We start from the raw sequence: 57671 nt of genomic DNA, 5'->3' as shown, positions 1-57671 counted from the left end.
AAAAAAAGGGCAAATGCCCGTAATTTAACAAATAAAAAGCCCCGACTATAAGGCGGGGCTTCTTACTACTAGACCTTGTATGTCACTTGCGTGACGCTTATTAAATCAATAATAAGCAAGAAGCCAATAGTATTACGTAAATCACATTTACCAGAGATAAAATTAAATTTAAGTAATACTATTTGCACACTGTTGACTAGCCTTATCAACAGGTATAAGAAGATGGTTGCGGGAGCCGGATTTGAACCAACGACCTTCGGGTTATGAGCCCGACGAGCTACCAGACTGCTCCATCCCGCGACAACTATCTTACTGCGCTGATTATAGGCCATTGCAACTACAATAAGCAAGGCTAAATTCACTTAAATAGTGAAACGACTTCACGGTAGTAATTAATCGGTCTGAATAATTTTAAAACAAAGCGATTACACGAATAAAAATAACCGCTTAGCCCTATTTTTATTAACTCGTAGGCAAAAAAAAACCTTAGTATTAACGACTAAGGTTTTTCTTATTTGGTGCCGTGGGCGGGACTTGAACCCGCACGTCCTTTCAGACACCAGCCCCTCAAGCTGGCGTGTCTACCAATTTCACCACCACGGCTTATTCAAAGTAAACGTTATTGAGGTACGTCGCTGTTTCTTACTGGGGAAACTGGTACATCACTTGTGAACGCAGGTTTCACTGCATCTAAAATCACATCAGTTTCCGATTGTGAAGATAAGTTACCTAAGACTAAACTTAAGGCAAAGAATACAATCGCAAGCACAGCAGTTGCGCGAGTTAGAAAGTTACCTGAACCGCTAGCACCAAACACTGTATTTGAGCCACCAGAACCAAAGCTTGCGCCCATGTCAGCGCCTTTACCTTGCTGCATTAGAACGAATCCGATGATTGCAAGTGCAACAATTAAGTAAATAACAATAACAACTTCGTACATTTTAATACCTAAATCTTAAAAGGTTTAATATAGCTTTATCGAACATCCTTACCCGAGGCAAGGGACACTTGATTCGCTATTCAGTCAATCTTTAACTAAATCACGATAGTGGTAAAGCGGGTGAGATATTATCTAACCTCCACCTTAGTTGCAAGCTGATTATTCAAAAAACAATGAATAAAAGGCTTTAGCACAAAACAACACCAGTTGCCGGTTACTAATACGCCTTAACACTTATGCGGACAGTAACTTAAAGCATTGCTTTTACTGCATCAGCAATTTTATTTGCCAGTGCTAATACATGCGTTTCATCTTCACCTTCGACCATCACACGAATAAGTGGCTCGGTACCCGATTTACGCAATAACACTCGACCGCGATCAGCGAGTTCCAGTTCTACATCCTTAACAGCCTGTTGTACAGATTCGGCTAATAATGGATCGGAATCACCACTAAAGCGAACATTAACCAACACTTGTGGAAATTTACTTATGCCAGAGCGTAATTCTTTCAGCGTTAAGCCACTATTAACCAGTGCAGATAATACTAATAAGCTTGATACAATACCGTCACCTGTTGTGGTGTGATCCAGAGAAATAATATGACCTGAATTTTCACCACCTATACGCCAACCTTTCTCAAGCATCATTTCGACCACATAGCGATCGCCAACCGCACTACGTGCAAACGGAATACCCAGTGACTTAAGTGCTAGCTCTAAGCCCATGTTCGTCATTAATGTTCCAACCACACCGCCTTTTAATTTGCCGTTACGCAGTGCATCACGTGCGATAATGTAAAGCACTTCATCACCATCAATCACATAACCAGTATGATCCACCATCATCAGACGATCACCATCACCATCATAAGCCACACCTAAATCGGCTTTTTCGGCAAGTACACGTGCAACGAGTGCTTCAGGCGCCGTTGCACCACAGCCATCATTAATGTTCAAACCATTTGGCTCAACACCGATAGTAATGATCTCTGCGCCTAGCTCAGTAAATACATTGGGGGCGATATGGTAAGTTGCACCATGGGCACAATCGAGCACAATTTTCAGCCCCTTCAAACTTGCACGTGATGGGAAGGTACTTTTACAATATTCAATATAACGACCTGCAGCATCATCAATACGGACTGCTTTACCTAATTCAGCTGACTCAACGCAGATTAATTCTTTTTCTAATTGCGCTTCAATCGCCAGTTCCACTTCATCCGCTAGCTTAGTACCGTTGGCAGAAAAAAACTTAATCCCGTTATCGTGATATGGATTATGTGATGCACTGATCACAATCCCCGCTTCCGCACGGAATGTACGCGTTAAATAAGCCACAGCTGGCGTTGGCATTGGCCCCATAAACGCGACGTCAAGCCCCGCCGCAGATAAACCCGCTTCTAACGCACATTCCAGCATATAACCTGAAATACGGGTATCTTTACCGATCAGTACTTTCCTTGTCCCTTGCTTTGCAAGTACCTTACCAGCCGCCCAGCCTAGTTTAAGTGCAAACTCAGGTGTAATTGGCGTTTTACCAACAAGGCCGCGAATACCATCAGTACCAAAATACTTTCTTGACATATTTAATCCCTAATCTCTTCTATTATTAGCCGAAATATCAATTCGACTAATTTATCAGTTAGTTACGATTTATTATATTGTATTATTTACTTAAATTATTTCAACAGGCTTGCTAACACTGTGTTTAGCAAGCTGGGCTACGATAGCTAAAACATCCGCGGTTGCTCGCACATCATGCACACGTAATATTTGCACACCATCGATTGCCGCAACGGTTGCACAGGCAAGACTACCCGCCAATCGCTGTGAATCATCACACTGCAATAAATTACCTATCATCGACTTTCGTGAAACACCAATCAACACAGGTAGATCAAATTGATGAAAGACCGACGTATCAGCCAGTAATTGGTAATTTTGTTCTAACGTCTTACCAAACCCAAAGCCGGGATCGAGGATAATATGCTCACGCTTAATACCAGCATTCACACATTCATCAATACGCTGCTGTAAAAATGCCACCACTTCTGTGGTCACATTTTGATAACACGGTGCGTCTTGCATGGTACTTGGCTGACCTTGCATGTGCATAATACACACAGGCACAGCAAGGTCCGCAGCGGCTTGTAATGCCCCCTCTTCCTGCAGCGCTCTCACGTCATTGATGATATGTGCGCCCGCCGCAATGGCTTGACGCATCACTTGCGCTTTACTGGTATCAATTGAAATAGCCACATCTAGCTGTGTGGCTATACGCTTAATAATAGGAATAACACGAGAAAGCTCTTCTTCTAAACTAACAGCACAGGCCCCAGGACGTGTGGATTCACCACCAACATCAATGATCTTAGCACCATCAGCAACCATCTTTTTTGCTTGTTCGAATGCCGTATCTAACGCGTGATACTGACCGCCATCAGAAAATGAGTCTGGTGTTACATTCAAAATACCCATCACCACTGGCTGGCTTAGATCAAGTGTTTTAACACGGCCACTAATAGTCGTTAATGGTAATTGCATTATCGTGTCTATCTCCCAAAAAAAAACCCCGAGTTATACTCGAGGTTTATTCTATCATGTATTAATAGCTATAAAGTAATACTGAGTAAGCGAGGCTTATTCTGCATCTTTTTTATCACTTTCTTTTTCGCTATCTTCTTTATTATCAACGTTGGTTGCTTTATTCACGTCTTTGGTACTGTCGCTATCTTTAGTACTGTCGTTATCCATTTTACCATAGCCGTCACCCCAATCTGCAGGCGCTCGCACTTCAACACGGTCCATTAGATCATCAATTTGCTTGGCATCAATCGTTTCATACTTCATTAATGCATCTTTCATTGAATGAAGAATATCAATATTGTCTGATAATAGCTGATGCGCACGTTTATAGTTGCTTTCAACTAAATAACGAATTTCATCGTCAATCAGTTTGGCGGTATCATCAGACATACTTGTCTGCTGAGTGCCACCACCCCCGAGGAAAATTTCACCCGGCTCTTCAGCAAATTTCATTGGACCTAATTTTTCCGATAGACCCCATTGCGTGACCATTTTACGAGAAATATCCGTGGCACGTTCAATATCATTGGATGCGCCCGTTGATACACGGTCTTTACCAAAGATAATTTCTTCAGCAATACGACCACCGTAAAGGCTTGAGATCATGCTTTCTAAATGACGTTTCGAGTGACTAAGGCGATCTTGTTTAGGTAAGTACATAGTCACACCTAACGCACGACCACGTGGAATGATACTGACTTTATAAACAGGATCATGATCCGGTACTAATCGACCAACAATAGCGTGACCCGCTTCATGATAAGCCGTCATCGTTTTCTCTTCTTCGCTCATTACCATGCTCTTACGCTCAGCACCCATGAGGATCTTATCTTTGGCTTTTTCAAATTCAGCCATAGCTACTGTACGTTTATTATGACGTGCAGCAAATAGTGCAGCTTCATTCACTAAGTTAGCCAGTTCGGCACCAGAGAAACCCGGTGTGCCACGCGCAATAAGTACAATTTCAACATCATCGTTGATTGGCACTTTACGCATATGGACTTTCAAGATCTGTTCACGACCACGGATATCCGGTAGACCAACCGTTACTTGACGGTCAAAACGACCAGGACGTAATAATGCAGGATCAAGTACGTCTGGGCGGTTAGTCGCCGCAATAACAATGACACCCTCATTACCTTCAAAACCATCCATTTCAACCAGCAGTTGGTTTAGCGTTTGCTCACGTTCATCATGACCGCCACCCATACCAGAGCCACGTTTGCGGCCTACAGCATCGATTTCATCGATAAAGATGATACAAGGTGATGCTTTTTTCGCTTGTTCGAACATGTCACGCACACGAGATGCACCAACACCCACAAACATTTCAACGAAATCAGAACCTGAGATAGTGAAAAATGGTACTTTGGCTTCACCGGCAATGGCTTTAGCAAGTAACGTTTTACCTGTACCCGGAGCACCAACTAATAAGATACCTGTTGGTATTTTACCACCGAGTTTCTGGAAGCGACTTGGATCTTTTAAGTAATCCACTAATTCAGCAACTTCTTCTTTTGCTTCATCACAACCAGCAACGTCTGCAAACGTCGTTTTAATTTGGCCTTCACTCATTAAGCGTGCTTTACTTTTACCGAATGACATTGCGCCTTTACCACCGCCACCTTGCATTTGACGCATAAAGAATACCCAAACACCGATCAGTAATAGCATTGGGAACCAAGAGATGAAGATAGAAGTCAATAAACTTGCTTCTTCTTCAGGCTCACCAAATACTTTAACGTTATTGTTTAACAGGTCATTTAATAGCTGTGGATCTTCCGCTGGTAAGAAAGTAACGAACTTCTGTCCACCTTGGGTAATACCACGGATAGTACGTCCGTTGATCTTAACTTCATTAACTTGTTTATTTCTAACTTGTTGCACAAATGAACTGTAATCTAACTGATTACTTGAACTCTCATTTGGTCCGAAACTCTGAAATACTGACATTAATACGACTGCAATAACCAGCCATAAAATCAGATTTTTTGCCATATCACTCAAAATCTAGCCTCTCCGGGTCTTAAGTTCCCTGAAAAAAAACAGTTGAAATACTCAATATATTCTAAATATAGACAGTTTAACAACAACTTACATTTTAAATTTTAATCCTGTGAGCCTTACAATTAAAATGCAAGGTTGCAGAACCCTTTAGATATTCTCTACTGTCTGCTTAAATATATCAAGACTTGGCTATTTATTAACATAATTAAATATTTATTGATGCCAAATCTAGATTTTATTCTTCAATAACAGCAGTGATATTATCTTTATGCAACAGGTCACAATAATTTAGCCTTTGTAACCTTTCGCAACGATGAAAACTTCACGTGAACGAGCACGTGATGAATCCGGTTTTCTCGTTTTAACGACATTAAACATACTACGTACATCTTTCATGTATTGCTCAAAACCTTCACCTTGAAATACTTTGACCACAAAACTGCCATTTGGTTTAAGTACTTCACGACACATTTCCAATGCAAGCTCGACCAAGTACATTGAAGCAGGCTGGTCAACACCGATATTACCACTCATATTGGGTGCCATATCAGAAACAACCACATCAATCTGGCCATCACCTACTTTCGCCAGCAATGCTGATAGTACTTTTTCATCTCGAAAATCACCTTGCAAAAAATCAACCCCTGCAATTGGATCCATAGGTAAAATATCACATGCAATAACACGACCTTTAGCACCTAAGTGCTTAACAGCCAATTGTGACCAACCACCAGGAGCAGCACCAAGGTCAACAATATTCATACCCGGTTGTAATAACTTATCTTTTGCTTGGATTTCTTCAAGCTTAAAAATCGCACGTGAACGCAACCCTTGTTTTTTAGCATCTTTAACATATTTATCGTTGTGATGCTCTTGCAACCAATTTTTAGAACTGCCTTTTTGGGTACTTTTTTTCTTCGGTGTCGGGGTCATCTGAAGCCTGTTTATAATATTTTTTTAAACCATTACCATAATGACATGGTATTAAGATGAAGATGAAGCTAAAATTACTTTTTTTCAACCCTAAGTAATAAGAAATTTAAAATATGGCATTAAGCAACAAACAAAAGCAACACCTAAAAGGTTTAGCACATTCATTAAAACCTGTCATCTTACTAGGCCAGCACGGCTTAACTGAAGGTGTAATGGCTGAAATCGAAGTCGCACTAGCACATCATGAACTCATCAAAATTAAAGTTGCGTCTGAAGACCGTGACCAAAAATCCTTAGTAATGGATACCATTGTTAAAGAAGCTAACGCAGAAAAAGTCCAGAGTATTGGTCACACCTTGGTTATTTATCGTACAAGCGATGAAAAGAAAATCATACTGCCAAAGAAATAATAACGTTGTGAGTATCCAGCTGGGCAAGGAATCCCAGCTCGACTATACCCAGCATTTAACCTAGGCCACAGTACACTGTAATACGTATCTGCATCTTCATTCAGTGTGTCGATAGTTAGATATATTCTACCGATACAATTTCAAATTCAATCGCACCACCCGGTGTCTTCACCATCGCCACATCATCAACACTTTTACCCACTAAACCACGTGCAATTGGTGAGTTAATTGAAATACGATTTTCTTTAATATTAGCTTCATCATCACCGACCAGATTATAAGTGATCTCTTCTTCTGTTTCAGTGTTATACAGTCTGACAGTAGACCCAAAAATAACACGGCCATTATTCGGTATTTTGGTCACATCAATAATCTGACAATTAGACAGTTTACCTTCGATGTCTTGAATACGGCCTTCACAGAAACCTTGTTCTTCACGTGCCGCATGGTATTCCGCATTTTCTTTTAAATCACCGTGTTCACGCGCTTCCGCAATTGCAGCCACAATGTCAGGACGACGAACCGTTTTAAGATGTTCCAATTCTACACGTAAATTTTCTGCACCTCGTGCAGTCATTGGGATAATATTACTCATAATGCTTTATAACCTTTTAATCAATTCATTATCATGACATTACTGAACGTCCAGTGCTGATAATGCTTACAATCGTAATGCCACTATTGTAATACGAATATGACGACACTTCACCCTATTCAAACCATTAAACACATTTAATCCTATTAATGAGATCTATATTTATGCATTGTCCATTCGCCTTAGAATTCAACTTAACACGTAATCTATACTTCATTTCACCCAACCCAAGCAAAGTTATGATCGTGACGACTAAAACAACACTTTACAGGTGATTTATAACCATAAAAAAAAACCATAGTAGTAAACACCAGGTAATAGACCAATAAAAATTAAAATAAGCACACTAATAGGCACTTCACCTACCTAGAGACACCAAAGCACTAAAAGTCACAGTTCCCTCATAAAAAGCTAGCTAAGTGAATAGAATGTGTGCATAATATAGTCAATATAGCAACCTACAGGACATTATTATGAAAGAATTTGTAGCCGTTTTTACTGTTTTAATTACTTTAGCTATCACAAGTAGTGTTTTACCATCAATCGCTAGTCTATAGTTCAAAGTTCCGAAAACAGCATGGAAAAGTTTCTTGTTTTATAATGATATATTATAATATAGTCGAAAACTTCTCTATGCTGTTTTTTATGCCTGTAGATAACCCCATTTCTCACACTTCCCGCTCTATTTCAGCTGAAATGTAATATTTTTCTATATCAGCGACTAGCAGGAATATATCCTCTGCCTCATCAATAGTTAAAATTTTATTTATATTCTGTCACTTTATTTGTTAGAATTTCAATATAGCTAAAAGAAATCATTTTCGCTATCCGTATACTCTGCATTTCTTAATTATGGACAGATATACCTAAGCTGCTTCAAGATGCATAATCAGCAAACCGACAGGAGAGGATATTCAAGGCATGAAGTCGAGCATTTAGTTATTCTCAACCAATACTTCATAACGCCGAAGATACCTTCATTTGGTTTACCCTATGGGAGGCCCGCAGGAATGACAGCTCAACGTTGCCATATTTGAAAATGGAATAACCATTATCTACATATGCGCCTTATTCTGATATCCTTGCAAGTCTCTGATATAGCATCAGAGACATAGTTTGGGTATAGAGCAAGGATTAATAAGTTTTCTGATGATGAACATGGATATTATTTATTTACTCGATTTAGCGGGTACCGCCGTTTTTGCAATATCAGGCGTACAAGTCGCGGGCCAGATGCGCATGGACCCATTTGGCGCAACAGTATTGGCTGCGGTAACCGCGATTGGCGGTGGCACAATACGTGATGCCATCTTAGATGTCGGCCCGGCATTCTGGGTGCATGACCCCGTTTACCTCACCGTTATTATACTGACGTCTATGTTAACTATTTTGTTTGCTAACCGTAATCATCGCATGCCGCCAATATTATTACCCCTTGCCGATGCCGCAGGCTTAGCCTTATTCACCGTACTGGGTACGCAGAAAGCCTTAGCTTATGGCGCGCCGGGGATGACAGCGGTAGTGATGGGTGTGATCACCGGTGTTGCAGGTGGTATTATCCGTGACCTATTAGCCAGTCGCGTGCCTATGGTATTACAGAAAGATATCTATGCGACCGCGTCGGTGCTTGGGGGTGTGGTTTATACCGGAGCATTATTAATTGGTATCACTGAAGGTTGGGCGATGTTATTTGCCATGACAGGGGTGTTTGTATTAAGAATGGCCGCAGTGCATTGGCATTTACGCTTACCTATGTTTGTTTTAAAACATCACCGCGAGTAATGCAGCAAGTTAATCATTAAAAAGCCCATTATGACCACAATCATAACGGGCTTTATTCTTTTAAACGGCGTACTATCAACGATTAGCCAAGGGTAATACGAGCAAATTTTCGTTTACCAACTTGGTATACTGCGGTACCCGCAGCAGGAACAAGTCGAGTATCTGCTATTTTTACGCTATCAATTTTAACCGCACCTTGCTTGATCATACGCATCGCTTCTGATGTGCTAGATACAAGACCCGCTTCTTTTAATAAATTCGCGATAGCCATTGCATCACTTACTGCAAAATCAAATGCCGGCATTTCATCTGGGATCGCATTTTTAGAAAAACGCTGAGTGAAATCATTATGCGCGCTTTCTGCGGCCGCTTCATCATGGAAACGGGCAATGATTTCTTTTGCTAATAAAATTTTAACATCACGTGGATTAACGGCATCCGCCGCAATATCTGCTTTGAATTTTTCAATTTCCGCTAATGGACGGAATGATAATAATTCAAAATAGTTCCACATCAATTCATCAGTGATCGACATGATCTTACCGAACATGTCATTTGGCGCATCTGTTATACCGATATAGTTGTTCGCTGATTTAGACATCTTTTTCACGCCGTCTAGCCCAACAAGCAGTGGCATCATGATCACGGTTTGGGGTTTTTGACCTTCTGCTTTTTGTAATTCACGCCCCATTAATAGATTGAACTTTTGATCTGTACCACCTAGTTCAACATCCGCTTGCAGTGCAACTGAATCATAGCCTTGTAATAATGGGTACATAAATTCGTGGATCGCGATACTTTGACCAGACGCATAGCGCTTTTTGAAGTCATCGCGCTCTAGCATACGCGCAACAGTTTGCTGCGACGCTAAACGGATCATGCCCGCAGCACCTAATTCGTTTAACCACGTAGAGTTAAACTCAATGCGGGTTTTTGATTCATCTAAAATTTTGAATACTTGGTCGGTATATGTTTTCGCATTAACCAGCACATCTTCACGTGTTAATGGTGGACGTGTTGAGTTTTTGCCTGACGGATCACCGACAGTTGCAGTGAAGTCACCAATCAAGAAAATAACTTCATGACCAAGATCTTGGAATTGACGTAACTTGTTTAAGATAACAGTATGGCCCAAATGCAGGTCAGCACCAGTTGGATCAGCACCTAATTTAATTCTTAGCGGACGACCTTCTTTAAGTTTTGCTACTAGCTCTTCTTCAACTAGGATTTCTTCTGTACCACGTTTAATTTCGCGTAACGCATCATTGATTTGCGTCATAATGTTAAGCTCCACACTTATTACCTAAATATAATCACGCTATAGTACTGGATAGCGTAACAATTGAAAACCGTTGCCCACTGGCAATACCGTTAATTTAATTACAAATACTGTTTCCCGGCTACTTTTGCTGATGTATTTAAAACCAGAAGCACAGCGTTATAAATTATTTTTTGCACAGTCCTTAGTATTTGTTAGAATATGTGACTTATTTTAAATTCCCACAAGGCCGTGCTTTCTTATGTCATTCGGTAACCGTTTTAAGCAATTACCAAAGCAACACCGAACCTTCATTGTCGTTATTTTCGGTTTGATCATTACACTGCTGCTCCTGCCTGTATTTACCAGCTCACCACAATCTGCTGATGCTGGATCTTTCTACATTTATCAGCTAGGTGATCGTTACAGGTTAAAATTACCGACGATAACCACAAGTGCAGGTAACGCAGTTAAAACCCGACTCAACAGTAACGAAATAATTGTTAGATCTGGCGATAACTTGTCATTAATCGGCCAACGCGGGCATTTATCCGCGAAAACCATTTATGAAATAGACCGACTAGCATCTGCCAAACGCTTACGCAATATTTATCCTGGACAAAAACTAACCATCACCACGAATAATGATGGTCAATTTGTTGAGCTTATTTACCCTTATAGCCCCACGGAATCGTTATACATCAATAAAACGGCTGATGGTTACACGACCAACACCGTTAAAAATAAAATAGACATCAGAGAAACATTCACGCGCGCAGAGATCACCAGTAACTTCTGGAATGCAGGTGTTAAAGGCAAGATGCCTGCAAAACAAATCATGAACTTAGCCACAATATTTGGTTGGGATATCGATTTCGCCCTCGATATTCGTGCAGGCGACAGTTTTGCGGTTATTTATGAAGAACAATATATTGATGGATACTTTGTATCGACAGGTAACATCCTTGCCGCAGAGTTCATCAACCAAGGTGAAAAATTTCAAGCGATACGCCATAAAGATGGCAGCTACTATACCCCGTCAGGCCGCTCGATGCGTAAAGCCTTCTTACGCGCGCCGGTAAACTTTAAATATATCAGCTCTAGTTTTAACCGTAATCGTCGTCATCCCGTAACAGGTCGAATACGTGCGCATAATGGTATTGATTACGCAGCAAGAACCGGTACTCCGATTGTATCTGCGGGGGATGGTAAAGTTATCGCATCTGCTTATAATCGCTTTAACGGTAATTACGTCTTTATTAAGCATAACGCTAATATTGTCACTAAATACCTGCACATGAATAAACGCAGTGTTAAACAAGGCCAGCGGGTTAAACAGAATCAAAAAATTGGTACGGTTGGGGCGACGGGGCGCGTAACGGGCCCCCACTTACATTATGAATTTTTAGTAAACGGTAAACACAAAAACCCTAAAACGGTATCACTGCCGAAAGCCGATTCATTACGTGGTAGTGACAAAATCAAGTTTGTCGCTAAGGCAAAAGGCATCATAAAACAGTTAGAAAGCAATGCTAAATTATATAGTTCAATCGCACCATAACGATAAATCACTGAACTTAGGGAGTAACAATGCGTACCAAACGTGAGTTATATATTGGCCTGATGTCTGGCACCAGCATTGATGGTATTGATGCGGCGTTAGTTGCGTTTGAGGACGGCAAGTGCCAGCTGCTTGCCCGGCATTTACAGCCGATGCCTGCGACACTGACTGCACAGCTACATCAATTGTGTCGTCCTAACGATAATGAGATATCGGCGCTCGCGATCATAGAACAACCACTTGCCCAAGCCTTCGCACTGGCCTGTCAGCAATTACTGGCTAAAACGCCTTATACTGCCAGTGATGTGACCGCCATTGGTTCACACGGCCAAACCATACGCCATCACCCAGAGCATGGCTTTACCTTGCAAATCGGTGATGCCAATATCCTCGCGGCCTTAACCAATATTGATACCATAGCCGATTTTAGACGTAAGGATATGGCGCTTGGTGGTCAAGGAGCCCCATTAGTGCCGGCTTTCCATCAAGCGGTATTTCAACACCCAACGATCACCCGCGCTATTATTAACATTGGCGGCTTGGCTAACATTACTTACTTACCGAGTCTGCAACAGACTAAGCCCATTATTGGTTATGATACAGGCCCAGGTAATACCTTACTCGACGCTTGGTTTAGCGCGAAGAATAGCAGTGACCGTTACTATGATGTGGATGGTCAATGGGCGAGTTCAGGGCGTATTATTGAACCGTTACTCACATCGCTATTACAGCATGAATACTTTGCGTTGAATCCGCCAAAAAGCACAGGTCGAGAATTGTTTAACTTAGCTTGGCTCGGCTCGTATCTGACCATCGGTGCGCGAGAATATACAGATGCGGACATACAACGCACCTTGACCCGTTTTACCGCCGTATCAATAACCAATGAAGTGACTAAATTGATCCAAAATTGTGGCATTAATAAAAGTCGTGGGGTTAATAACAGTGGCGACATGAATATAAGCACTGAAGTGTATATTTGTGGTGGTGGCGCTGCTAACCCATTATTAATGGCGGATTTAGCGCAGCTGTTACCCGACTGCCCGGTAATGACAACTGCCGAGATTGGTATTGATCCTGATTGGGTTGAAGCAATGGCGTTTGCTTGGTTAGCAAAACAGCATGTGCATAAGCAGCCTGGCAACTTACCGGCGGTAACAGGCGCGAGCCGCTTAGCCATTTTAGGTGCATTCTATCCGGCAGGTTAATATTATATTTAATGCAATTAAAATAGCCTGACGACGATTCAATACAAAAAACAGATAAAAAATAGAGCCAGATGGCTCTATTTTCATATGCAGATATTGCTTATACCAATGGCATTAAATATTTAATATTCTATTTATTGTGATTGGTACGACATCAGCAATTAAGCTTGTGTATCAATTGTTGGTGTTGCAGCCGATTTTGAGATCATCACCATAGCTGGACGAATTAGACGACCATTGAGTTCATAACCTTTTTGCATCACCGAAATCACTGTATTTGGTTCAACGTCAGTACTTTCAATCATGCTCATTGCCTGATGTAATTCAGGGTTAAACGGTTCACCTTCAGGGTTGACCGCTTTAACTCCAAATTTTTCTAATGCCGATTCCAGTGATTTAGCCGTTAGCTCAATACCTTCAATCAGCGGTAGCAATGTTTCATTTTCTTTATCTACATGTAATAAACTACGCTCCATGTTATCAATAACAGGCAGTAGTTCATTAGCAAATTTTTCTAACGCAAATTTCTTTGCTTTATCAACATCAATCGCAGCACGGCGACGGATATTATCAGCGTCAGCTTTAGCACGTAATGCAACATCTTTAAATTCCGCTGCTGATGCCGTTGCTTTTTCAAGTTCAGCTTCTAATGCAGCGATACGTGCAACAGACTCATCAACTTCCACAGTCCCTTCTTCAACGGTAACATCTTCAGTTGTAGCACCGTCAACGACAGGCTGTACTTCTGTTACTGACTGCTCTTCAACTTGCTTTTCAGCCTGTACTTTTTGCTCTTCGCTGCTCATTACTTTCTCCGACATTCAATTCAGCATACTTTATACAAGTACGCTATATTACAATTAATGGGTTATACCGAAATATAATGGGGATCCTAACACGAGATTCAAGTCAAATTCATCTCTTGTTATTATCTAACGCAAAATAGTACCCAAAATAGAAGTTAAATTACTTATTAAGCGTCATATATATCACGTTTATACTTTGAATATTGAACTAGCTTGAGTATATACTGACCCTATACTTACTTAGTGGAATCAAGGCAATGAACAGAGAGTTCAAAACTATCGGGTTAATCGGAAAGCCCAAGCATCCAGAAACAACCAAAACCCTTATTGCCCTACACAATTTTTTAACCAAACATCAATACAACGTGATAGTTGATAGTCGCGTATCTCAAGATCTTGGCATAGAAGGTGTTATATCTCGTCCACTGATGAATTTAGGTGAAGAAGCTGATCTGGCTGTGGTTGTCGGGGGCGACGGTAATATGCTGGGTGCTGGCCGCGTATTATCACGCTTTGATATCGCCGTCATCGGTGTTAACCGGGGTAATTTAGGCTTTTTAACCGATCTCGACCCCGAAGCGTTTGATGAACACTTATTAGGCGTCCTAAAAGGCGAATACATTTCGGAAAAACGTATTTTATTAAACACCTCGATTTACCGCTACGGCATGTTAAAAGCCACCAACTTAGCATTTAATGAAACCATCTTACATCCGGGCAAGATCCCAGCAATGATTGAGTTTGAAGTGTATATCGATGATAGCTTTATGCTCAGTCAACGTGCCGATGGCTTACTCGTATCAACACCAACAGGTTCAACGGCTTACTCATTGTCCGCAGGGGGCCCCATTGTATCGCCAAATTTAGAAGCGATTACCTTAATGGCGATGTTTCCCCATACGTTATCTAGTCGCCCTATCGTAATAAGTGCAAATAGCACAGTGAAATTGGTTGTTTCGCTAAACAATGAAGAAAATATGATGGTCAGTTGTGATGGTCATGTCCACATTGGTGTACTGCCAGGAGATGAAATAATCATCAAACGTGATAAAAACAACCTGCATTTAATCCATCCCAAAAACTATGATTACTTTAACGTTTTACGTGAAAAGTTAGGTTGGGGCAGTAAATTATTTTAACCTGAACGCTGTACTATAAAGGCTTAACTCGCCGTTAAGCCTTATCACAATATCCTTCCATCTAGATCACAAATTAAAAATAAATCCGGCAACTAAACGCAAAGTATTTACACTCACCAATTCGCAGATATATACTGTATATAAAACCAGCCTGATAAAATACACAGGATACGTATGCTAACGCAACTCACTATTCATAATTTTGCTATCGTTAAATTTTTAGAACTTGAACTGAAATCGGGAATGACCACAGTAACGGGGGAAACCGGTGCCGGTAAATCCATTGCTATCGATGCATTGGGTCTTGCTTTAGGCTCTCGTGCTGATGCCAGTACCGTTCGTCCCGGTGAAAAAAAAGCGGAAATAAGCGCGACCTTTACCGTTGAAGCAAATTCTCTCGCTTATAAATGGTTAGTCGAGCACGAATTAAATAATGAAGATGAATGTATCCTGCGCCGAGTGATCACCGCAGAAGGTCGCTCTAAAGGTTATATCAATGGTATACCGGTACCCTTACAGCAGCTTAAAGCCCTGTCGCAATTTTTGGTGCAAGTACACAGCCAGCACGCACACCAAGCCTTGCTAAAGCCTGAAATTCAATTAGCGATCCTGGATGGCTATGCCAATCATAAAAAACTACAAATCAACGTACGTGATAGTTATCATGCTTGGCACAATTTATCTAATGAAGAAAAAAAACTATCACAAAATCAACAACAGCGTGCGGCGAGACAGCAGCTATTACAATATCAAGTATCAGAACTTGACGAATTCGCCCTTGCTGACGGCGAGTACAGCCAGATAGAAGCAGAACACAAGCTGTTAGCAAACCGCACTGAGTTAGTGCAAGAGAGTATGAGCTGTGTCGATACCCTGTATGAAAACGAAGACAATGCGATCTGCAACATGTTGCAAGTCGTTACCCATCGTTTAGAAAACTTGCTCGACATGGATCCGAAATTAAAATCGATCACCGATACTTTACAAGATGCTGTGGTACTGGTTGAAGAAGCCGGTAACGAGCTGCGCAGTTATACCGATAATCTTGACCGTGATCCGCAACAATTTGAATACTTAGATGAACGTTTAGGTAAAGCCCTCGAACTCGCCCGTAAGCATCAAGTACCAGCGGACCATTTAGCCACACATCATCACATGTTAAAAGCAGAACTCGACAATATCGCCGGTGAGGATGAACGTATCGACAGCATTAAAATTGAATTACAAGCATCACAAGCCAAATATCATCAACAAGCAGAAAAACTATCGCTTAGCCGCCAAAAATACGCCAAACAGTTAAACAAGCTGATCACCGCCAGTATGCATGAACTGAGTATGGAGAACGGTTGTTTTGAGATGGTCCTTGAAAGCAGTAAACATAAAACCCCTAACCCACAAGGTTTAGACAATATTAACTTCTTGGTATCAACCAACCCAGGACAACCCTTACAAGCACTTGGTAAAGTAGCATCGGGGGGTGAACTATCACGTATCAGCTTAGCAATCCAAGTGATCACCGCACAAAAAATCTCAACCCCGACGTTAATTTTTGATGAAGTAGATGTAGGTATCTCTGGAAAAACAGCATCCATTGTCGGCAAGCTATTACGCCAACTAGGCGATAAAACCCAAGTCATGTGTGTCACCCATTTACCGCAAGTAGCATCAAAAGGGCATCAGCAAATGTTTGTGAGTAAAACCACCGACGGTAAAACCACCGAAACCAGTATGAAAACCTTAACGAAGGAAATGCGTATTACAGAGTTAGCACGTTTACTCGGTGGTGATAAGATCACGGCATCAACCCTAAATAGCGCAGCCGAAATGTTAGTTTAACCTATCACAATAGCGATAACACAGGGAACTAAAGCCTGCTTTTACCTTCTAATCAGCGTATCGTTAAGTAAGTCGGCTAAATACACCGATTTACTTCACTCGCCAGCCGAGTTATTATTTACCTTTCTATATGGACTTAATTAGCAAAATACTTATGCGCTTAAAACACTTACTTATTGCAGGCTTGGCTATCATTAGTTTATCGGGCTGCTCAATTCTAGAAAAAATGGTTTATAAAATTGATATCCCACAAGGTAACTATGTTGAGGATCGCCAAGTAGACAAATTACGTGTGGATATGACTAAAGAACAAGTAACTTATGTACTTGGTAGTCCAATGTTAGTTGATTCGTTCGACCATGATGTGTGGAATTATTTATATCATTTCAAAACCGGGCGAGGCAAAATAACAACGAAACAGTTGGTATTAACGTTTGCAGGTGAAAACTTGAAAACTGTGGTTGGTGATTATCCACTAAACCCAAATTTTGCAACGCCGCTAGATAGATAAAACGGTCGACAATATTCGATAATAAAAATCACAACCTGCGCTAGATTGTGATTTTTATTATGCCTATCGCATTATTTTATTTTTTGACCGGTCTTTTCATGCAGTCGACCTTCTTCTTTGGCTTTCAGCGCTCGGCGTTTACGCATCTCTTTTGGATCTGCAATTAACGGTCGGTATATTTCAACCCGTTCACCGTCTTGAAGCACAGTATCAAGTTTGATTAAACGGCTGTAGATGCCTAATTTGTTCTTATTCAGTTCTATTTCCGGGTATTTAGCTAATATCCCCGATGCTTCAATCGCTTGCTGCGCAGTTGCACCTTGTTCTACACTTACCGTGAAGGTAATTTGTTCTTTTGGTAAGGCATAAATCACTTCAACATTAATTTTGATCGACACCATAAACCTCTTTTGCACGCTCGGTAAAAGATTGCACCATGTTATTCACTAAGTCAGTGAAAATACGCCCAAACGCCATTTCTACTAATTTACTGCTAAATACAAACTCTAAATCCAAGGTTACTTTACATGCGGTTTCATCTAATGCTTTAAACGTCCAACCGCCAGTCAATTTCTTAAACGGCCCATCAACCAGGTCCATTTTGACTTCTTGCCCAGGTATCAAGGTATTCTTGGTGGTGAATGTTTTGCTGATACCAGCTTTAGCAACCACAACAGCTGCTGTCATTTGATTATCATGTTCATCTAAAATGCGTGAACCCGTACATCCGGGTAAAAAATCTGGGTATGCATTAACATCGTTTACTAAATTAAACATTTGGTCAGCGCTATACATTAACAGCGCGCTGCGCGTTATCCGTGGCATACGAGTTCCTATATTGAAAACAACAATCAAAAAATTAAATCGCTTACTAATGGCTCAATATCTCTCCGCCAGTAGTCATAATTAGACAACTTTAGCATTTATCTGCATAAAATTCATTTGTTATTCCACGCAAAGTAAGACTAGTACTAGGATAAAATTCGATTTTGTTATAAGATTTATAACATTAAATTCCGTCAATGATGGGTGCATAAAGATAAATTATGGCTAAGAAAAAACCAAAAAAAAGCGAAAACACCATAGCAAGAAATAAAACGGCTAGTTTCGAATATCACATCGAAGACCGCTTGGAAGCGGGATTAGAACTCCAAGGTTGGGAAGTTAAATCGTTACGCGCCGGTAAAGTTAATATTACCGAGAGTTATGTGTTTATTAAAAACGGTGAAGCATTTATGTCTGGTGCGCAGATCATGCCACTTGATGCTGCGTCCACCCATGTTGTTTGTAATCCGACTCGAATTCGTAAGCTATTATTAAACAAGCGTGAATTAGAAGTACTTGCAAGTAAAGTTGAACGCCAAGGTTACACGATTGTGGCAACATCTATGTACTGGAAACAGGCCTGGGTGAAAGTCAACATTGGTCTTGCCAAAGGTAAAAAAGAGCACGATAAACGTTCAGATGTGAAAGATCGTGAATGGAAAATAGACAAAGAACGTATGATGAAGCACAAAGTTCGTTAATGTGTTGCAATTCTACACTAATGGCGTAGAATTTTAGTTCTGGGGTCGATTTAGGATTCGACGAGATTCACGAAACCCTAGGTGCATGTCGAGGGGCGGTTGGCCTCGTAAAAAGCCGCACTGTTATAGTTGCAAACGACTCTAACTACTCTCTAGCAGCTTAGGCTAGCTAGCCATCATTTAGAACCCTGCCTGAGGGTCTCTAATATTGTATGGTCATTAAATATCGGGATCGCGTGGACTCTTCGCTCGTAGAGAAAGCGCTAAACTCAATCGAGCACGCTTTTGTTCGGCCTGTCACTCGGCTTAATAAAAAGTTAAATTAATAGAGATGACTAAACATGTAGTACCACGGATGTAGGTTTTTCGGACGGGGGTTCGACTCCCCCCGACTCCACCAATCTGTACTTAGAACGGCACCTCCTAAGTGTCGCAGCCCATTGAATAGTTTGATTCAATGGGCTTTTCTTTATCCAAAATTTAACAAAAACAGGTGAAATCTTGTTTTTTAAGCGAAAATCAATGGAGTGGTGATGAGTAAAATAGTGTTAATGATGTTTCTTTGCGTATCACTTCAAGGTTGCATCACGACCCCGGATAGCTCAAAAAGCGATATCCCATCGATAATTGGTAATAAGGCTAAAGAAAAAGAAGAAAAGAATGGTCTACTGGCCATTACACAATTCATGGCAGTAATGGCTGTGTTAAAAACCCAAACAGAGTAAGTCATTGCGAATACAAGACGTCATTTAATAAATAACAATACCTGTATGGGGTGAGCATGAGATATATACCATTAATTATATTTATCTGTCTGTTGAATCAAGGTTGTAGCACCAATTACAACCAACCAATCAACCAACCGACAAGTACTATTCAAGCTTTAGCGCCCGCAGCGATAGAAGATGCCACAGCAGATCAACCAATTAGCGTTGATGACTTGGACAAGCAGCAGATTGATGCAAGCGATGTGGTTGACGTAAAGGGCCATAAATTAGAACAGCCAACAACAGAAGCGCTAAGTGGTGAAATGAAAAACATGTCGGACACCATCGACTTTATGCCGAAGCCGCGTTCTTATTGGATGTAGGTTATAACATGAAAAATATGACTATTGCGTCAATCACGGCCAATTCGCAGTCACGATCCTTCTGTTTTGGAGGGACTACGTCAATTGAACGTCCATTTCAATTGATTTATAAACTAGTGACTAACGATAATCTTTAGCTGTTTTTTATTTTTTTTAACTCACCACAACCATTACATTTATATGCAGTGACAGAATACAGTTAAATTCGTTGGTATTTACTCTAGACTTATATTAAACGATCAAAAAAATCCCGCTTACTGCAAATAAGCGGGATTTATATAAAAGATATATTACTTTTTTCTACGGAAAAGACTAAGAAACCGACAGAAGTAGCGAACGCGAACTCTTTGTTACGCGCTGCTCAGTAATAGATCTATTTCAATGAATCATTACATTGAAGTCGTCAGTCTTAGAAAGAGTAACGAGCACCAATCATAAATTCATCGGCATTGTTATTATTAGGACCTTTACCAGCAGAAGTATCGTTGTTAAGTGCAACTTTATAACTCGCATAAGCAGCTACATCACCAATATAACGAGCATATTCAAATGCCACAAAGTTTACATCTAGCTCGTTTGTATCATCTGCACTGTAATAGTTATATGAAACGTTTACAGTGTTCTCACCAAATGAATAAGCAGCAAATGCATCAACAGCATCGAAGTCTGAACCGCCATAGCTACCAGTTTGTACTAGACCTGACACTAACAAGCTATCTTTCGTATAACGCGCACCAATCATGTAAACATCTGATGATTCAGTCTCATCTAAGAATGTATCACTGCTGTTTGTACCAAAACCTTCAGTTGCCGCATAACCAGCACTCACTTCAACACTTGGCAGCAATTTATAAGCAACCATCAGGCCGCCGCCATTCTCGGTAGTTTTAAGGTTAGCAGATGCATTAAATGTTAAATCACCTTTGCTTACGCTATAAAGAATTGTATCTTCAGCTCTGTCACCGCTCGCTGTGATTTCTTCGTTGGTATAACCACTAAAGTATTCAGCCATATCGGTAAAGTCAGTAAGATAGGTAACAGCATTATCTTGAGTACCATAAGTTAATGTACCGTATGCAGTCTCAACACCAACGTATGCATAACGAGTCTTGTTTTTAACAGTCGTATCCGTTTCATCGCTATCTTGTGTTAACTCATACTCGAATTTACCAATCGCCGTTAAAGCATCATTGATTTCATGCTTACCTTGACCATTTAAACGAACACGCGATTTATCAGTAAAATCGCTATCAGCAAGCGCAGCCCTTGCTTCAATACGTCCACCAAAAGAAAAATTGTCGGTGTTGATGTTTTCAGCAAGAACAGGCATAGAGACGAGTGTAGCCAGTGTAAGAGATAATGCTTTATTTATTTTTTTCATGAACATTTCCATTTTGAGTAAAGCGGATAACTAAAGGATGTGAAGCGCAGATTAAACCAAGTTCTACGCTATATGTTATTATAAATACTAATAAAATATATAATAACAGTACATTCACTTTACTTTAATTTACTTTGATTACAGCCAATGCCTTAGTTAATGATGATCAGCTCGCCCTAACTGCTTAGCAACCATGTCGGTTAACTTCCCGCCGCTAAATTTGAACGTCACATCGAACTCACCACCAACAGATGCATGCAAAATATAGTGGTTATGCCCAATCCGTTGCGACAATTTCTCTTTATTGATCATTGCCATCACGTCTGAATATTGCATTTCAATACCACTAATCAATAAACCACCACCACTAAGACGGAAAAAGTCCTCGGCTTTGGCGTAAGATAATGATGGCAAAGACTGTAGTATGATGAACCATAAGCCGAGATATTTTGATTGCATAAACGTCCCTTAAATTAACTAAATATATACCCAAGTTACTTGGATATAATCAATACATAGCATATTAAATCCCGGTGGTGAGTCGTCGTGTATTATTTTGTTACAGACACAAAAAAGCCCATTGAAAATCTATCTCAATAGGCGTTATTTATAATCTGTAATTAGCATGTTCTAATTCAATGCTTTCACGCTATCGCGCTCCACTAAGGTAGGTTCTAACTCGATAATCTGGTTACTTTCACTCTTCGACTTAATTTGTTCGAGTAGCATATCTACCGCTTTTTTACCTAGACGGTGTTTTGGCTGATGGATAGTGGTTAATGACGGAGTAATATATTTTGCCAATTGAATGTCATCATAACCGATAATAGACAGGTCTTCTGGCACTGAGATACCCTTTTTACTGGCGCTGTTGATCACGCTCATTGCCATCATGTCGTTACACACAAAGAGTGCCGATGGTAATGGGCCGTTAGCAACCATTTCGGCAAAGGCTTGTTCACCACCTTCGCATTCAAAGTTACCCGCGGTCACCCACTTCGGATTAATAGCTAAACCCGCTTCGTCCATTGCCTGGGTAAAACCAGCAAAACGTTGTTGCGCAGTAAGCTTATCTAATACACCGGTAATACAACCAATCTCGGTATGACCCTTCGCAATTAAATGCTGTGTTGCCATATAACCACCGCGATGAGAGTTATCTTTGATCTTATCACAAGGAAAATTGGTAGGGCCCCAATCCATCACCACTGTCGGTACCGGTTTGTGACGTTCAAATAGATTAAAGCCTTGGCTTTCAACTTCACTGCACATCAACATTAAACCATCAACACGCTTTTGCAATAAGATATCAAGATTAGCATGCATACGGGCAACATCGCCTTCGGTATTACACAGAATTAAATTATAACCATACTCATAACAACGACGTTCAACACCTTTCAATACTTCAGCAAAAAACGGATTGGTCGAGGTTGTTACTAACATACCAAAGGTTTTGGTACTCTGGACTTTAAGGCTACGTGCTAATGCCGACGGTGCGTAACGTAACTCGTCAACGGCCGTTTTTACGCGCGCAGACACCTCGTCACTCACATAACGCGTTTTGTTTAATACATGACTCACCGTTGACGTTGATACACCGGCATGTTTTGCTACGTCTTTAATTGTTGCCATCAGCTAATCTTGTCCATCATCGTTTATTGTGAAAATAAGGTATTGTTAATTTTGTAACGCTAAAAATGCATCCACTTCCGCTTTCGTTGGTATCGATGTTTGAGCACCAACACGGGTTACTGAGATGGCCGCGGCAGCATGGGCAAAACGGATCGCGTCATCGAGTACTAATCCTGCTTGTAACCCTGCAAGTAAACCACCATTAAAGGTATCACCTGCAGCCGTGGTATCAACCGCGTCAACACGGAAACCTTTTACTTGCTTACCAGTGCCAGCCTTGCTGATCCATACGCCTTGGCTACCTAACGTGATCATCACCTCGCTGATACCTTTAGCATGTAATGCATTAGCGGCTACTTGCGCTGACGCCATGTCAGTCACTTTAATACCCGTTAATAATTCTGCTTCGGTTTCGTTGGGGGTGATCAAATCAACAACAGCTAATAGTTCATCACTTAATGGCTGTGCAGGCGCCGGATTTAATACCACACGCGTACCCGCTTGATTCGCTATTTTAGCCGCTTGCGTAATCGTTGCAATCGGCGTTTCTAATTGCATTAACAGTGTATCCGCTTGCTCAATTAATTTGCTATGTGGTGCGAGGCGTTCTGGCGTTAAGCAGGCATTGGCTTCTGCCGAAATACAAATGCTGTTTTCACCGGTTGCCGCCACTTGGATCATCGCGATCCCTGTCGGGGTATCTTGTTCCACCATCACGGCTTGGGTATTGATACCATCACGACCAAACTCGGTGATCATATTAGCACCAAAACTGTCATCACCCACACAAGCGATAAACGCAATATCTGCGCCTAAACGTGCAGCGGCAACGGCCTGATTAGCCCCTTTACCACCGGGGATCACAGCATAACTATGCCCGAGTAAGGTTTCGCCTGGACGCGGAAAAGAAGCAACTTGTAAAACATGATCAGCGTTAACGCTACCTAACACAACTAATTTATTCATAAACAAGCCTTAATACTTTGTAACTGGAGAGAATAAAATAAAAAGTAAGGGAATAACGGTTAACGCTATTCCCTTCCGAACATTATGACTTAGTAATAACTTGTAGTGGTACCGCGATGTTTTTCTCTACAGGCAGACCTTTAAGTACTCTGTCCGCAGTTTCAACACCAAGTGCACCAATTAACGCAGGTTGTTGTGCAATTGTCGCGCCTAAGATACCGCGATTAACGGCAGCAATACCGTCTTTAGTACCATCAAAGCCAACGATTAATACGTCTTTACCGGATGCTTGAACGGCACGTAATGCACCTAATGCCATTTCATCATTTTGCGCGAATACAGCTTGTACGTCTGGGTTAGCAGCAAGCATGTTTTCCATTACGTTAAGACCTTTAGTACGATCAAAATCAGCGGGTTGACTCGCAAGCAGATTCATTTTATTTTTTCCAACCGCGTTCATGAAACCTTGACCACGTTCACGTGCTGCAGAAGTACCCGCGATACCTTCTAGTTGGATCACTTTTGCGTTAGCGCCAATGGTGTCACTGATATATTGGCCGGCCATTTCGCCACCAGCAACGTTATCAGACGCAATGTGGCTCACTACTTTACCGCGACTCGCCCCACGGTCTAATGTGATCACTGGAATATTAGCGCGGTTGGCCATACGGATCGCATTCGATACTGCATCGGAATCGGTTGGGTTGATTAAGATTGCTTTGACGCCACGCACGGTCAAATCTTCAATGTTCGCTAATTCTTTACTTGGATCGTTTTGTGAATCCAGCACAATTAACTTATAACCTAAGGTTTTCGCTTTCGCTTCTGCACCTTCTTTCATGGTGACAAAGAAAGGGTTGTTTAGCGTCGACACCACCATTGCAATCGTATCTTGCGCCATCACGGTTGCACTGAAAGATACTGACACGACAGCGGCAGAGATCAAGGTTGCTAATTTTTTCATTACATATACCTTCTTACGTTAATTCTGCTGCCTCAGATAGGGTATTGAGGTTCACAGGTTGTTTATTACGACTATTTATCGCTAGTTTTATTGTTGTTATGCTTCTCTTGCTTACTTCTTTATTTCTTTATTTCTTTATTTCTTTTTCGTTTCAACTAATACTGCCAGTAAGATCACCACAGCTTTAGCAATCATTTGGAAGTATGAAGATACATCCAATAGATTTAATGCGTTGTTGAGGAAGCCGATAATTAATGCACCGATCAGCGTACCCATAATTCGACCTCTACCACCCGCAAGACTGGTACCGCCAACGACGACTGCTGCAATCGCATCTAACTCATACCCCATCCCCGCGGTTGGTTGCGCAGATGAGAGTCGCGAGGTCACAATCAGACCAGCGAGTGCAGCCAGTAAACCACAGATTGCATAAACACCAATCTTCACTTTATCGACGTTAATACCCGATAAACGTGTCGCCGCTTCGTTACCACCAAGGGCATAAACATAACGACCAAAACGCGTATGATTAAGTAAGTACCATACCGAAGCAAACACAATAACCATTATCCAGACTGGTACTGGCACACCTAATAAATAACCCGTACCGATCCATGAGAAACTATCGGCAACATCCGTAAAACCGGTTGAAATTGGACGACCGTCGGTATATACCATGGTCACACCACGCAATAAGGTCATGGTCACCAGCGTCGCAATAAAGGCTTGAACCTTACCTATGGCAATAATAATACCGCTCATTGCACCTAATGCAGCCCCCGCAAATAATGCCACAGGTACGGCTATCATCACTGACACTTCCATTGATATTAAGGTCGCAGCAAAGGCACCACAGAGGGCTAATACCGAACCAACACCTAAATCAATACCACCGGTTAAGATCACTAAGGTCATGCCCACAGCAATGATCGCACTCACCGATGTTTGACGTAATATGTTTAAAATATTGCCCGTAGTGAAAAAGTACGGGTTTAAAAAAGACACCACCACAATCAGAAAAATTAAGGCAATTAATGATTTTTGTTCAAACAACCATTCTTTCGTGAAAAATTTTCGGGTTAAAGTTTTCGTCATAACATCACCGGTCACATTATTATTAGAATTGTTATTCACTGTTTGGTTCTGGCTCATAGCCCTGCCTCATTGATTTTTTTGCCAACGGCACACGCCATTAGTTTTTCTTGGCTCGCATGTTCAGCCATAAATTCACCGCTGATACGGCCTTCGTGCATCACTAAAATGCGGTCACTCATGCCCAATACTTCTGGCATTTCTGACGACACTAGGATAATACTCATGCCTTCGGCTTTAAATTGATTGATTAACTGGTAGATTTCTTTTTTAGCACCAACATCAACACCGCGGGTGGGCTCATCTAAAATAAGAACTTTAGGGCGGGTCATTAACCCTTTGGCAATCGCTACTTTCTGCTGGTTACCACCAGATAAGTTGCCAATCATCTGATCGCGACTTGGGGTTTTAATATTAAATTGGCGCATAAAATCTTCGACGGCTGTCGCTTCTTTCGCGTGATCTAATTGCACACCTTTAGACAGATAATCTAATGCGCACAAAGACATATTTTCTTTTACCGACAAACCAAGGACGAGCCCATCACCTTTACGATCTTCAGAAATGTAGGCAATACCATTGGCCAAGCCGTCGCGAGGGGTTACTGGACTAACAAGCTTACCGTCTAAGATCACATCACCCGATTCACGCGGTAATGCCCCATAAATAGCTTTCATTAATTCAGTACGGCCAGCACCCATTAACCCCGAGATACCTAATATTTCACCATGGTCTAAGGTGAAACTGACATTGTGCACACCCGGTGCCACAATATTTTCAACTGCCATGCAGATCGTGCCATGCGTCGCAGCAATACGTGGGTAAATTTCATCTAAACGACGGCCCACCATTTTCTCAATTAAGCCATCTTCATCGATGTCCGTCACCGCAATTTCGGCAATAAATTGGCCATCACGCAGTACGGTAATATCATCACAGATCTCGAAGATCTCTTTTAAACGGTGCGAGATATAAACGATACCGCAACCATCATTGCGCAGTTCGTTAATCACTTTAAATAATGATTTAGTTTCACTTTCTGTCAAGGCATCGGTCGGTTCATCCATCACAATCACTTGAGATTGAAATGACAGCGCTTTGGCAATTTCAACCATTTGCTGTTCACCTAAACTGAGCTCACCCAGTAACTGACGCGAACTGTGCTTTACATTTAAACGCTGTAGCAATATATCCGCATCACGATACATCTCTGCCCATTTAATACCGCCAAACGCATTGGTTTTTTCACGGCCTAAATAGATATTTTCAGCAATCGTTAACTCAGGGATCAAGTTTAGTTCTTGATGAATAATACTAATGCCCATCTCTTGCGAATGACGCGGACCATCAAAACTAACATCACTACCTTGATAGTTAATATTACCTTTGTCCATGGGATAGATACCCGTAAGTACCTTCATCAGCGTCGACTTACCGGCACCATTTTCGCCCAGTAATGCCATTACTTTACCTGGGTATACATTCAAACAAGCATTATCCAGTGCTTTCACACCCGGAAATGATTTTTCGATACCACTGAGTTTTAAAATTGCTTGCCTCATGTCAGTTCCTACCTTATTAAAACACCACGCCAGATTGGAAGATCACATTGGCATAAGGTGTACATTCACCCGTGCGCACAACGGCTTTGCTCTGCTGCGTTCTTTGCTTAAAATCTTCATGGCTAAGATAGGTGATTGCAATGGTTTTACTTGTTAGTTGTTCTTCATTGGCGATCACATCAAGTAAGGCGGTATGTAACTCGGGGCTCACCGTAGCAAACTCTTCCGCTAATACGATGCCTTCAATTTGCATCTCGCCAAGAATCGCTGTAACCGTGTCGATGAATGTCGGCACACCCGGAATTAGCGCAAGATCGATACGCTGCGTTGAATCAGGAACCGGTAAACCCGCATCACAAATGGTGATCTCGTTGGTATGGCCAAGTGTTGCAACTAAATAGGATAAGTCTGCGTTGATAAGTGCATTTTTCTTCATGGGTCACGCCTTACAAGGTGAATATAGCTAAATCAAAATTGTGCAATGGCGAGTATGTTAACGCCATCGAAACGTTTGCGCAAACGTTTCGATGGGTTGAATATAGCTAAAAATAAGGATAATTCTAGTCCTGAAGTATAAAAATGCGAGTTAGATCTAAGAACGAGTGAAATTTCTTTCATTTGAAATAGTGAGGTTGTTTTTACGAAGAAAAACGCTTATATCGAAAGTAATAGAGCAGATTTAATGAAAAAAAAATACAATAACACGGATAAAATGCGGTTCTATTCTTACAACATAAATGATTGAATTTTAAGCACCGCTATTAACATGGATAAATCACAGCAAATAACATGGATAAATCACCGTAAATAACATTCCACTGAGTATTTTATTGAAATGTAGATTTTAATATCGTAATTACGACATACTTCATGGTTTTATTCTTACTTTTACTGTAATTTAATTACTAAAATTATTAGTATATATATTAGAGTTAAAACATGAAAGATCGTTACCAAGTGGCAATTTCCGCAGGTCTACTTGCTGCACTGTGGTGTGGTATAGCCGATACGTTTCATTTGGTTACCTGGATAGGGTTTTTAGGCTGCAGCACTTATTTTGCACAACCAAAAACCGGATTTCAGGGAGTATTAATGACTTGGTTCACAACGCTGTCTGGAGTGTTCTGGGCCTGGTTAGCTATCACCGGCAGTGGTTTTGTCGATACGCCGTTGCTAGGTTACTTACTCACTGGCATTGTGACCAGCGCCATGTGCTTGCAAGCCAGCTATGCCAAACTGGCATTTATTCCCGGTGCCTTTATCGGCTGTTGCATTACCTTTGCCATGGCTGGTGATGTTATACCTATTATACTGCCGCTGCTACTGGGTGCGCTACTCGGTTACGCGATGACACAGTTAACAGCTTGGTTTGTTCGTTTTAAAACCACCCCGCAGCACGCCTGAGCTACACGTTGCAAATCAACCCGTTTGCTCAATATCCAACGCTGCAAAGAGAGTCAGATGATCACTGGCTCTTTAAGCATAACCAAACGTAAACCTAAAATTTATAAGTCGCCGCAAAGTAATGAGAAAAACCGGTAGACTCTAACCCGAGTACACCTGCGCCATCTTTGACCGTATATACATCATTATAAAATTTAATCCCATACCCCAATGCATAACGATCTGAGTGCCAATAAATTCCGTTAAACATTACCCCTCCGTTATCAGTAGTCGGTACAAATGCGGTACTATCTGCATCCGCAGCAAATTGATAATCAATATAACCCTGATACGCGATGAAACTAGTACTGCCAAAATGGACAAACGGTTTAAACCAGTTCATCGAGAACTGAAAACCATTCCAATCTTTGATATTAATGTTATAAAGACCGTAAAGATTCATACCCACTTTTCCAAACCAAGGCACCATGACATCAGAGCCGATGCCCCAAAAAGAGTTGTTAACATCACCACCAATTTCACCGCCCCCCCAATTAAATAAAGTGGCAACATAAACTTCTTGTACCGGACCAAAAGACAGATCCTTACCTGTCATTGCATCTAAAGAAAAACGCGGTGAAAACTTCAGGAACATCTTACTCGAATCACTGGATTTATCAGAACTGCTATCATCCGATGAGCCTAGATTGAATACATCAAGTTCGCCTGCATCCACTTGTAATCTCCCTTATGAATATTTTCAGAATAATCAGAAGCCAAAGCACCACAGGATAATGCAGCAAGGGTGGTGGCAGAGAAGACTAAAATTTGAATATTGTTCATCGTTAACTCCATTGTGATGATATGCAAGAGTTTAGATCAGCAAATTCAGTGCAGCTAAATCTAAGTTTATTGAGCTAAATGTAATAAACCTATAATTATAGATCAAGCGATGTAAATGGCTGTAAGCAGCTTAATATGTTGTAAATATGAAGGAGGATTATTGTATATTACAAGAGAATAGAAATTAAAAATAAAGCGAAGTGGAGATAACATTACAGAAATAGATGACCGATAAGGTATTGAAAGGATTAACGAGGTGGGTATTTGGAGCCACGCTAACCGTGACTCCACAAACTTATTCTAAAATTAGGTTTTTAGAATTTGTAAGTTGCAGCGAAGTAATGGCCGAAACCTGAAGATGCGAAATCACTGCTATCTTTGATACCGTAGATATCGTTATACGCTTTTAGACCATAACCTACAGAATAACGCTCTGAATGCCAGTAGATACCATTGAACATAGCACCACCGCTGCTAACACCGCCAGCACTTGTATCCATACCAAATTGATAATCAATATAACCTTGATAAGAAATGAAGCTACCGTTATCAAAGTTAACGAAAGGCTTGAACCAGTTCATCGAGAATTGGTAACCGTTCCAATCTTTATTGTTAACTTCATACAGGCCATAAAGATTCATACCAACTTTACCTAACCAAGGTACCATTACATCAGAACCTAGACCGAAAAATGCATTGTTTACATCACCAGTACCATCTTTGTTAAATGCACCGCCACCCCAGTTAAATAACGTAGCAATATATACTTCTTGTACTGGACCAAAAGATAGATCTTGTCCAGTCATGCCATCAAGCGAGAAACGTGGAGCAAGCTTCATATAAAGTTTGCTTGCACCATCTTTTTTATCTGAATCGCTAGAATCAGAACCCAAAAGATTAAATACGTCAACATAACCATATAAGTCAACAACCCCTGAACGGCCGCCGAATTCCATTTCTAAGTAGTTATGTTTTAAGTTATCTTCACCACTTGGTTTTTCATTTATCGCATACATTAAGTTGAACTGTGACCATTTGTAATCATTCTTGTGGATATCATCAGAATAATCAGCCGCGAACGCGTTGCAAGAGATAACAGCGAGAGTTGTTGCAGCTAAAGCTGCATTTCTAATATTTTTCATCATTACTTCCATTTTATGGTGCACAGCTCTGTATGAGTCAGCGCTATTTTTATGTTGCGAGTTTATCGCAATTAAAAAAAAGTTCAATAATGATGGCGATAAATTAGAGTTAAAATACCAGAAATGTGATGTAGTACTAACTTCCAAGCAAGTGCGCATTAATAATATTTTCACTTTAAATAACACTGATCGCTAGTTGTTCATCTTATCCATTAGTGATTAGGCAGAATATGAACAAAATATCTTAGCCCTGTCGCACGCCTGCTTGGTAAGGGCATAAGTCACGGTTTTACAAGTAAATATCAACAGGGTTACACTGACTTCCTCCACCTGCGCCCTACCGACATTTCAATGAATAGTGCTCGTTTTATAACGGCGGCACACTTGTAGCTGAAGACAATTGGAACCTAACTAAAAACTATACTTGGGAACCTAGAGACGCAGTGAAAAGTGATGTTGCCCGGATGATGTTTTATATGGATGTACGAGAGAGGGTTAGTGGGATTTAATACGACTCTTCACGTTTATTTATAGTTGGATAATACAACAAGCCATGACTGTTTATCACCATGGCTGTTAATTTTACATTTTGTATAAGCCGAGCTATTTAGCAAGGCTGTATACGAGTCTTAGTTGTAAACCATTTCATTTTTTGGCTCAAAATCGGCGACGTTGATCGGTGAGTTGGCTTCGATGTACTCTTTCAGTACTTCTGCATCTACATAGCCAGTGTTAACAAACGCTGCGTGTGCAGTGATGTTTGGATAACCGTCACCGCCCGCCGCATTAAACGATGGAATAGTGAAGCGATAGGTTTTGTTCAGGTCAATCGCATTCCCGGCAATCACCACATTAGATACCTGGCCGTTTGCCACTGTCATCGAAATACCGGCGAATTGTGCGAACGCACCTGAGTCTTTGGTCTTCGTGCCGACTACATTTAGGTAGTCCATCATTTCAGCACCAGACATATCTACATAAGTCACGATGTTGCCAAATGGCTGTACGGTTAGTACGTCTTTATAGGTGATTACGCCTTCCTCGATTGACGCACGTACACCCCCTGAATTCATGACACCGAAGTCTGCTTTGGCACGTTGCATGTGTGCTGTTGCGATCAAACGACCAAGGTTAGTTTGGTTGTTACGTACAACGTTACGTTCACCTTGTAATAGACCATCAGACTGACCAATCTTGATACTTAATGCAGCTTGGCCTTTTTCTTGGAACGGTTTTAGTTTGGCGAATACAGCGGGATCTTGGGCGATCTCATCTTGAATAAGAACACGCACTTTTTTACCGTTAACGTTGATTTTTTTCTTTAAGTTAATTGGAATAAGCTTGTATGACTGCAGTGTGAACTCACCATTGATAAAGGTGTAATCCGCACGACCTACGTATTTACCCCACTCATGGGCTTGCACGATAGTCGTGCCGTTTTGAACGTCTGGTGCACAGTCATCACCTGGCTTAAAGTCAGCGTATTCAGCGCCTTCCATACACACAGGCTCTTGTGAGTGACCACCGATAATCACGTCTAGATCACCTTCGTTAAGGTAACGAGCCAATTGTACATCACCCGGTGCATTGGAGCCGTTGTCACCGTTAAGATAATGGCCCATGTGCGTTGCCGCGATGATGATGTCTGGGTTTTCAGTTTTTTTCAATTCCGCGATTAATTTTTTCGCTTCCACTTTTGGATCGCGGAATTCTAATTCACCGATAAACTCAGGATTACCAATCTTGGCTGTATCTTCAGTGGTTAGGCCGATAACCGCAATTTTGATACCGTCTTTGTTAAAGATCTTGTAAGCGTCAAACATGCGCTTGCCATCTTTATAGATATTGGCAGAGATGAAGGGGAAGTTTGCCCAGCCTTCTTGTTTCGCAAGTACGTCAAGCGTGTTATCAAATTCATGATTACCTAATGTCATCGCATCGTAACCGATCATGTTCATGCCGATGAAATCGGGTTCTGCATCTTGCAGATCGGATTCCGGTACACCGGTATTAATATCACCACCCGATAACAGCAGTACCGAACCGCCTTCGGCTTTAACCTCGGCGCGAATGTTTTTAATCAGTGTGGCACGTGCAGCCATACCGCGTTCACCATATTTATTTTGCCAGAAATTACCGTGGTTATCATTGGTGTGTAAGATAGTGATGCTGTATTCTTTATCTTGTTTCCACTCATGCTGAGGCTGTTGGTCAGCTGTACCGCAACCTGTGGCGATAGCAATCGTTAACGCAGAGAGCGCTATATTTTTAAGTTTCATAAAATTGTCCGATTAATCAGGGATGTTAGGAAAATAAAGCCTCTATTAAAAATAACAGGCTTTATGTTGGATAATACTATTAAATTCACAAGCTTAGAACCAGTAGCGAGCGTTAACGTAACCTCGCGCATAAAGTGCAGCCTAATACCGGGCATTATCGAGGAGACATTCAAAAATAAGCAAAAAAATACCTATCAACGCTTAGCTGACAGGTATTAGATGTTATGACTATTTTATTTTGTACTCAGACTGTTATAACGAATAAATTAAGCCACCAACAAACAAGACACTGCATGTGCTTCATCGCCGGTTAACGTAGGCTTGGTCTCGGCACAACTCGCTTTCGCCACCGGGCAACGGGTACGGAATACACAGCCTGATGGCGGATTTAACGGTGACGGTAAGTCACCTTCCAGCATTTCAATTTTTTTCTGCCGCTCAAGTATCGGATCAGGAATAGGCACGGCCGACATCAGTGCTTTGGTATACGGATGTTTTGGCTCTGCAAACAAGGCCTTTGTCTCACCCACTTCGACAACATTACCCAGATACATCACCAATACCCGATCTGAAATGTGTTTCACAATCGATAAATCATGGGCGATAAAAATCAGGCTTAAACCCAGTTCTTTCTGCAGTGATTGTAATAAGTTCACCACCTGTGCTTGAATCGATACATCCAATGCCGATACTGGTTCATCACAAATAATCATCTTAGGTTTTAAGATAAGAGCACGGGCAATACCAATACGTTGACACTGCCCCCCCGAAAACTCATGCGGATAACGGTTAATCACGTTTGGTAGTAAACCTACCTTGGTCATCATATCCTTCACCTGCTCTTTCACTTCCACTTTAGATAACTGTGGAAAGAAAGTACGTAGTGGCTCAGCAATAATATCACCCACTGTCATACGTGGATTGAGTGACGCTAGCGGATCTTGGAAAATCATTTGAATCTCTTTGCGCTTTTCACGCATTTCCTTGTACGGTAACCGCGTTAGATCTTGACCTAACCAAACCACACTACCGGCCACGGCAGGCACCAGCCCAATTAAGGCGCGGGCAAACGTCGATTTACCACAACCCGATTCCCCGACGATACCTAGCGTTTCACCTTCGTATAACTTGATACTGACACCGTCCACGGCTTTAAGCTTGCTCGGCTTCGCCCAAGGCCATAACGACTTCGACGGGATATCAAACTGCACCTTCAGATCATTCACTTCTAATAGCAGTTTTTTGTCGGCGACTCTATTTTTCTTTGCCGCTTTTCCAGCAGCAGCTTCTTGCTTTACTACATCAGTCATTACCATGTCCCCTGGTCTGAGAAGCAGGCACGTAAACGATCGCCAGCAAACGGGATTAATTGCGGTTGTTCTTGTTGACAGTGTGCTTGTACACGATGACAACGATCTTGATAGGCACAACCTTTTGGCAATGCTAACAAGTTCGGTGGATTACCCGGAATAGTCGGTAACACATCATGTTCGGTATCTAAACGTGGAATAGACTTCAGCAACCCTTCGGTATAAGGGTGGCTTGGAGTATAGAAGATGTCATTTACCTTGCCATACTCCATGGTACGACCCGCATACATCACCAATACCTTGTCACAACTGCCCGCCACTACCCCTAAATCATGCGTGATCATAATAATCGCAGTATTAAACTGCGCTTTTAATTCATTCAACAGCTGCATGATCTGCGCTTGAATGGTGACGTCTAATGCCGTTGTCGGTTCATCTGCAATCAGCAGTTTAGGACGACATAACAATGCCATCGCGATCATCACACGCTGACGCATCCCCCCCGAAAATTCATGGGGATACATATTAATACGAGCGCGAGCATCCGGAATTTTCACCGCATCTAGCATAAATACTGATTCTTCAAAGGCCTCTTTGCGTGACATGCCTTTATGATGAGTGAGTACTTCCATCATCTGTTCACTGACCTTCATGTAAGGATTCAATGAGGTCATCGGATCTTGGAATATCATCGCAATCTGTTCTGCTCGAACATGATTTAATTCTTTTTCTGGTAGGTTTAAAATCTCTCGACCTTCAAATTTAGCACTGCCCGAAATAATGCCATTCTTTGCTAATAGTCCCATGATAGCAAATACAGTTTGTGATTTACCGGAACCAGACTCACCCACAATACCCAAGGTTTCACCCGGTTCCAGTGAGAAATTCAAATCATTAACCGCAGTTACAGTGCCGTCTGGGGTGGTGAACTCGACTCTAAGGTCTTTTACATCTAATAAACTCATCATGCTTCCTTAATCTTATTCTTATCGGTCTTTTGGATCTAATGCGTCACGAAGACCATCACCCACATAGTTAAAGCAGAACAGTGTGACTACCATGAACAGCGCAGGAAAACCTAATTGCCAAATTGCTATTTCCATCGTTTGTGCACCTTCTTGCAATAACGCTCCCCAACTGGTCATCGGCTCTTGCACGCCTAAGCCGAGGAAGCTAAGAAAAGATTCAGTTAAAATCATACTTGGAATAAGTAACGTTGAATAAACGGCGACGATACCTAATACGTTCGGTACAATATGGCGGGTAATAATGCCCCACTTGCTAACACCACAAACATGCGCCGCTTCGATAAACTCTTTACCGCGTAAACTTAAGGTTTGACCACGGACAATACGTGCCATGTCTAACCACGCAATGGCCCCAATCGCCACAAAGATTAAGATAATGTCACGACCAAAGAAGGTCACTAACACAATGACCAAGAACATGAATGGAATGGCGTAAAGGATCTCAAGGATACGCATCATCACCCGGTCAGTTTTACCACCGATAAAGCCCGATGCAGCGCCGTACAAGGTGCCAATAAGCACAGCAACGAATGCGCCCATCACACCAACCATCATCGAAATACGACCACCGATAAAGGTACGTACTAATAAATCACGCCCTAAACTGTCAGTACCAAACCAATGTTCTGCCGAAGGAGCCTGATGCATCGCATACCAATCGGTATCATCAAACGCATATTGACTTAACATAGGGACGAAGATCACTGACAGTATGATCAAAAATAAAATGAATAAACTCACCATCGCAGCTTTATTACGCATAAAACGAATACGCGCATCCTGCCATAAACTGCGGCCTTCGATCTCTAAATTTGTCGAGAAGTTGGTTAGTACTTCTACTTTGTCTGTTTTAGATAACATAACGAGTCCCTTAGTAGCGAATTTTCGGATCAATATACGCAAGTAGAATATCCACTACTGCATTGAATAAGATAAACAAGAATCCGATCAGGATAGTGATGCCCATAACCAAGGAATAATCTCGGTTAAATGCCGCGTTAACAAATAGCTTACCAATACCCGGTAAACCAAAAATAGTTTCAATAACAACCGAACCAGTAATGATACCCACGAAAGCAGGTCCCATGTAGGAAACGACTGGCAGCATCGCCGGTTTCAATGCGTGTTTCATGACAATATATGGAAAGCTCAGCCCTTTCGAACGCGCAGTACGAATAAAGTTACTGTTCAGGGTTTCAATCATGCTACCGCGGGTAATACGCGCGAAAGTAGCAACATATAACATCGACATACCCAACACAGGTAATACCATGTATTTAAACGAGCCATCTAACCAACCACCCGCAGGGAACCAGCCAAGATCAATAGAGAAAAGATAAATAAGGCCAGGCGCGAGTACAAAGGAAGGCAGAACCACCCCGATCATCGCGGTGGACATAATACTGTAGTCTAACCAGGTATTTTGCCGTAATGCGGCGATCGTACCAACGAAAACACCGAATATCAGTGCGAATACAAAAGCGAACGCGCCGATTTTTGCTGATACCGGTAATGCCGAAGCAACCAGTTCATTCACGGTAAAATCTTTGTATTTAAAAGAAGGACCCAAGTCACCTTGAATAACGTTGGTAAGGTAAGTGAGGTATTGCTCAAGCACGGGTTTATCCAGACCGTACTTAGCATTAATATTGGCCATCACTTGTGGCGGCAGCGTTCTTTCACTTGAAAATGGACTCCCAGGGGCGAAACGCATAAGGAAAAAAGACACGGTGATCAATACCAGCATAGTGGGTATTGCTTCTAGAATTCGTTTTAAGATGAACTTAAACATAATCAACTCAATTTTTGATAATATAACGATGAGAAAAGACTGCATGCGTTATTCTGCATGCAGTTTAGTATGGAAAACTATTACTCAGCGATGATGTACATATCTTTAGAATAAAGTTGATCTTGGGCGTTATTTACTGCGTATCCACCCACATGCGGGTTAACTAGGCGCGCGGTAACATACTGATAGATAGGGGCAATTGGCATATCTTTAGCTAACAATGCTTCTTGAGCATAATATAGCGCTTGTCGTTTCGCTTCAGAAGTTGCTTTAACAGCCGCTTTTGTTAGCTTGTCGTATTCAGCACTCTTATAATGGATACCACCAGAAGTATTGCTGCCTTCCATTAATGACGTAAAGGTAGATGCTTCATTATAATCACCACACCAACCAGCACGACTCGCTTCAAAATCACCCTGTTTCTTGGTTTCTAGGTAGGTTTTCCACTCTTGGTTTTCGAGGGTTACCGAGACACCTAAAGTCTTCTTCCACATAGATGCAATTGCGACCGCAATTTTCTTGTGGTTTTCAGACGTGTTGTATAACAAGCTGAATTCTAGCGGATTGGATTTGTTGTAACCCGCGTCAGCTAACAGCTCTTTCGCTTTAGCATTACGCTCTTTTTGCGTCAGTTTGCCATAAGCAGGCATTTCAGGACTGAAGTCGGCAACGATTTCAGGGGTTAAGAAGTAAGCGGGTTTTTGACCTTGACCCAAAATAGCGTTGGCGATAATGTTACGATCAATAGAGTAAGAAATCGCTTTACGTACACGCACATCGTCAAATGGTGGTTTATGGGTATTGAAGTTATAGTAATAAGTACACAAGTTACCTTTGATCGCTACCGATTCTGCATGTTCTTTCTGAAGGCGACGGAAATGTTCGTTGGGTAGCTCATTGGTAATATCAATTTCGCCCGATAAGAACCGGTTCATTTCAGAAACTTGGTTTTCAATCGGCAAATAAGTCACTTTATTTAATACTGTATTCGCGTTGTCCCAGTATTGTTCATTACGAACCAGTACTAGGCGTTCGTTAACGACCCATTTGTTAACGACAAATGCACCGTTACCGACGAAGTTTTCAGGTTTCGTCCATTTATCACCAAATTTTTCAACGGTTGCTTTATGTACTGGCTTCATCGTGGTGTGAGCCATCATCTTCACGAAATAAGGGACCGCATTTTCAAGTGTTACTTCAAATGTGTAGGCATCGATGGCTTTAACACCTAAAGTAGATTTGTCTTTGTTACCGGCAATGATATCAGAAGCATTAATCATGGTAGTCATGTCTAGATACCATGAGTACGGTGAAGCCGTCATAGGATCAACTGCACGTTGGAAGCTATACACAAAATCATCAGCCGTTACAGCATCGCCATTTGACCATTTTGCATCCTTACGCAGGTAGAAAGTAAACACTTTATTATCTTGCGTTTCCCAACGCTCAGCCACACCCGGAATGGTAATACCATTCGCATCTTGATTTACCAGACCTTCAAGTAAATCACGCAGTACATGAGATTCAGGTACACCCTCCACTTTTTGCGGATCTAAAGACGCAACTTCAGTGCCGTTACCACGCACCAGTTCTTGGATTTTGGCAAGCTTAACACCGGCTGGGACTTCAGCAGCAGTAGCCGTTAACGCCGTAGCGGCAAACACAAGACCTGCGCCTAATAATAATGCTTGGGTGATTTTATTTTTTAACATGTACAAACTCCAGTACGAAAATTACATCCATGACCTTTAAATTTGTTTAAAATTTAAATTTTAGTTACATTAAAATATCAAACATCTCTAAAGGAGTAGTCTTCACCATAGCAATTAATTCATTTAATTGCTATATATTCTAAACTATCATCAATTATCAACCGTTAATACCTAGAATACGACAATACATGAGATTTAGTATCTAAATGTGACGCTAATATACTGAATAATCCCACATTGGAATATATGCTCAATAATATGGTAGTACTAATACTTATCGCTGAGTACTAACCTGCTGAATCAATGATTAAAACAGACGTTAATGTGAGAGGATTCACGTTTTCGGTTTGTTTCGAAAACGAACGTCAACAACTATTGACAACCTCCAAAATGAACTTATATGCTCAACAAACCAATCGAGACAACCTGTCGCATTGGCTTACTGAGGATAAAAAAATGAAATGGAACTTCAAACAATTAGCACTTGCAACCGCTATCTCAAGCACGCTGTTAATGACTACACAAGCGAATGCGGGTTGGTTTGATAAACCTGAGCCTACCTTTGCAAAAACCCAATATCCGATTGTGATGGTGGGTGGTGCGTTTGCATTTGACAGTGCCATGGGCATTGATTATTGGTACGGCATTACCGATGCGCTACGCGAACAAGGTGCCGAAGTATATGTGACAAACCTGTCGAGTGCAGAACTTAATGAAGTACGTGGCGAAGAATTGGTTTACGATATCGAGCAAATTTTAGCATTCACAGGGGCCGACAAAGTCAACCTTATCGCCCACAGTCAAGGTGCGCTGGCTTCACGTTTTGCAGCAAATGACGAACGCCTAACCGATCGCATTGCATCGGTATCAACCTCTCATGCAATGAATAAAGGCACGCACTTTTCTGAAGGGTTCAGAGATACCGTTGAAGAAGGCAGTACCATTGAAAAACTCGGCGTACCACTCATTAACGTTGTATTTAACACCCTCGAATTATTGTCTGCTAACAAAGATGCAGATGACGGTGATTATGATAGTCCGGCACGTGGTAAACAGGATTTATTACGCCTTGCCCAAGCGACCGACCGTGACAAAGTAGCACAATACGCAGCCGATTATACCGATATGGCGGTGATGCCGAGTCAGGACTGTATGACCATTAATAACGGTGAACAGGGCGAAGTAGACCCGGCATTCTATGGCCAGACGGAATCAAATGGCATTAAATTTTTCTCTTGGGGTGGTAACCAATACAGTACTAATATCCTGGATCCTCTTGATTCCATGTTAATCCCCATATTTGGACTGTTTGTACCTGAATACAAAGAAGAAGGTGGTTTTCAATGGGATGGTTTAGTACCGGTTTGTGGTCAAGCGATTGGTAAAGTCATCAAACTTGATTATAACGCTAATCATTTTGATGCGATTAATCAGTTAATGGGATTAGGCAGTTGGAAATTAAACATTCCAGCCATTTACACCAAACATGCCAATATGCTTGCACAGCAAGGTTTGTAACGGCTATTTATTTTCACAGGCCAAAGCTTAAATGAGCGCTGTTTTGGTCTTTTATCAGGGTGAAATAATGCATAACATCAAAAAATCAGCGGCTATTATCAGCCTCTTTATGATCAGTGCCAGCGGGATCTACTTGTCTGATAATAAAAAGGCTGATAACAAATTGTCTGGCGACAATTCATTGAGCGGTAAACCCACACACCATATAACCGACCATATTATCGAACCCGAGCAGCAAGCAAGCTTCACATCATCAATGATATTACGTAAAAAAACCAATACCACAGTCACCGAAATAGTGCCGTTGGCTAACATTAACATGCCAAAATCACTGCATAATACTGACCCAAGTAGCTTGATCCACACAGATGGTGATAACCAGCTGCTCTTAAATCATGATATCAAAGTATTATTTGATTATTTTTTTAGTTCTGATGGTGACTTAAGCCCTGAAGAACTGCTAATCAGCATGCAACAATATATTCAGCAGGCTTACCCACCACCCGCGGCGCAGCAAGCGTTAATGTTATTAGCTAAGTACGTAGATTATAAGCAACAGATGCAAGATTTTCATGCGCAGAACTCGGTACTGCAAGATTTACCCAAGCTGGAAACCCTGAACTATAATGACAGTAATACAGATAGGAGTGATACCTTACAAACCGTTGAAACATTAATGCAAGATCGTCAGGACATGCGAGAAAAAATATTCTCGAGAGCAGAAACGGATGCCATGTTTGGTCCGGAAATTAATTATGATCGATATATGCTAACAATAGCAAAACTCGATGCTGACTTATCACCGACAGAACGTCAACAACAAATAGCACAAACAGCCGAGCAGTACCTCAGTGAAGCGCAGCGAAAAGCGCGTAAGCAAACGTTTATATTGCAAAATTCACCGCCTAATTTTCGCATTGACGGTAATGGCGAATGCCAAGGCAATAACCAAGATTTCAGCACCCAGCAAATTAGCGCATTATGCGATTTAGCCCGAAAAAGGCTGGCGCGCAATGTAGCAAATAGCTGAGACAGATGATTGAACGGGTTTGTCGCGCAAACAAAAGGCTCACCACATGATATTATCAATGTCGATGAGCCTTGTTATTATGACTTAAATAAAGTGATACCCAAATGACGTCAAGCTGCTCTATCAGAGACTAGCTTAGGTATACGTGAACTAGTTATCAGTCATCACACTTATCGGTGCTGATAATTTCGCTTTACCCTGCATTATGCTAATTTCAACACGGCGGTTACGGCGTAATTCATTTTCGTCATCGGTTAGCGGTTGGGTATCTGCCATGCCTTGCACAATTAAGCGGTTCTCATTAAACTCTTTAACCTTTAACATCTCATGGGCAACAGAAACGGCACGTTGGCTCGACAAATCCCATTTCGACCGATAAAGCTCAGAATATAACTTTTCTTTACCGGTATGGCCCGCAACTGTAATAATCCCCGGTATCGTCGCTAATAACTGGGCTATTTTTTGGATAACGGGACGAAAACGCGGTTGTAAAAATGCTGATCCCGAAGGGAATGAGCCCTTTTCATTAATGCGAATAATGATTTGCTGGCCCAAATTTTCCACTTCAACACCACCACTGTCTATTTCTGCTTTTAATGCTTCAGCTAACGCTTTAATTAACTCACTAATATCGTCCGTCACTTCGACATTTTGTGTTGGGGTATTATCACGTGTGGAGGTTGCTGGTGATTTACCGCCATTACTGTCGTCTTCGCGTTTATTCTTACCACCGGCATTTTGATCTTCACCATCTTTAAAATCTAACTCAGCTTCGCTGTTATCAATGGTGTGCTGCATTATCGTTTCAATCGGCGTCGGATCAGGTCGACCAGGGCGAAACTCTTGCGCGATAACAGTTGTACCCTTAGGAATATCTTTTACCTCAATCTGATTTTGTACACCAAAAGCATGCTGCATCGAACCCGCGATTTGCTTAAACTTAACCACGTCCATTTCAGAAAATGATAGTAATAATATAAAAAAGCACATTAACAGGCTCATTAAATCGGCAAATGTTGCCATCCACGCGGGAAGCCCCGGAGGTGGGCAATCACATTCATCAGACATAGGTTATCTCTCTACTTATTCAGCTAACTAAACGTCAGTATCTGAAATTGCACGTTTTGATGAATGAAGGTAATTCTTTAATAAGCTTTCGATTACTCTTGGGTTTCGACCTTCTTGGATAGCTAAGATTGCATCCATAATCAGGGTATTGTTCAGCATTTCTTCTTCTGAACGCAATTTCAATTTACCGGCAATTGGGATCGCGATCATATTCGCAAACACAGCGCCATATAAGGTGGTTAACAAAGCAACCGCCATGGCCGGTCCAATTGATTTGGGATCATCCATGTTTGATAGCATCGCCACTAAACCAATCAAGGTACCAATCATGCCCATTGCAGGGGCAACTTCACCAATCATACTAAATACGTGGATTCCGGCTTTATGACGAGCAGTGGTCAGCTTAATGTCTTTTTGTAAGGTCTGACTGACCACAGTGGCATCGTGGCCATCGACTAATAAATCGATGCCTTTTTGCATAAATGCGTTACTTACTTCTGCTTCTTCAAGGGCTAAAAAACCGCCTTTACGTGCGGCATCAGCCATCTCCACCGCTTGTTCGATTAAATCTTCAGGTTTGTCTATTTTGAACATAAATGCTTTTACTGCAATTTTAGACGCAGCCAAAAACTGACCAAAATTAAAATGCATCAGCACCACAAATAACGAGCCTATAAACACAATCAATATCGATTGCGTATCTATAAACATACTAATTTCGCCGCCCAACACCATGGCCATAATAATAAACGCAAAAGAGCCAATCAATCCTATTAAAGTCGCTAAATCCACAACATTCCCCATTTCAAGCAAATAATCACATTTATCATATTTATCATATTCCCCGATATATCGGCAAGCAAACAAAATTCTTAAGCAATCTTGCTTTGCTTATCACCGTCATCTCACAGATAAGCTGTATATACCCAAATAACTTGGGTATAATAACCGAGTATATTATCAGAGGGACACCCGATGGCAGTAAAAAAACCAGAAAATATGACGTTCGAGGCGTCAATTGCAGAATTAGAAACAATTGTGAACAGCTTAGAGCAAGGTGATTGCGAACTTGATAATGCGTTAAAGCAATTTGAACGCGGTATTAGTTTAACACGCGCAAGTTCGCAAAAGCTGCAACATGCTGAACAACAAGTAGCAATTTTACTCGCTAACGGTGATCAGCAAACGCTTGCTCCCTTCAACTCTGACAGTAGTAATTAAATAGTGCAGCTTTCAAACTCGATCACCCAATATCAGGGTCGTATCAATGACTATTTGCAGCAGCAAATAAACTTGCTACCAACACATGACACCCAACTTGCCGCAGCAATGGAATATGGTCTATTACAGGGCGGGAAACGTATTCGCCCAGTGATCGTTTATGCCGTAGGTGACATGCTCGGTGTGAGCCTGCGCAACCTTGATGGCCCCGCCGCCGCAATCGAATCAATTCATGCATATTCATTAATTCATGATGATTTACCGGCGATGGATGATGACAATTTACGCCGCGGTCAGCCAACTTGTCACATTAAATTTGATCATGCTACCGCTATCTTGGCGGGTGATGCTCTGCAACCTTTTGCGTTTGAAATACTACTCGATTGTGCGCTTGCGCCAGCAGCCGAAAAAAATCGTTTAGCCATGTTGAAATCACTCACCCAAGCCAGTGGCTATCGCGGAATGTGTGGTGGTCAAGCAATGGATTTAGCCGCGACCGATAAACAGATCTCGCTGACCCAACTTGAAACTATCCACAATAATAAAACCGGTGCATTAATCAATTGCGCAGCTAAACTGGGGTGCCTGGCATCACCCCATTGTTCGGTTGAATTATTAGCCTCTCTGGATCAATGGTCAAATGCCATTGGTTTAGCATTCCAAGTACAAGATGACATTCTCGATATAATCAGTGATACTGAAACGCTCGGTAAACCTCAAGGCTCAGATGTTGAATTAAATAAATCAACATACCCGGCATTACTCGGTTTAGCTGGGGCACGAGACAAAGCCCAGGCCCTGTATCAACAAGCGATATTCGCCTTAGAAACAATTCCGCATGATACGACCTCTCTCGCTTTATTTACGCAGTACATCATCGAGCGAAATAAGTAACTAATTCTAACAAAGTATAAAATTATAACCATTATGAGCTTAGATATTTCGAATTACCCTACATTAGCATTGGCGGACATCCCTGAAGAATTGCGTCAATTACCAGCAGATCGTCTGGATGACTTATGCGATGAACTGCGTAGTTATTTATTACACACAGTCGGTAAAAGTGGCGGTCACTTTGCTTCAGGTTTAGGCGTGGTTGAATTAACCGTTGCCCTGCATTATGTCTATAATACCCCATACGACAAATTGTTATGGGATGTGGGTCATCAAGCCTACCCGCACAAAATTTTAACCGGTCGTCGTGATCGTATGTCTACGATCCGCCAGAAAGGCGGGTTACACCCGTTCCCTTGGCGTGATGAAAGTGAATATGACCACCTCAGTGTCGGTCATTCATCGACCTCAATCAGCGCGGCACTTGGACTTGCGGTTGCCGCCGACCAAGAAGATAAAAACCGTAAAACGGTCGCCATTATTGGTGATGGCGCCATTACTGGTGGTATGGCATTTGAAGCGTTAAACCATGCTGGCCATATCGACAAAGACGTACTGGTTATTTTAAATGATAACGATATGTCTATTTCAGCAAACGTTGGTGCGGTAAACAAACACTTAGCAAAATTATTGTCGGGTGTTGCTTACTCAAGTTTCCGTGAAAACGGTAAAAAAGTACTCTCAGGTATTCCGCCAATTAAAGAACTTGCGCGGCGCGCTGAAGAGCACTTAAAAGGCATGGTCGTACCAAGCACATTATTCGAAGAGTTCGGTTTTAACTATATCGGTCCAATTGACGGTCATGATGTCAATGGCTTGGTGGCCACACTGCGTAATATGCGCAACCTTAAAGGCCCGCAGTTCTTACATGTGATCACCAAAAAAGGCAAAGGTTATGCACCTGCCGAGCAAGATCAGCTGGGTTATCACGCGGTGCCTAAATTCAACCCCGAAGAAGATACATTACCGGTAGCGGCTCCATCAAAACCAACCTTTTCCAATATATTTGGTAATTGGTTATGTGACGTAGCAGCAACCGATAAGAAACTTGCTGCAGTGACACCCGCAATGGGCGCAGGTTCGGGTATGATCAAGTTCTCTGAAACTTATCCCAAGCAATATTTTGATGTCGCGATTGCCGAACAGCACTGTGTGACGTTCGCTGCGGGTCTGGCCATTGGTGGTCATAAACCTGTGGTGGCTATCTACTCTACGTTTTTACAACGTGGTTATGATCAGCTGATCCACGATGTGGCCATTCAGGATATCCCAGTATTATTTGCTATTGATCGTGCTGGTCTAGTGGGGGCAGATGGTCAAACTCACCAAGGTGCGTTTGATATTAGCTTTATGCGCTGTATTCCTAAAATGGTGATCATGACACCAAGTGACGAAAATGAATGTCGTCAAATGCTACATACAGGTTACCAGTATAATGGCCCTGCCGCAGTACGTTACCCACGTGGTAGTGGTACTGGCATCGACGTTGAGCAAGCATTTACTGAATTTGAAATTGGTAAAGGTATCGTTCGTCGTCAAGGTGAGAAAGTCGCGATCTTATGTTTCGGTACTTTAATGCATAACGCGATGCCAGCAGCTGAACGTTTAAATGCAACGGTTGTGGATATGCGCTTTGCGAAACCATTAGATGAAGCATTGTTAACTGAGATGGCGAATAGCCATGATATCTTAGTCACTATCGAAGATGGCGCGATCATGGGTGGTGCCGGTTCTGGTGTGAATGAGTATCTGATGGCGAATAAGTTGATGACACCGACATTAAACTTAGGCCTGCCAGATAAGTTTATTCATCAGGGTACCCAAGATGAGATCTATGCTGAATTAGGTTTAGATGATGTCGGTATTGAAGCGAGTATAAAAACTTTCATTACATTATAACCCCCCACATCATATCTCACCCTAAGTCTTGTATAAAGGGTGGGCTATGCATGTAAATAAACTCGTTCAGTCCACACTTCCTAAAATAGAGTAATTACTTTATTTATTTTTCAGTTGATAATATAATCCATATAAATACCAATTTAGAGTTATGGAGTTATAAAGATGCGCATACGTACTAAAATTAAATATAGAATAATGATTGGCACTCTTATTGCTATCGCCCTCACCGCCATAATTACCATATCACTCAGTTATCAGATGACAACTGACATTATAGGTCATAATACAGCTCAAATAGACCAACTCAATGCAATGTTAACCAAGATACTCTTTATCACCATCGCAGTGGGTATTTGCCTCCTTCTTATTGCTTGGTACTTTGTTGGTGTATTCTTCAGTCCAATCCAACAAGTGACTGATTCATTACTACAATTTACCCAAGGTAACGGTAATCTGTCATTACGTTTAGAAGAGAATGATTACGATGAAGCAGGCGAATTAGCCATAGCATTCAACAAGTTCATTCATAAAATACAAAATCTTATTAATGACGTAGCAAGGTCGAGTAGTGAATTACATATCGATATTGACACCGTTAAAACCTTAAGCCAAAACAGTGCTAAAAATGTAGAAGAACAACGCACACGCACACTACAAGTTGTTACCGCTATCGAACAAATAACGGTAACAATTACAGAGATAGCAAGCAATGCTAATGATGTTTCAATATCGACCGCGGCGGGCTATCAAGAAACGCAGCAAGGCCAACAAGTAGTTCACAACAGCATCAATACGATGCAGCAACTTGCTGTCGAAATTGAAGATGCCAGTAGTGTGATTAATAGCTTAGCGCAAAGTAGCAAGGAAATAGGATCAATCCTTGAAGTAATTAAAGGTATTTCTGAGCAGACCAATTTGCTGGCCTTAAATGCAGCAATCGAAGCTGCACGCGCCGGAGAACAGGGGCGCGGATTTGCCGTTGTCGCAGATGAAGTACGCACGCTGGCACAACGCACCAATGAATCGACGAATCAAATTCAAAAAATGATCACTCAACTGCAGAACAATTCAGCAGAAGCTGTAAATGCCATCGACCGTGGCAGTAAACGCAGTGATGACAGTATTAAATCCATTTCTGATACGGGTGAACATCTTAACCTTATCACTGAAAATATGACTACTATTTCTGATTTAAGTACGTTAGTAGCGACGGCGACTGAAGAACAATCCGTTGTCATCAGTGAGATAAACCAAAATGTCATCGATATTAACGATATTAGTGATAAAACAGCCCAAGATAGTCAAGCTACGGCTGCTGCTTGTGAGCGATTACAACAATCATCACTCCATTTAGAACGACTTATCTCTCAATTTGAGAGTTAGTCCATGATTATCAAAGGCGTACATGCAGCTCAATACTACTTATGGTCTCAATTACAGCATTAAGTACGAAAGCAGCTGAACACCTAACAAAGCAAAGATACCCGCCAGTACATCATCAATCATGATACCAAAACCACCGTGGGTATTTTTATCTAACCAACCAATCGGTCCTGGTTTCACAATGTCAAAAAATCGAAATAGCGCAAAGCCTAAGATCACCCACATCCAGCCTTGCGGAGCGGCAATCATGGTAATGCCATAACCGGCTATTTCATCCCAAACAATGGCACCGTGATCATGCACGCCCATGGCTTTACTGGCACTTGCGCAAATATATACCCCAATCACTGACGCCAACGCAACAATAGCAATGTACTGCCATAAGCCCAACTCGAAGACGCTCGTCATCAGCAAATATAGTGGAATAGCCACAAGCGTGCCCATCGTGCCTGGCGCTTTTGGCAACAAACCACTACCAAACCCAACCGCCGCTAAATGCACGGGATTCGCATAGTTTAATTTTTGTAGTTCTGGCGATAAAAAATCTTTTTTCATTGGAAGTGGTCCCATCCTTGTAAAACGAGCGGCGTTAATTGCTTATCATAAAAATAGTTAATTTGTTGTTGTGTCGGTTGCTCTATTTGTTTAGGTTGATCAGCCGCCACACTGACTATCTCACCAATATGCGTATAAGGTAAATCATGCTCAGCCATTACTTCGTCTAATTGCGTTTTATGCTCTGCTGCTACGGTAAATAGTAATTCATAATCATCACCACCAGCAAGTGCATACTGTGGCCATCGTGCTTTACTTACATAAGTTTGCAATGCGGTTGATAGCGGTAATGCCGAGAGTTCAATATTTGCCGATAGCGCCATACCACACACACGACTTGATGCGTTAAGTATATGTTTTAAATCTGACGCTAGCCCATCAGAGAGATCGATACAGCTGCTGGCAATACCTACCAAGGCTTGACCGGTGCTGACTCGCGCAGTCGGACGCTGATGACGCGCGATAAGAAAATCTTTATCGTTAGCCATTAATGCTGCTTCATGGGTGTTTTCAGAGATACCGTTATCAGGGTTATTGGCATCGATAAGTAATTTTAACCCTGCCGCGGCATCACCAATGGTGCCACTGCAATAAATCAAATCACCGGCTTTGGCACCGTGCCTTGGCAGCGCTTTACCTTGTTCAACAAAACCTTGTAAGGTGAGCGTCAACGTCATATTACCTTTGGTGGTATCGCCACCGATAAGGCTGACACCATAACGCTGTAATTGCTGATGTAAGCGTTCACTAAATGCACTTAACCATTCAGTATCAAAACTCGGTAGGGTTAATGCTAATGAGGCCCAAGCGGGTTGCCCGCCCATTGCCGCTATATCACTGATGTTCACGGCGACAAGCTTATGTGCTACATCCGCGGGGTTAGCATCACCAAGAAAGTGAATACCGCTGACCATGGTATCTGTGGTCACCACAAGTTGCTTGCCCGCTGGCACAGACAAGATGGCACAGTCATCACCGATCCCAGTGATGACATCGTCACGTAGAACCGATTTATTCGTAAAATATTGTCCAATTAAATCAAACTCGCCTGTTGCCATAGTACTGCTGTTTCCATTCTTATATCCAAACTAGTCTTTGATATCGCATCTTGAAATAACTTGGGTATCGGTTGCCATTAATCTTGCTATTGTACTTTTAATTAAGGTCAAATTGTATTGTTAATTAAGGCCTCATTATATTGTTATTAATGTCTCGGTAGTGAATTTTAGGCATAAAAAAAGCCAACAACCTGTGCTCGCTTTTTTGCATTGAAGAAAATAATTAAATTATTTTTTCAAACGTAATTGCAATTTACTTACAATTTTATCTAATACGCCGTTAACGAATTTATGGCTATCTTCAGCGCCAAAGTCTTTCGCTAATTCGATAGATTCATTGATCACAACTTTATAAGGTACATCTTGACGCTTTAGTAGCTCAAATGTAGAAAGACGTAAAATCGCTTTCTCAACCAAGCCTAAATCATTCAAAGGACGAGATAGGAATGGACTCATTAACTCATCAAGTTCAGCATGATGCAAGCTTACGCCTAATATCAGCTCACGGAAATAAGTTGCATCTGTGCCACTAAAATCTTGATCTGTGACAAATTGGTGTTCAATATTTGCGACAGTTTCTTGTGTCATTTGCCATTGATAAATTGCTTGTGTGGCAAACTGACGTGCCTTACTACGTTCCGAAGGTTTCATTTTTTCTCCAATGATACATCTAATTGATGCAAAACATTCACCATTTCAAGTGCACTTAGAGCAGCCTCCGACCCTTTATTACCAGCCTTGGTACCAGCACGCTCAATTGCTTGCTCAATGGTGTCAGTCGTTAACACACCAAATGCGACAGGAATATCATAGTCCATTGCAACTTGAGCAAGACCTTTATTACATTCGCCAGCTACGAATTCAAAATGTGGTGTACCACCACGAATTACCGTACCTAAAGCAATAATTGCATCAAACTGTTTGGTTGCCGCAACACGCTTAGTGATCAGCGGTAATTCTACAGCGCCAGGAACACGAATAACAGTGATGTTGTCATCGCTAACTTGGCCAAAACGTTTCAGTGAATCGATAGCACCTTGTAACAAGCTTTCATTAATGAAGCTGTTAAAACGAGAGATAACAATTGCAATCTTTGCTTCTGGAGCAGGAACATTCCCTTCGATAAATTTCATGTGTACAAATCCTATATCACGGCACGTAAATTTACGGCCCATTTTAATTATTGTGAATCGGCTGACGAAAGGGCTCGGATTGTACCAAGCTTTCGCCAGCAAGCAAACTTATTTAGAGATATATTCGACAACTTCTAAGCCAAAGCCAGATAGTGAATGATAACGTTTGTCCGAGCTTAATAACTTCATCTTAGACACGCCCATATCCGCTAAAATTTGTGACCCCACACCAACACGACGTGACGTACCTTGCCATTTTGCTTTTGGCTGGGTTTCGCCTTTATCTTCTTTGGCAAATTGTTTCACTTTTTCAATGATATCGACGGAGTTTTCTTCATTGCCTAAGATAACCATGACGCCACCATCGTCACCGATACGTGCCATTGCATCCGCCAATGTCCATGAGATCTTGCTTGCTCGGTCGGTATGCAAAATATCAGTCATGGTATTTTGTACATGTACCCGGACCAATGTTGGCTGCTCAGCAACAATCTCACCCTTGCGTAATGCATAGTGCACTTGGTTATCAATGGTATCGCGGTAAGTCACTAAATCAAAATCACCGTATTCTGTTGGTAATTTACATTCAGCGACACGCTCGATGGTGGTTTCATTGCTATTACGGTATTCAATTAAATCAGCCACTGTACCTAATTTAAGCCCGTGTTTTTCAGCAAATATTTCCAGATCTGGGCGACGCGCCATTTCACCGTCATCTTTTAAGATCTCAACAATCACACCTGCTGGCTCACAACCCGCAAGACGGGCAAGATCACAACCCGCTTCAGTATGACCCGCGCGAGTCAGTACACCGCCGTCTTGTGCGGCCAGTGGGAAAATATGCCCTGGCATAACGATATCCGCCGGTTTTACATCACCGGCAACGGCAGCTAATATTGTCACCGCACGGTCGGTTGCAGAAATACCGGTAGTCACGCCTTCAGCCGCTTCAATCGAAACGGTGAAGTTAGTGGAAAATTGCGCCGTATTGTCTTGAACCATCAACGGCAGTTGCAGTTTCGCTACACGGTCTTTGGTTAAGGTCAGACAAATTAAACCACGACCGTGCGTCGCCATAAAGTTAATTGCTTCTGGCGTTACTTTGTCGGCCGCCATGATCAGATCGCCTTCATTCTCGCGATCTTCATCATCCATCAAGATAACCATTTTACCTAGGCGGATGTCTTCAATAATATCTTCAATACGACTTAGTGTCATGCTCATTGCCCTTTTATAACAATTAAAAACGGAACGTGAATAAATGTTTTACTTTAAAAATCCATTACTCGCAAGAAAATCCATGGTGATGCCCTGTTCCGGTAACCTTGATTCAGCGGCTTTATCGCCTAGCATAATGCGTTCTAAATAACGGGCAATCACATCTACTTCTAAGTTAACTTTACGACCGACTACATAACTTTCTATCGTTGTTTCTAATCCAGTATGCGGGACGATCGTCAATTTGAATTTAGCGCCGTCAATTTCATTGATCGTTAAACTGATACCATCAATGGTAATTGAGCCTTTTTCGGCGATATAACGGGCTAATTCATTCGGTGCTTGTAACCAATATTCGGTCGCACGACCAAGTTTACTGATCTTAACAATCTCGGCAACGCCATCCACATGACCACTGACTAAGTGACCACCGAGACGCGTGTTTAAAGTTAACGCTTTTTCTAAGTTAACCTTATCACCAATTTTGTAATGCGCAAAACCAGAGCGCTTGATCGTTTCTAATGACACATCCGCGCGGTAACCATTGCCGAGTAGTTCAACAACGGTCAGGCATACACCATTGGTCGCGATACTATCACCGAGTTTCACATCACTTAAATCAAGTGAGCCACTATCCACAGTGATGCTCATATCAGCCCCTTGGGGGGTTAAACCAGTGAGCGTACCCACGGTTTCAATAATTCCTGTAAACATTAGTATTCCGGTTTGGCTGTAATTCGAAGATCGTCACCAATCTGCGTGATATCGGTAAAGCTAAATTTAGGCACTTGCGCCATATCAGTTAGCTCGCTAAATACTGCTAGTCCTCTAGCACTATCACCCATCAACTTAGGGGCCAGATAAATAATTATCTCATCCACCAGCTTATTCTCAAGTAACGCACCAGCGAGTGTTGCACCGGCTTCAACCCACAGGTCATTAATATTCTGCTGGGCTAGCGCCGTCATTAGCAGGTTTAGATCTATGTGTTGGTGACTATCTTGCGCAATTTCAATTCGTGATACCGATTCATTCAGCAATAACGCTGCTGTCGTCGGATTATCCGTCACACCATTGACTAATAGTATCTGACCGGGCTGTGAAAATAGTTTCAATTCACCACCCGCGTTAGCAAGATACGTATCTAGTCGACGATGATTATCTAATACCACGCGTATGGGCTGACGAAGTTGGGACTGGAGAGACTGAGTTAATGAACACTCGGCTTGAATTAATGGCTTCTCTGCATGGTCTAACGGATAATCGGCTTGGCTGGCACCTAATTCGCTATAACGGACATTGAGTGACGCATCGTCGATTATAACCGTGCTGGCGGTCGATAAAATGGCACTGGCTTGAGCACGGTATACTTGCACATCCGACCGTGCGGCAGGACCGGTGATCCATTTACTTTTACCGTTGTTCAATGCTGTACGCCCGTCTAAGCTTGCCGCCATTTTTAGACGTACAAAAGGACGTTGTTCGCGCATTCGTAAGATAAAGCCCGGATTCAAGGCATGGGATTGCGCTGATAACAGCCCCACCCGAACCTTAATACCCGCGGCAATTAATATGGCAATGCCTTTACCTGCCACTTGCGGATTCGGATCGACCATGGCAATAACGACTTCATTAACGTTCGCATTAACCAAGGCGATTGCGCAAGGCGGTGTACGACCATAGTGGCTACAGGGTTCGAGTGTCACATAACAAGTAGCACCTTGGGCATCATCACCCGCGGCATTTAAAGCATGGACTTCTGCATGCGCTTCACCTGCACGTAAATGAAAACCTTCTCCGATAACCTTATCTGCTTTAACCAGCACACAGCCAACATTTGGATTCGGAGCCGTGGTAAAACGGCCTTTTTGTGCAAGTGCGATCGCATGTTGCATATGTAAATGGTCAGTATCATTGAACTGACTAATTGAAACTATTTCTTCCAATAGCAGGTCTAACTCAGCACGTGATTTGTTTGGCATCATCAATGAGGGCTCAGATAACGGATTATTTGTCGAGTTTGGCGATTTCTTCATTAAATTCTTTTACATCTTCAAAAGAACGATAAACAGAAGCGAACCGTACATAAGCGACTTTATCGAGCTTTTTCAATACGTCCATCACCAGTTCACCCACAAAACTTGATTCTATTTCACGCTCACCAGTGGCTCTTAAAGTTGATTTGATCTGATTAATACCCAGTTCAATCTGCTCTGCGGCAACCGGACGTTTTTCTAACGCACGATAAATACCACTAATGAGTTTATCTTCGTTAAAAGGTTCACGTGTATCATCGGTTTTAATGATGCGTGGCATCACTAACTCGGCAGTTTCAAAGGTAGTATAACGTTCATGACATTTCGCACACTCACGGCGGCGACGCACCTGATGGCCTTCAGCCACAAGACGAGAGTCGATAACTTTAGTTTCAGTCGCTGAACAAAATGGACAGAACATAAACAATCCTATTGAATAATATTATTCTAAGTTTATCGTTAAACAGCAGGCGGGTACAGAAAAGTGCAGCTAATTTCGTGGAATTAATAAATAAATTAACTAATTGTTGAATAATCAGTCGGTTTTCGAACGCTATTTTAATGAGATAAAAACCGACCTAAATTTATCTCACGCTTACTCAGCGTTACGGTTCACGTCATTGACAAACTGACTTGAAGCTGCAATACCTTGCCGAGCAAGTTGGTTGGTTCCCGCACCCAATAATGGTAACCGCGCCTTGTGATTATAGCTTAATCGACTTAGCATTAACGCCGAGTTAACTTGCTTTATTGATGGCGCTGTTATTTTGTTTGATTGACTACGGCTGCTAATTGCATTTTCAATCGCTTTAATCTGCTCAGCACCCTGTATTAACGCTTTATTTTTCACTGTCGAGGGTCGATGACGCCGAGCATTAATATCAGTATTAGATTTAACTAATGCCGCTACAGGAGCGGTACCGGGTATCTCCACCAACAATTTATGTTGGCGCGCAAAGCGCACGCGGTCAGCAATGATATGCGTTGCATTGTGACGATTTAATTTCTTTTTAATCCCAGCGAGGAAAGCGTTGTAGGGGGGTGCTTGTGCCTTACGCGACACAGTCGCTATCAAGCGAGATGCAACGACTGGTGTTAATAGTTCAGGTTTTAGCTTTCTAGGTTTCAATACAGCAGCTTGTTCAATCAACACCAACTGAGGATCTCGACGCGTAAGTACCTTGTCAATTTTACGCTCAGCGTGGGCATTTGCAATAATATCGTCAAGACCATCCAGCACATTACTTACTTTTTTGGTTGGCGATAAATTGTTGACAACATCATTCATATCCGCGTATTTACGACTCGCTCGACTTTGCGCCGCATTTTTTTCCACGATTTGACGTGGGAATTGACTATAATGCATCGCATTATCGGCATCGCGCCAACTATATACTTTAGCAAATGTTGACAAACTCATCGAGCCACATACTAACGCGCATAATAAACGCTTATAATTACCTTTTGAATTCAGCATCATCCCTTATACCTCACCCTATCCATTGCTTAAACTTGAGCATTCCGTCCCCAGTATTTATGTATCCATATTCAAGATCACTAAAACGTTAAGAGCAGTTAAATATAAGTGTACCATACATCAGAATAACGATTAGTTAGTTCTGTATTTTCAGTTTTAGTTAATACGTCAACAGAGCTACAGCCACTTACCACCACCGCAAATACTGCCATGCACATTCTTTTAGCTCGTTGCGATGGTATTATTGTTGGCACATTTATCAGTAGCGATTTATTCATCATATTTTCCATCCTTGGTCTATGAAACTAGATTAACAGCCGGTCGTTATACCCAAACTACTTCACGATGTTTTATCCGCAACTTGCTTGGGTATATAACGGCTGATCATATGATCTTGAGGCAATAGCAAAGCATGAAAATAGCATGATTTAAGGTATGAGGTGGTATTAGGTATGGTAACAGCATTGATTGTTAAGCATCAAAAAACCGTAAATGACCAACTTAAAATATTCATTCCAGTTCAGTAGCATTTACGGTTAACACAATAATCAATATTTCTACACATTTAATTATTTGTATACAGCCTATTTCTATTTATAAACGGGCTATTTATAAACTGGATAGTCAGCACATAGCGCTTTGACGTTAGCACGTACCGTGGCAGCTACGTCTTCATTACCGATATTATCTAAGATGTCACACATCCAACCTGCAAGTGTAGCCGCTTTATCAGCTGGGATACCACGGCGAGCAAGTGCAGGCGTACCGATACGTAGACCAGAGGTAACAAATGGTGAACGCGGATCGTTAGGTACCGAGTTTTTGTTTACGGTGATATGTGCATTACCCAGTGCCGCATCGGCGTCTTTACCTGAGTATTCTTTGCCAATCAGATCAACTAAGAACAGGTGATTTTCAGTACCGTTTGAGACGATCTTGAAACCACGTTGTTGTAATACTGCAACCATGCTTTTCGCACAATCGAGTACATTTTGTTGGTAAACCGCAAATTCTGGTTCCATCGCTTCTTTAAATGCAACCGCTTTCGCCGCGATAACGTGCATTAAAGGACCACCTTGGCCACCGGGGAAGATTGCTGAGTTTAATTTTTTCTCAATCGCTTCGTCTGCTTGCGCAAGAATAAGGCCACCACGTGGACCACCTAATGTTTTATGCGTCGTGGTAGTGACAACGTGTGCATGTTTTATTGGGTTTGGATACAGACCAACAGCAACTAGGCCGGCAACGTGCGCCATATCAACGAATAGGTAAGCACCTACTTTATCAGCGATTTCACGGAATTTAGCCCAATCAACAATACCCGAGTATGCCGAGAAACCAGCAACAATCATTTTTGGTTGATGTTCAATTGCTAACGCTTCAACTTCAGCGTAATCAAGTTCACCCGTTTCAGGGTTGATGCCGTACTGAACAGAATTGTAGATTTTACCCGAAAAGCTTACGCTTGCACCGTGTGTTAAGTGACCACCATGAGCAAGGCTCATGCCTAGTACAGTATCACCCGGTTTAACTAATGCCATATAAACAGCTGCATTGGCTTGTGAACCAGAGTGTGGTTGTACATTCGCATAATCAGCACCAAACAATTGCTTAGCACGTTTAATTGCTAAAGACTCAGCAATATCAACATACTCACAACCGCCATAGTAGCGTTTGCCTGGGTAGCCTTCGGCATACTTGTTAGTAAGCTGAGAGCCTTGAGCTTCCATTACGCGTGGGCTTGTATAGTTCTCTGAAGCAATAAGCTCGATATGATCTTCCTGACGAGTTACTTCTTGTGTCATTGCTGCCCATAATTCTGCATCATAGTCAGCTATATTCATATCACGTGTAAACATCCGTTTTCTCCTGATTGAGATAATACAAGTTGGTTTGAAAC

55 protein-coding genes, 2 tRNA genes, 1 other RNA gene and 2 pseudogenes are annotated in these 57671 nt (G+C 41.8%); 19 read left to right on the top strand and 41 right to left on the bottom strand.

Features of this window, described 5'->3' with window-relative positions:
* Positions 1–223: 223 nt before the first annotated feature.
* The 7 genes from MORIYA_RS17980 to rlmE form a co-directional block, all read right to left on the bottom strand.
* Positions 224–300, bottom strand: a tRNA-Met gene (locus tag MORIYA_RS17980).
* A gap of 216 nt (positions 301–516) precedes the next feature.
* Positions 517–603 (bottom strand) — tRNA-Leu (locus MORIYA_RS17975).
* A gap of 16 nt (positions 604–619) precedes the next feature.
* On the bottom strand, positions 620–940 hold the full coding sequence (secG, locus tag MORIYA_RS17970) for a preprotein translocase subunit SecG (protein WP_112717398.1): 321 nt from the start codon (positions 938–940) through the stop codon (positions 620–622).
* A gap of 250 nt (positions 941–1190) precedes the next feature.
* Positions 1191–2525: a phosphoglucosamine mutase gene (gene glmM / locus MORIYA_RS17965; protein ID WP_112717396.1), complete on the bottom strand. Its 1335-nt coding sequence runs from the start codon at positions 2523–2525 to the stop codon at positions 1191–1193.
* A gap of 90 nt (positions 2526–2615) precedes the next feature.
* Positions 2616–3485: a dihydropteroate synthase gene (gene folP, locus MORIYA_RS17960; RefSeq protein ID WP_112717394.1), complete on the bottom strand. Its 870-nt coding sequence runs from the start codon at positions 3483–3485 to the stop codon at positions 2616–2618.
* 96 nt (positions 3486–3581) lie between these two features.
* Positions 3582–5525 (bottom strand): ATP-dependent zinc metalloprotease FtsH, encoded by a 1944-nt coding sequence (gene ftsH / locus MORIYA_RS17955; protein ID WP_162629292.1) that lies wholly within the window; start codon positions 5523–5525, stop codon positions 3582–3584.
* Positions 5526–5822: 297 nt separating this feature from the next.
* Positions 5823–6467, bottom strand: a complete 645-nt coding sequence (gene rlmE / locus MORIYA_RS17950) for a 23S rRNA (uridine(2552)-2'-O)-methyltransferase RlmE (RefSeq protein ID WP_112717390.1) — start codon at positions 6465–6467, stop codon at positions 5823–5825.
* Positions 6468–6580: 113 nt separating this feature from the next.
* Here rlmE and yhbY point away from each other — a divergent pair, with 113 nt between their 5' ends.
* Positions 6581–6877, top strand: coding sequence for a ribosome assembly RNA-binding protein YhbY (gene yhbY / locus MORIYA_RS17945; protein ID WP_112717388.1), 297 nt, complete (start codon positions 6581–6583; stop codon positions 6875–6877).
* A gap of 115 nt (positions 6878–6992) precedes the next feature.
* Here yhbY and greA read toward each other — a convergent pair whose 3' ends face one another.
* Positions 6993–7472, bottom strand: coding sequence for a transcription elongation factor GreA (greA, locus tag MORIYA_RS17940; protein WP_112717386.1), 480 nt, complete (start codon positions 7470–7472; stop codon positions 6993–6995).
* 1158 nt (positions 7473–8630) lie between these two features.
* Between greA and MORIYA_RS17935 the strand changes: the two genes are divergently transcribed.
* Positions 8631–9254, top strand: a complete 624-nt coding sequence (locus MORIYA_RS17935; protein ID WP_112717384.1) for a trimeric intracellular cation channel family protein — start codon at positions 8631–8633, stop codon at positions 9252–9254.
* An 82-nt stretch (positions 9255–9336) separates the two neighbouring features.
* Here the strand turns inward: MORIYA_RS17935 and tyrS are convergent, their stop codons facing one another.
* Positions 9337–10533, bottom strand: a complete 1197-nt coding sequence (tyrS, locus tag MORIYA_RS17930; protein ID WP_112717382.1) for a tyrosine--tRNA ligase — start codon at positions 10531–10533, stop codon at positions 9337–9339.
* A 241-nt stretch (positions 10534–10774) separates the two neighbouring features.
* On the opposite strand from tyrS, the gene MORIYA_RS17925 reads away from it, so the two are divergent.
* Positions 10775–12073: a peptidoglycan DD-metalloendopeptidase family protein gene (locus MORIYA_RS17925; RefSeq protein ID WP_112717380.1), complete on the top strand. Its 1299-nt coding sequence runs from the start codon at positions 10775–10777 to the stop codon at positions 12071–12073.
* 29 nt (positions 12074–12102) lie between these two features.
* Positions 12103–13281 carry an anhydro-N-acetylmuramic acid kinase gene (locus MORIYA_RS17920; RefSeq protein ID WP_112717378.1) on the top strand — a complete coding sequence of 393 codons (1179 nt, stop codon included), beginning with the start codon at positions 12103–12105 and terminating at the stop codon, positions 13279–13281.
* 161 nt (positions 13282–13442) lie between these two features.
* On the opposite strand, the gene grpE is transcribed toward MORIYA_RS17920, so the two are convergent.
* On the bottom strand, positions 13443–14087 hold the full coding sequence (gene grpE / locus MORIYA_RS17915) for a nucleotide exchange factor GrpE (protein ID WP_112717376.1): 645 nt from the start codon (positions 14085–14087) through the stop codon (positions 13443–13445).
* A 257-nt stretch (positions 14088–14344) separates the two neighbouring features.
* Between grpE and nadK the strand changes: the two genes are divergently transcribed.
* From nadK to bamE, 3 genes are all read left to right on the top strand, one after another.
* The gene (gene nadK / locus MORIYA_RS17910) at positions 14345–15226 is read left to right on the top strand and encodes an NAD(+) kinase (protein WP_112717374.1); all 882 of its coding nucleotides are present in this window, start codon (positions 14345–14347) and stop codon (positions 15224–15226) included.
* A 174-nt stretch (positions 15227–15400) separates the two neighbouring features.
* Entirely contained in the window at positions 15401–17062 is a 1662-nt protein-coding gene (gene recN / locus MORIYA_RS17905; RefSeq protein WP_112717372.1) for a DNA repair protein RecN, read from the top strand.
* 154 nt (positions 17063–17216) lie between these two features.
* Entirely contained in the window at positions 17217–17573 is a 357-nt protein-coding gene (bamE, locus tag MORIYA_RS17900; RefSeq protein WP_112717370.1) for an outer membrane protein assembly factor BamE, read from the top strand.
* A 71-nt stretch (positions 17574–17644) separates the two neighbouring features.
* Here bamE and MORIYA_RS17895 read toward each other — a convergent pair whose 3' ends face one another.
* Both MORIYA_RS17895 and MORIYA_RS17890 read right to left on the bottom strand, forming a co-directional pair.
* Positions 17645–17974 (bottom strand): RnfH family protein, encoded by a 330-nt coding sequence (locus MORIYA_RS17895; protein ID WP_112717368.1) that lies wholly within the window; start codon positions 17972–17974, stop codon positions 17645–17647.
* A complete protein-coding gene (locus MORIYA_RS17890; protein ID WP_112717366.1) occupies positions 17955–18398 on the bottom strand; it encodes an SRPBCC family protein in 444 nt (147 codons plus the stop codon). The genes MORIYA_RS17895 and MORIYA_RS17890 overlap by 20 nt, the downstream gene beginning before the upstream one ends.
* 221 nt (positions 18399–18619) lie before the next feature.
* Here MORIYA_RS17890 and smpB point away from each other — a divergent pair, with 221 nt between their 5' ends.
* The 4 genes from smpB to MORIYA_RS17870 all read left to right on the top strand — a co-directional run bounded on the left by smpB (position 18620) and on the right by MORIYA_RS17870 (position 20189).
* Positions 18620–19099 (top strand): SsrA-binding protein SmpB, encoded by a 480-nt coding sequence (gene smpB, locus MORIYA_RS17885; RefSeq protein ID WP_112717364.1) that lies wholly within the window; start codon positions 18620–18622, stop codon positions 19097–19099.
* A gap of 41 nt (positions 19100–19140) precedes the next feature.
* Positions 19141–19499, top strand: a transfer-messenger RNA (tmRNA) gene (gene ssrA / locus MORIYA_RS17880).
* Between the two features lie 133 nt (positions 19500–19632).
* Complete coding sequence (locus MORIYA_RS17875; RefSeq protein ID WP_112717362.1) at positions 19633–19824, top strand: hypothetical protein; 192 nt, start codon at positions 19633–19635, stop codon at positions 19822–19824.
* 56 nt (positions 19825–19880) lie between these two features.
* On the top strand, positions 19881–20189 hold the full coding sequence (locus tag MORIYA_RS17870) for a hypothetical protein (RefSeq protein ID WP_112717360.1): 309 nt from the start codon (positions 19881–19883) through the stop codon (positions 20187–20189).
* Between the two features lie 409 nt (positions 20190–20598).
* On the opposite strand, the gene MORIYA_RS17865 is transcribed toward MORIYA_RS17870, so the two are convergent.
* From MORIYA_RS17865 to rbsD, 8 genes are all read right to left on the bottom strand, one after another.
* Complete coding sequence (locus MORIYA_RS17865) at positions 20599–21570, bottom strand: porin (protein WP_112717358.1); 972 nt, start codon at positions 21568–21570, stop codon at positions 20599–20601.
* Positions 21571–21726: 156 nt separating this feature from the next.
* On the bottom strand, positions 21727–22029 hold the full coding sequence (locus tag MORIYA_RS17860) for a hypothetical protein (RefSeq protein ID WP_112717356.1): 303 nt from the start codon (positions 22027–22029) through the stop codon (positions 21727–21729).
* Between the two features lie 171 nt (positions 22030–22200).
* Positions 22201–23205: a substrate-binding domain-containing protein gene (locus MORIYA_RS17855; protein ID WP_112717354.1), complete on the bottom strand. Its 1005-nt coding sequence runs from the start codon at positions 23203–23205 to the stop codon at positions 22201–22203.
* 45 nt (positions 23206–23250) lie between these two features.
* A complete protein-coding gene (gene rbsK, locus MORIYA_RS17850; RefSeq protein WP_112717352.1) occupies positions 23251–24171 on the bottom strand; it encodes a ribokinase in 921 nt (306 codons plus the stop codon).
* Positions 24172–24253: 82 nt separating this feature from the next.
* Positions 24254–25135 carry a ribose ABC transporter substrate-binding protein RbsB gene (rbsB, locus tag MORIYA_RS17845; protein ID WP_112717350.1) on the bottom strand — a complete coding sequence of 294 codons (882 nt, stop codon included), beginning with the start codon at positions 25133–25135 and terminating at the stop codon, positions 24254–24256.
* Positions 25136–25270: 135 nt separating this feature from the next.
* Complete coding sequence (rbsC, locus tag MORIYA_RS17840; protein ID WP_112718669.1) at positions 25271–26230, bottom strand: ribose ABC transporter permease; 960 nt, start codon at positions 26228–26230, stop codon at positions 25271–25273.
* A gap of 53 nt (positions 26231–26283) precedes the next feature.
* Complete coding sequence (gene rbsA / locus MORIYA_RS17835; RefSeq protein ID WP_112717348.1) at positions 26284–27789, bottom strand: ribose ABC transporter ATP-binding protein RbsA; 1506 nt, start codon at positions 27787–27789, stop codon at positions 26284–26286.
* 16 nt (positions 27790–27805) lie between these two features.
* Complete coding sequence (gene rbsD / locus MORIYA_RS17830; RefSeq protein WP_112717346.1) at positions 27806–28225, bottom strand: D-ribose pyranase; 420 nt, start codon at positions 28223–28225, stop codon at positions 27806–27808.
* A 503-nt stretch (positions 28226–28728) separates the two neighbouring features.
* On the opposite strand from rbsD, the gene MORIYA_RS17825 reads away from it, so the two are divergent.
* Positions 28729–29193, top strand: a complete 465-nt coding sequence (locus MORIYA_RS17825) for a DUF1097 domain-containing protein (protein ID WP_112717344.1) — start codon at positions 28729–28731, stop codon at positions 29191–29193.
* A gap of 94 nt (positions 29194–29287) precedes the next feature.
* Here the strand turns inward: MORIYA_RS17825 and MORIYA_RS17820 are convergent.
* Positions 29288–30015, bottom strand: a pseudogene (locus MORIYA_RS17820) (nucleoside-specific channel-forming Tsx family protein).
* A 314-nt stretch (positions 30016–30329) separates the two neighbouring features.
* Entirely contained in the window at positions 30330–31157 is an 828-nt protein-coding gene (locus MORIYA_RS17815) for a nucleoside-specific channel-forming Tsx family protein (protein WP_112717342.1), read from the bottom strand.
* 422 nt (positions 31158–31579) lie between these two features.
* On the opposite strand from MORIYA_RS17815, the pseudogene MORIYA_RS21850 reads away from it, so the two are divergent.
* Positions 31580–31666: pseudogene (locus MORIYA_RS21850) on the top strand (hypothetical protein); the annotation flags it as partial.
* 120 nt (positions 31667–31786) lie between these two features.
* On the opposite strand, the gene ushA reads toward MORIYA_RS21850, so the two are convergent.
* The 6 genes from ushA to MORIYA_RS17780 form a co-directional block, all read right to left on the bottom strand.
* On the bottom strand, positions 31787–33436 hold the full coding sequence (gene ushA, locus MORIYA_RS17805; RefSeq protein ID WP_112717340.1) for a bifunctional UDP-sugar hydrolase/5'-nucleotidase UshA: 1650 nt from the start codon (positions 33434–33436) through the stop codon (positions 31787–31789).
* Positions 33437–33702: 266 nt separating this feature from the next.
* Positions 33703–34746, bottom strand: a complete 1044-nt coding sequence (gene oppF, locus MORIYA_RS17800) for a murein tripeptide/oligopeptide ABC transporter ATP binding protein OppF (RefSeq protein ID WP_112717338.1) — start codon at positions 34744–34746, stop codon at positions 33703–33705.
* Positions 34746–35711: an ABC transporter ATP-binding protein gene (gene oppD / locus MORIYA_RS17795; protein ID WP_112717336.1), complete on the bottom strand. Its 966-nt coding sequence runs from the start codon at positions 35709–35711 to the stop codon at positions 34746–34748. The genes oppF and oppD overlap by 1 nt, the downstream gene beginning before the upstream one ends.
* 21 nt (positions 35712–35732) lie before the next feature.
* Positions 35733–36635, bottom strand: coding sequence for an oligopeptide ABC transporter permease OppC (gene oppC / locus MORIYA_RS17790; RefSeq protein ID WP_112717334.1), 903 nt, complete (start codon positions 36633–36635; stop codon positions 35733–35735).
* Between the two features lie 10 nt (positions 36636–36645).
* Positions 36646–37566, bottom strand: a complete 921-nt coding sequence (gene oppB / locus MORIYA_RS17785; protein ID WP_112718667.1) for an oligopeptide ABC transporter permease OppB — start codon at positions 37564–37566, stop codon at positions 36646–36648.
* Positions 37567–37646: 80 nt separating this feature from the next.
* A complete protein-coding gene (locus MORIYA_RS17780; protein ID WP_112717332.1) occupies positions 37647–39278 on the bottom strand; it encodes an ABC transporter substrate-binding protein in 1632 nt (543 codons plus the stop codon).
* Between the two features lie 456 nt (positions 39279–39734).
* On the opposite strand from MORIYA_RS17780, the gene MORIYA_RS17775 reads away from it, so the two are divergent.
* Both MORIYA_RS17775 and MORIYA_RS17770 read left to right on the top strand, forming a co-directional pair.
* The gene (locus MORIYA_RS17775; protein WP_162629290.1) at positions 39735–40796 is read left to right on the top strand and encodes an esterase/lipase family protein; all 1062 of its coding nucleotides are present in this window, start codon (positions 39735–39737) and stop codon (positions 40794–40796) included.
* A 67-nt stretch (positions 40797–40863) separates the two neighbouring features.
* The gene (locus MORIYA_RS17770) at positions 40864–41826 is read left to right on the top strand and encodes a lipase secretion chaperone (RefSeq protein ID WP_162629289.1); all 963 of its coding nucleotides are present in this window, start codon (positions 40864–40866) and stop codon (positions 41824–41826) included.
* A gap of 150 nt (positions 41827–41976) precedes the next feature.
* Here the strand turns inward: MORIYA_RS17770 and MORIYA_RS17765 are convergent, their stop codons facing one another.
* Both MORIYA_RS17765 and pomA read right to left on the bottom strand, forming a co-directional pair.
* Positions 41977–42894, bottom strand: coding sequence for a flagellar motor protein MotB (locus MORIYA_RS17765; protein ID WP_112717326.1), 918 nt, complete (start codon positions 42892–42894; stop codon positions 41977–41979).
* 27 nt (positions 42895–42921) lie between these two features.
* A complete protein-coding gene (gene pomA, locus MORIYA_RS17760) occupies positions 42922–43686 on the bottom strand; it encodes a flagellar motor protein PomA (RefSeq protein ID WP_112717324.1) in 765 nt (254 codons plus the stop codon).
* A 183-nt stretch (positions 43687–43869) separates the two neighbouring features.
* Here pomA and MORIYA_RS17755 point away from each other — a divergent pair, with 183 nt between their 5' ends.
* The 4 genes from MORIYA_RS17755 to MORIYA_RS17740 all read left to right on the top strand — a co-directional run bounded on the left by MORIYA_RS17755 (position 43870) and on the right by MORIYA_RS17740 (position 48294).
* Positions 43870–44115, top strand: coding sequence for an exodeoxyribonuclease VII small subunit (locus MORIYA_RS17755; RefSeq protein WP_101063971.1), 246 nt, complete (start codon positions 43870–43872; stop codon positions 44113–44115).
* Between the two features lie 3 nt (positions 44116–44118).
* On the top strand, positions 44119–45009 hold the full coding sequence (gene ispA, locus MORIYA_RS17750; RefSeq protein WP_112717322.1) for a (2E,6E)-farnesyl diphosphate synthase: 891 nt from the start codon (positions 44119–44121) through the stop codon (positions 45007–45009).
* 33 nt (positions 45010–45042) lie between these two features.
* Positions 45043–46908, top strand: coding sequence for a 1-deoxy-D-xylulose-5-phosphate synthase (dxs, locus tag MORIYA_RS17745; protein ID WP_112717320.1), 1866 nt, complete (start codon positions 45043–45045; stop codon positions 46906–46908).
* A 165-nt stretch (positions 46909–47073) separates the two neighbouring features.
* Positions 47074–48294, top strand: coding sequence for a methyl-accepting chemotaxis protein (locus MORIYA_RS17740; protein WP_112717318.1), 1221 nt, complete (start codon positions 47074–47076; stop codon positions 48292–48294).
* A gap of 51 nt (positions 48295–48345) precedes the next feature.
* Here the strand turns inward: MORIYA_RS17740 and MORIYA_RS17735 are convergent, their stop codons facing one another.
* The 11 genes from MORIYA_RS17735 to glyA all read right to left on the bottom strand — a co-directional run bounded on the left by MORIYA_RS17735 (position 48346) and on the right by glyA (position 57630).
* Positions 48346–48849 carry a phosphatidylglycerophosphatase A family protein gene (locus tag MORIYA_RS17735; protein ID WP_112717316.1) on the bottom strand — a complete coding sequence of 168 codons (504 nt, stop codon included), beginning with the start codon at positions 48847–48849 and terminating at the stop codon, positions 48346–48348.
* Entirely contained in the window at positions 48846–49907 is a 1062-nt protein-coding gene (thiL, locus tag MORIYA_RS17730; RefSeq protein WP_112717314.1) for a thiamine-phosphate kinase, read from the bottom strand. The genes MORIYA_RS17735 and thiL overlap by 4 nt, the downstream gene beginning before the upstream one ends.
* A gap of 228 nt (positions 49908–50135) precedes the next feature.
* Positions 50136–50558, bottom strand: a complete 423-nt coding sequence (gene nusB / locus MORIYA_RS17725; RefSeq protein WP_112717312.1) for a transcription antitermination factor NusB — start codon at positions 50556–50558, stop codon at positions 50136–50138.
* On the bottom strand, positions 50555–51040 hold the full coding sequence (ribH, locus tag MORIYA_RS17720; protein ID WP_112717310.1) for a 6,7-dimethyl-8-ribityllumazine synthase: 486 nt from the start codon (positions 51038–51040) through the stop codon (positions 50555–50557). The genes nusB and ribH overlap by 4 nt, the downstream gene beginning before the upstream one ends.
* Before the next feature lie 108 nt (positions 51041–51148).
* Positions 51149–52258 carry a bifunctional 3,4-dihydroxy-2-butanone-4-phosphate synthase/GTP cyclohydrolase II gene (gene ribBA / locus MORIYA_RS17715; protein WP_112717308.1) on the bottom strand — a complete coding sequence of 370 codons (1110 nt, stop codon included), beginning with the start codon at positions 52256–52258 and terminating at the stop codon, positions 51149–51151.
* A 48-nt stretch (positions 52259–52306) separates the two neighbouring features.
* Positions 52307–52972 carry a riboflavin synthase gene (locus MORIYA_RS17710; RefSeq protein WP_112717306.1) on the bottom strand — a complete coding sequence of 222 codons (666 nt, stop codon included), beginning with the start codon at positions 52970–52972 and terminating at the stop codon, positions 52307–52309.
* A complete protein-coding gene (gene ribD, locus MORIYA_RS17705; RefSeq protein ID WP_174216942.1) occupies positions 52972–54294 on the bottom strand; it encodes a bifunctional diaminohydroxyphosphoribosylaminopyrimidine deaminase/5-amino-6-(5-phosphoribosylamino)uracil reductase RibD in 1323 nt (440 codons plus the stop codon). Before ribD ends, MORIYA_RS17710 begins: the two co-directional genes overlap by 1 nt.
* Positions 54266–54715 carry a transcriptional regulator NrdR gene (nrdR, locus tag MORIYA_RS17700; protein WP_112717304.1) on the bottom strand — a complete coding sequence of 150 codons (450 nt, stop codon included), beginning with the start codon at positions 54713–54715 and terminating at the stop codon, positions 54266–54268. The genes ribD and nrdR overlap by 29 nt, the downstream gene beginning before the upstream one ends.
* A 174-nt stretch (positions 54716–54889) precedes the next feature.
* Entirely contained in the window at positions 54890–55774 is an 885-nt protein-coding gene (locus tag MORIYA_RS17695) for a DUF4124 domain-containing protein (RefSeq protein WP_112717302.1), read from the bottom strand.
* A 95-nt stretch (positions 55775–55869) separates the two neighbouring features.
* Positions 55870–56052: a hypothetical protein gene (locus MORIYA_RS20865; RefSeq protein WP_162629206.1), complete on the bottom strand. Its 183-nt coding sequence runs from the start codon at positions 56050–56052 to the stop codon at positions 55870–55872.
* A gap of 324 nt (positions 56053–56376) precedes the next feature.
* Entirely contained in the window at positions 56377–57630 is a 1254-nt protein-coding gene (gene glyA / locus MORIYA_RS17690; RefSeq protein ID WP_112717300.1) for a serine hydroxymethyltransferase, read from the bottom strand.
* Positions 57631–57671 lie beyond the last annotated feature (41 nt).

Origin of the sequence: Moritella yayanosii, from assembly GCF_900465055.1 — a bacterium.
Taxonomy (GTDB): Bacteria; Pseudomonadota; Gammaproteobacteria; order Enterobacterales; family Moritellaceae; genus Moritella; species Moritella yayanosii.
This window is presented reverse-complemented; position numbering and strand designations above follow the sequence as displayed.

Excerpts from the sequence above, each read along its gene's own strand:
- secG (WP_112717398.1), bottom strand. The coding sequence starts at position 940 with ATGTACGAAGTTGTTATTGTTATTTACTTAATTGTTGCACTTGCAATC.
- glmM (WP_112717396.1), bottom strand. The coding sequence starts at position 2,525 with ATGTCAAGAAAGTATTTTGGTACTGATGGTATTCGCGGCCTTGTTGGT.
- folP (WP_112717394.1), bottom strand. The coding sequence starts at position 3,485 with ATGCAATTACCATTAACGACTATTAGTGGCCGTGTTAAAACACTTGAT.
- ftsH (WP_162629292.1), bottom strand. The coding sequence starts at position 5,525 with ATGGCAAAAAATCTGATTTTATGGCTGGTTATTGCAGTCGTATTAATG.
- rlmE (WP_112717390.1), bottom strand. The coding sequence starts at position 6,467 with ATGACCCCGACACCGAAGAAAAAAAGTACCCAAAAAGGCAGTTCTAAA.
- yhbY (WP_112717388.1), top strand. The coding sequence starts at position 6,581 with ATGGCATTAAGCAACAAACAAAAGCAACACCTAAAAGGTTTAGCACAT.
- greA (WP_112717386.1), bottom strand. The coding sequence starts at position 7,472 with ATGAGTAATATTATCCCAATGACTGCACGAGGTGCAGAAAATTTACGT.
- MORIYA_RS17935 (WP_112717384.1), top strand. The coding sequence starts at position 8,631 with ATGGATATTATTTATTTACTCGATTTAGCGGGTACCGCCGTTTTTGCA.
- tyrS (WP_112717382.1), bottom strand. The coding sequence starts at position 10,533 with ATGACGCAAATCAATGATGCGTTACGCGAAATTAAACGTGGTACAGAA.
- MORIYA_RS17925 (WP_112717380.1), top strand. The coding sequence starts at position 10,775 with ATGTCATTCGGTAACCGTTTTAAGCAATTACCAAAGCAACACCGAACC.
- MORIYA_RS17920 (WP_112717378.1), top strand. The coding sequence starts at position 12,103 with ATGCGTACCAAACGTGAGTTATATATTGGCCTGATGTCTGGCACCAGC.
- grpE (WP_112717376.1), bottom strand. The coding sequence starts at position 14,087 with ATGAGCAGCGAAGAGCAAAAAGTACAGGCTGAAAAGCAAGTTGAAGAG.
- nadK (WP_112717374.1), top strand. The coding sequence starts at position 14,345 with ATGAACAGAGAGTTCAAAACTATCGGGTTAATCGGAAAGCCCAAGCAT.
- recN (WP_112717372.1), top strand. The coding sequence starts at position 15,401 with ATGCTAACGCAACTCACTATTCATAATTTTGCTATCGTTAAATTTTTA.
- bamE (WP_112717370.1), top strand. The coding sequence starts at position 17,217 with ATGCGCTTAAAACACTTACTTATTGCAGGCTTGGCTATCATTAGTTTA.
- MORIYA_RS17895 (WP_112717368.1), bottom strand. The coding sequence starts at position 17,974 with ATGGTGTCGATCAAAATTAATGTTGAAGTGATTTATGCCTTACCAAAA.
- MORIYA_RS17890 (WP_112717366.1), bottom strand. The coding sequence starts at position 18,398 with ATGCCACGGATAACGCGCAGCGCGCTGTTAATGTATAGCGCTGACCAA.
- smpB (WP_112717364.1), top strand. The coding sequence starts at position 18,620 with ATGGCTAAGAAAAAACCAAAAAAAAGCGAAAACACCATAGCAAGAAAT.
- MORIYA_RS17875 (WP_112717362.1), top strand. The coding sequence starts at position 19,633 with ATGAGTAAAATAGTGTTAATGATGTTTCTTTGCGTATCACTTCAAGGT.
- MORIYA_RS17870 (WP_112717360.1), top strand. The coding sequence starts at position 19,881 with ATGAGATATATACCATTAATTATATTTATCTGTCTGTTGAATCAAGGT.
- MORIYA_RS17865 (WP_112717358.1), bottom strand. The coding sequence starts at position 21,570 with ATGAAAAAAATAAATAAAGCATTATCTCTTACACTGGCTACACTCGTC.
- MORIYA_RS17860 (WP_112717356.1), bottom strand. The coding sequence starts at position 22,029 with ATGCAATCAAAATATCTCGGCTTATGGTTCATCATACTACAGTCTTTG.
- MORIYA_RS17855 (WP_112717354.1), bottom strand. The coding sequence starts at position 23,205 with ATGGCAACAATTAAAGACGTAGCAAAACATGCCGGTGTATCAACGTCA.
- rbsK (WP_112717352.1), bottom strand. The coding sequence starts at position 24,171 with ATGAATAAATTAGTTGTGTTAGGTAGCGTTAACGCTGATCATGTTTTA.
- rbsB (WP_112717350.1), bottom strand. The coding sequence starts at position 25,135 with ATGAAAAAATTAGCAACCTTGATCTCTGCCGCTGTCGTGTCAGTATCT.
- rbsC (WP_112718669.1), bottom strand. The coding sequence starts at position 26,230 with ATGACGAAAACTTTAACCCGAAAATTTTTCACGAAAGAATGGTTGTTT.
- rbsA (WP_112717348.1), bottom strand. The coding sequence starts at position 27,789 with ATGAGGCAAGCAATTTTAAAACTCAGTGGTATCGAAAAATCATTTCCG.
- rbsD (WP_112717346.1), bottom strand. The coding sequence starts at position 28,225 with ATGAAGAAAAATGCACTTATCAACGCAGACTTATCCTATTTAGTTGCA.
- MORIYA_RS17825 (WP_112717344.1), top strand. The coding sequence starts at position 28,729 with ATGAAAGATCGTTACCAAGTGGCAATTTCCGCAGGTCTACTTGCTGCA.
- MORIYA_RS17815 (WP_112717342.1), bottom strand. The coding sequence starts at position 31,157 with ATGAAAAATATTAGAAATGCAGCTTTAGCTGCAACAACTCTCGCTGTT.
- ushA (WP_112717340.1), bottom strand. The coding sequence starts at position 33,436 with ATGAAACTTAAAAATATAGCGCTCTCTGCGTTAACGATTGCTATCGCC.
- oppF (WP_112717338.1), bottom strand. The coding sequence starts at position 34,746 with ATGACTGATGTAGTAAAGCAAGAAGCTGCTGCTGGAAAAGCGGCAAAG.
- oppD (WP_112717336.1), bottom strand. The coding sequence starts at position 35,711 with ATGAGTTTATTAGATGTAAAAGACCTTAGAGTCGAGTTCACCACCCCA.
- oppC (WP_112717334.1), bottom strand. The coding sequence starts at position 36,635 with ATGTTATCTAAAACAGACAAAGTAGAAGTACTAACCAACTTCTCGACA.
- oppB (WP_112718667.1), bottom strand. The coding sequence starts at position 37,566 with ATGTTTAAGTTCATCTTAAAACGAATTCTAGAAGCAATACCCACTATG.
- MORIYA_RS17780 (WP_112717332.1), bottom strand. The coding sequence starts at position 39,278 with ATGTTAAAAAATAAAATCACCCAAGCATTATTATTAGGCGCAGGTCTT.
- MORIYA_RS17775 (WP_162629290.1), top strand. The coding sequence starts at position 39,735 with ATGAAATGGAACTTCAAACAATTAGCACTTGCAACCGCTATCTCAAGC.
- MORIYA_RS17770 (WP_162629289.1), top strand. The coding sequence starts at position 40,864 with ATGCATAACATCAAAAAATCAGCGGCTATTATCAGCCTCTTTATGATC.
- MORIYA_RS17765 (WP_112717326.1), bottom strand. The coding sequence starts at position 42,894 with ATGTCTGATGAATGTGATTGCCCACCTCCGGGGCTTCCCGCGTGGATG.
- MORIYA_RS17755 (WP_101063971.1), top strand. The coding sequence starts at position 43,870 with ATGGCAGTAAAAAAACCAGAAAATATGACGTTCGAGGCGTCAATTGCA.
- dxs (WP_112717320.1), top strand. The coding sequence starts at position 45,043 with ATGAGCTTAGATATTTCGAATTACCCTACATTAGCATTGGCGGACATC.
- MORIYA_RS17740 (WP_112717318.1), top strand. The coding sequence starts at position 47,074 with ATGCGCATACGTACTAAAATTAAATATAGAATAATGATTGGCACTCTT.
- MORIYA_RS17735 (WP_112717316.1), bottom strand. The coding sequence starts at position 48,849 with ATGAAAAAAGATTTTTTATCGCCAGAACTACAAAAATTAAACTATGCG.
- thiL (WP_112717314.1), bottom strand. The coding sequence starts at position 49,907 with ATGGCAACAGGCGAGTTTGATTTAATTGGACAATATTTTACGAATAAA.
- nusB (WP_112717312.1), bottom strand. The coding sequence starts at position 50,558 with ATGAAACCTTCGGAACGTAGTAAGGCACGTCAGTTTGCCACACAAGCA.
- ribH (WP_112717310.1), bottom strand. The coding sequence starts at position 51,040 with ATGAAATTTATCGAAGGGAATGTTCCTGCTCCAGAAGCAAAGATTGCA.
- ribBA (WP_112717308.1), bottom strand. The coding sequence starts at position 52,258 with ATGACACTAAGTCGTATTGAAGATATTATTGAAGACATCCGCCTAGGT.
- MORIYA_RS17710 (WP_112717306.1), bottom strand. The coding sequence starts at position 52,972 with ATGTTTACAGGAATTATTGAAACCGTGGGTACGCTCACTGGTTTAACC.
- ribD (WP_174216942.1), bottom strand. The coding sequence starts at position 54,294 with ATGAAGAAATCGCCAAACTCGACAAATAATCCGTTATCTGAGCCCTCA.
- nrdR (WP_112717304.1), bottom strand. The coding sequence starts at position 54,715 with ATGTTCTGTCCATTTTGTTCAGCGACTGAAACTAAAGTTATCGACTCT.
- MORIYA_RS17695 (WP_112717302.1), bottom strand. The coding sequence starts at position 55,774 with ATGATGCTGAATTCAAAAGGTAATTATAAGCGTTTATTATGCGCGTTA.
- MORIYA_RS20865 (WP_162629206.1), bottom strand. The coding sequence starts at position 56,052 with ATGATGAATAAATCGCTACTGATAAATGTGCCAACAATAATACCATCG.
- glyA (WP_112717300.1), bottom strand. The coding sequence starts at position 57,630 with ATGTTTACACGTGATATGAATATAGCTGACTATGATGCAGAATTATGG.